48 protein-coding genes (2 of these 48 only partly in view) are annotated in these 57671 nt (G+C 70.9%); 27 read left to right on the top strand and 21 right to left on the bottom strand.

The annotated features are described in order from the left end of the window. Both ACZ7DL_RS16270 and ACZ7DL_RS16265 read right to left on the bottom strand, forming a co-directional pair. Window positions 1–184, bottom strand: partial view of a carbohydrate kinase family protein gene (locus tag ACZ7DL_RS16270; protein WP_470774812.1) — the beginning only. It extends 752 nt beyond the left edge of the window; only the first 184 of its 936 coding nucleotides appear in the window; its start codon is at window positions 182–184; the stop codon falls past the left edge of the window. Continuing rightward, the gene (locus ACZ7DL_RS16265) at window positions 169–1077 is read right to left on the bottom strand and encodes a pseudouridine-5'-phosphate glycosidase (protein WP_470774811.1); all 909 of its coding nucleotides are present in this window, start codon (window positions 1075–1077) and stop codon (window positions 169–171) included. Before ACZ7DL_RS16265 ends, ACZ7DL_RS16270 begins: the two co-directional genes overlap by 16 nt. Window positions 1078–1176: 99 nt before the next feature. Between ACZ7DL_RS16265 and ACZ7DL_RS16260 the strand changes: the two genes are divergently transcribed. Next, complete coding sequence (locus ACZ7DL_RS16260) at window positions 1177–1608, top strand: VOC family protein (RefSeq protein WP_470774810.1); 432 nt, start codon at window positions 1177–1179, stop codon at window positions 1606–1608. A 16-nt stretch (window positions 1609–1624) separates the two neighbouring features. On the opposite strand, the gene ACZ7DL_RS16255 is transcribed toward ACZ7DL_RS16260, so the two are convergent. Both ACZ7DL_RS16255 and ACZ7DL_RS16250 read right to left on the bottom strand, forming a co-directional pair. Then, a complete protein-coding gene (locus ACZ7DL_RS16255; RefSeq protein WP_470774809.1) occupies window positions 1625–2179 on the bottom strand; it encodes a methylated-DNA--[protein]-cysteine S-methyltransferase in 555 nt (184 codons plus the stop codon). A gap of 41 nt (window positions 2180–2220) precedes the next feature. After that, window positions 2221–3093: a glycerophosphodiester phosphodiesterase gene (locus tag ACZ7DL_RS16250; RefSeq protein WP_470774808.1), complete on the bottom strand. Its 873-nt coding sequence runs from the start codon at window positions 3091–3093 to the stop codon at window positions 2221–2223. A 278-nt stretch (window positions 3094–3371) separates the two neighbouring features. Between ACZ7DL_RS16250 and ACZ7DL_RS16245 the strand changes: the two genes are divergently transcribed. The 6 genes from ACZ7DL_RS16245 to ACZ7DL_RS16220 all read left to right on the top strand — a co-directional run bounded on the left by ACZ7DL_RS16245 (window position 3372) and on the right by ACZ7DL_RS16220 (window position 11714). Further along, the gene (locus ACZ7DL_RS16245) at window positions 3372–4238 is read left to right on the top strand and encodes an MHYT domain-containing protein (RefSeq protein ID WP_470774807.1); all 867 of its coding nucleotides are present in this window, start codon (window positions 3372–3374) and stop codon (window positions 4236–4238) included. 40 nt (window positions 4239–4278) lie between these two features. Then, a complete protein-coding gene (uvrB, locus tag ACZ7DL_RS16240; RefSeq protein WP_470774806.1) occupies window positions 4279–6426 on the top strand; it encodes an excinuclease ABC subunit UvrB in 2148 nt (715 codons plus the stop codon). A gap of 170 nt (window positions 6427–6596) precedes the next feature. Beyond that, a complete protein-coding gene (locus ACZ7DL_RS16235) occupies window positions 6597–7175 on the top strand; it encodes a TerD family protein (RefSeq protein ID WP_470774805.1) in 579 nt (192 codons plus the stop codon). 63 nt (window positions 7176–7238) lie between these two features. After that, window positions 7239–9182, top strand: coding sequence for a TerD family protein (locus tag ACZ7DL_RS16230; protein WP_470774804.1), 1944 nt, complete (start codon window positions 7239–7241; stop codon window positions 9180–9182). Window positions 9183–9408: 226 nt separating this feature from the next. After that, complete coding sequence (locus ACZ7DL_RS16225; protein ID WP_470774803.1) at window positions 9409–10410, top strand: TerC family protein; 1002 nt, start codon at window positions 9409–9411, stop codon at window positions 10408–10410. Between the two features lie 203 nt (window positions 10411–10613). Continuing rightward, a complete protein-coding gene (locus tag ACZ7DL_RS16220) occupies window positions 10614–11714 on the top strand; it encodes a calcium:cation antiporter (protein WP_470774802.1) in 1101 nt (366 codons plus the stop codon). 23 nt (window positions 11715–11737) lie between these two features. Here ACZ7DL_RS16220 and ACZ7DL_RS16215 read toward each other — a convergent pair whose 3' ends face one another. Next, window positions 11738–13009 (bottom strand): MFS transporter, encoded by a 1272-nt coding sequence (locus ACZ7DL_RS16215; RefSeq protein WP_470774920.1) that lies wholly within the window; start codon window positions 13007–13009, stop codon window positions 11738–11740. 210 nt (window positions 13010–13219) lie between these two features. On the opposite strand from ACZ7DL_RS16215, the gene aroQ reads away from it, so the two are divergent. Then, a complete protein-coding gene (aroQ, locus tag ACZ7DL_RS16210) occupies window positions 13220–13693 on the top strand; it encodes a type II 3-dehydroquinate dehydratase (RefSeq protein WP_470774801.1) in 474 nt (157 codons plus the stop codon). 10 nt (window positions 13694–13703) lie between these two features. Here the strand turns inward: aroQ and ACZ7DL_RS16205 are convergent, their stop codons facing one another. From ACZ7DL_RS16205 to ACZ7DL_RS16185, 5 genes are all read right to left on the bottom strand, one after another. Continuing rightward, window positions 13704–14480 carry an amino acid ABC transporter ATP-binding protein gene (locus ACZ7DL_RS16205; protein WP_470774800.1) on the bottom strand — a complete coding sequence of 259 codons (777 nt, stop codon included), beginning with the start codon at window positions 14478–14480 and terminating at the stop codon, window positions 13704–13706. A gap of 19 nt (window positions 14481–14499) precedes the next feature. Then, a complete protein-coding gene (locus ACZ7DL_RS16200; RefSeq protein ID WP_470774799.1) occupies window positions 14500–15432 on the bottom strand; it encodes an amino acid ABC transporter permease in 933 nt (310 codons plus the stop codon). Continuing rightward, the gene (locus ACZ7DL_RS16195; protein ID WP_470774798.1) at window positions 15429–16310 is read right to left on the bottom strand and encodes an ABC transporter substrate-binding protein; all 882 of its coding nucleotides are present in this window, start codon (window positions 16308–16310) and stop codon (window positions 15429–15431) included. The genes ACZ7DL_RS16200 and ACZ7DL_RS16195 overlap by 4 nt, the downstream gene beginning before the upstream one ends. Window positions 16311–16783: 473 nt before the next feature. Then, the gene (locus ACZ7DL_RS16190; protein ID WP_470774797.1) at window positions 16784–17440 is read right to left on the bottom strand and encodes an MBL fold metallo-hydrolase; all 657 of its coding nucleotides are present in this window, start codon (window positions 17438–17440) and stop codon (window positions 16784–16786) included. A gap of 69 nt (window positions 17441–17509) precedes the next feature. Next, on the bottom strand, window positions 17510–18196 hold the full coding sequence (locus ACZ7DL_RS16185; RefSeq protein ID WP_470774796.1) for a maleylpyruvate isomerase family mycothiol-dependent enzyme: 687 nt from the start codon (window positions 18194–18196) through the stop codon (window positions 17510–17512). A 224-nt stretch (window positions 18197–18420) separates the two neighbouring features. On the opposite strand from ACZ7DL_RS16185, the gene uvrA reads away from it, so the two are divergent. Next, a complete protein-coding gene (gene uvrA / locus ACZ7DL_RS16180) occupies window positions 18421–21447 on the top strand; it encodes an excinuclease ABC subunit UvrA (protein ID WP_470774795.1) in 3027 nt (1008 codons plus the stop codon). A gap of 195 nt (window positions 21448–21642) precedes the next feature. On the opposite strand, the gene ACZ7DL_RS16175 is transcribed toward uvrA, so the two are convergent. Together ACZ7DL_RS16175 and ACZ7DL_RS16170 are read right to left on the bottom strand one after the other, a co-directional pair. Then, the gene (locus tag ACZ7DL_RS16175) at window positions 21643–22563 is read right to left on the bottom strand and encodes a carbohydrate kinase family protein (RefSeq protein WP_470774794.1); all 921 of its coding nucleotides are present in this window, start codon (window positions 22561–22563) and stop codon (window positions 21643–21645) included. After that, window positions 22560–23690, bottom strand: a complete 1131-nt coding sequence (locus ACZ7DL_RS16170; RefSeq protein WP_470774793.1) for a LacI family DNA-binding transcriptional regulator — start codon at window positions 23688–23690, stop codon at window positions 22560–22562. The genes ACZ7DL_RS16175 and ACZ7DL_RS16170 overlap by 4 nt, the downstream gene beginning before the upstream one ends. A 368-nt stretch (window positions 23691–24058) precedes the next feature. Between ACZ7DL_RS16170 and ACZ7DL_RS16165 the strand changes: the two genes are divergently transcribed. Continuing rightward, complete coding sequence (locus ACZ7DL_RS16165; RefSeq protein ID WP_470774792.1) at window positions 24059–24484, top strand: Rieske (2Fe-2S) protein; 426 nt, start codon at window positions 24059–24061, stop codon at window positions 24482–24484. A 57-nt stretch (window positions 24485–24541) separates the two neighbouring features. On the opposite strand, the gene ACZ7DL_RS16160 is transcribed toward ACZ7DL_RS16165, so the two are convergent. Continuing rightward, window positions 24542–25489, bottom strand: coding sequence for a hypothetical protein (locus ACZ7DL_RS16160; RefSeq protein ID WP_470774791.1), 948 nt, complete (start codon window positions 25487–25489; stop codon window positions 24542–24544). A gap of 680 nt (window positions 25490–26169) precedes the next feature. On the opposite strand from ACZ7DL_RS16160, the gene uvrC reads away from it, so the two are divergent. The 12 genes from uvrC (at window position 26170) to ACZ7DL_RS16100 (ending at window position 41596) form a co-directional block, all read left to right on the top strand. Continuing rightward, window positions 26170–28266 (top strand): excinuclease ABC subunit UvrC, encoded by a 2097-nt coding sequence (gene uvrC / locus ACZ7DL_RS16155; protein ID WP_470774790.1) that lies wholly within the window; start codon window positions 26170–26172, stop codon window positions 28264–28266. Beyond that, complete coding sequence (gene rapZ, locus ACZ7DL_RS16150) at window positions 28263–29279, top strand: RNase adapter RapZ (protein ID WP_470774789.1); 1017 nt, start codon at window positions 28263–28265, stop codon at window positions 29277–29279. Before uvrC ends, rapZ begins: the two co-directional genes overlap by 4 nt. Continuing rightward, on the top strand, window positions 29276–30343 hold the full coding sequence (locus ACZ7DL_RS16145; protein WP_470774788.1) for a gluconeogenesis factor YvcK family protein: 1068 nt from the start codon (window positions 29276–29278) through the stop codon (window positions 30341–30343). Before rapZ ends, ACZ7DL_RS16145 begins: the two co-directional genes overlap by 4 nt. Beyond that, window positions 30334–31323, top strand: a complete 990-nt coding sequence (gene whiA, locus ACZ7DL_RS16140) for a DNA-binding protein WhiA (protein ID WP_470774787.1) — start codon at window positions 30334–30336, stop codon at window positions 31321–31323. The genes ACZ7DL_RS16145 and whiA overlap by 10 nt, the downstream gene beginning before the upstream one ends. 175 nt (window positions 31324–31498) lie before the next feature. Beyond that, entirely contained in the window at window positions 31499–34453 is a 2955-nt protein-coding gene (locus ACZ7DL_RS16135; RefSeq protein WP_470774786.1) for a M14 family metallopeptidase, read from the top strand. Between the two features lie 298 nt (window positions 34454–34751). After that, window positions 34752–35759 (top strand): type I glyceraldehyde-3-phosphate dehydrogenase, encoded by a 1008-nt coding sequence (gene gap / locus ACZ7DL_RS16130; RefSeq protein WP_470774785.1) that lies wholly within the window; start codon window positions 34752–34754, stop codon window positions 35757–35759. Window positions 35760–35903: 144 nt separating this feature from the next. Next, window positions 35904–37115, top strand: a complete 1212-nt coding sequence (locus ACZ7DL_RS16125; RefSeq protein WP_470774784.1) for a phosphoglycerate kinase — start codon at window positions 35904–35906, stop codon at window positions 37113–37115. A gap of 6 nt (window positions 37116–37121) precedes the next feature. After that, window positions 37122–37898, top strand: a complete 777-nt coding sequence (gene tpiA / locus ACZ7DL_RS16120) for a triose-phosphate isomerase (RefSeq protein WP_470774783.1) — start codon at window positions 37122–37124, stop codon at window positions 37896–37898. Window positions 37899–38011: 113 nt separating this feature from the next. Further along, a complete protein-coding gene (secG, locus tag ACZ7DL_RS16115; protein ID WP_067125821.1) occupies window positions 38012–38242 on the top strand; it encodes a preprotein translocase subunit SecG in 231 nt (76 codons plus the stop codon). A gap of 216 nt (window positions 38243–38458) precedes the next feature. After that, a complete protein-coding gene (locus ACZ7DL_RS16110; protein ID WP_003957010.1) occupies window positions 38459–38794 on the top strand; it encodes an RNA polymerase-binding protein RbpA in 336 nt (111 codons plus the stop codon). Between the two features lie 231 nt (window positions 38795–39025). Next, window positions 39026–40678: a glucose-6-phosphate isomerase gene (gene pgi, locus ACZ7DL_RS16105; protein ID WP_470774782.1), complete on the top strand. Its 1653-nt coding sequence runs from the start codon at window positions 39026–39028 to the stop codon at window positions 40676–40678. Between the two features lie 99 nt (window positions 40679–40777). After that, window positions 40778–41596, top strand: a complete 819-nt coding sequence (locus tag ACZ7DL_RS16100; protein WP_470774781.1) for a DsbA family protein — start codon at window positions 40778–40780, stop codon at window positions 41594–41596. 7 nt (window positions 41597–41603) lie between these two features. Here ACZ7DL_RS16100 and ACZ7DL_RS16095 read toward each other — a convergent pair whose 3' ends face one another. The 3 genes from ACZ7DL_RS16095 to ACZ7DL_RS16085 are packed head-to-tail and all read right to left on the bottom strand — an operon-like array spanning window position 41604 to window position 45171. Then, window positions 41604–43886 carry an ABC transporter permease gene (locus ACZ7DL_RS16095; RefSeq protein WP_470774919.1) on the bottom strand — a complete coding sequence of 761 codons (2283 nt, stop codon included), beginning with the start codon at window positions 43884–43886 and terminating at the stop codon, window positions 41604–41606. Window positions 43887–43906: 20 nt separating this feature from the next. After that, window positions 43907–44659 carry an ABC transporter ATP-binding protein gene (locus ACZ7DL_RS16090; protein ID WP_470774780.1) on the bottom strand — a complete coding sequence of 251 codons (753 nt, stop codon included), beginning with the start codon at window positions 44657–44659 and terminating at the stop codon, window positions 43907–43909. After that, window positions 44656–45171, bottom strand: coding sequence for a PadR family transcriptional regulator (locus ACZ7DL_RS16085; RefSeq protein WP_470774779.1), 516 nt, complete (start codon window positions 45169–45171; stop codon window positions 44656–44658). Before ACZ7DL_RS16085 ends, ACZ7DL_RS16090 begins: the two co-directional genes overlap by 4 nt. 123 nt (window positions 45172–45294) lie before the next feature. On the opposite strand from ACZ7DL_RS16085, the gene ACZ7DL_RS16080 reads away from it, so the two are divergent. From ACZ7DL_RS16080 to ACZ7DL_RS16060, 5 genes are all read left to right on the top strand, one after another. Next, a complete protein-coding gene (locus tag ACZ7DL_RS16080) occupies window positions 45295–46566 on the top strand; it encodes an ABC transporter substrate-binding protein (protein ID WP_470774778.1) in 1272 nt (423 codons plus the stop codon). Between the two features lie 131 nt (window positions 46567–46697). Then, complete coding sequence (locus ACZ7DL_RS16075; protein ID WP_470774777.1) at window positions 46698–48344, top strand: glycoside hydrolase family 13 protein; 1647 nt, start codon at window positions 46698–46700, stop codon at window positions 48342–48344. A 41-nt stretch (window positions 48345–48385) separates the two neighbouring features. Next, complete coding sequence (locus ACZ7DL_RS16070) at window positions 48386–49711, top strand: ABC transporter substrate-binding protein (protein ID WP_470774776.1); 1326 nt, start codon at window positions 48386–48388, stop codon at window positions 49709–49711. A 2-nt stretch (window positions 49712–49713) separates the two neighbouring features. Beyond that, on the top strand, window positions 49714–51066 hold the full coding sequence (locus tag ACZ7DL_RS16065; protein ID WP_470774775.1) for an ABC transporter permease: 1353 nt from the start codon (window positions 49714–49716) through the stop codon (window positions 51064–51066). Next, window positions 51063–51902, top strand: a complete 840-nt coding sequence (locus ACZ7DL_RS16060) for a carbohydrate ABC transporter permease (RefSeq protein ID WP_470774774.1) — start codon at window positions 51063–51065, stop codon at window positions 51900–51902. Before ACZ7DL_RS16065 ends, ACZ7DL_RS16060 begins: the two co-directional genes overlap by 4 nt. A 51-nt stretch (window positions 51903–51953) precedes the next feature. Here ACZ7DL_RS16060 and pgl read toward each other — a convergent pair whose 3' ends face one another. The 5 genes in view from pgl to tkt are tightly spaced (at most 33 nt apart) and all read right to left on the bottom strand, a layout consistent with a single transcriptional unit that may run on beyond the window. Next, entirely contained in the window at window positions 51954–52736 is a 783-nt protein-coding gene (gene pgl / locus ACZ7DL_RS16055; RefSeq protein WP_470774773.1) for a 6-phosphogluconolactonase, read from the bottom strand. Beyond that, window positions 52733–53845: a glucose-6-phosphate dehydrogenase assembly protein OpcA gene (gene opcA, locus ACZ7DL_RS16050; protein ID WP_470774772.1), complete on the bottom strand. Its 1113-nt coding sequence runs from the start codon at window positions 53843–53845 to the stop codon at window positions 52733–52735. The genes pgl and opcA overlap by 4 nt, the downstream gene beginning before the upstream one ends. Then, complete coding sequence (gene zwf / locus ACZ7DL_RS16045) at window positions 53842–55380, bottom strand: glucose-6-phosphate dehydrogenase (protein ID WP_470774771.1); 1539 nt, start codon at window positions 55378–55380, stop codon at window positions 53842–53844. Before zwf ends, opcA begins: the two co-directional genes overlap by 4 nt. A 1-nt stretch (window position 55381) precedes the next feature. After that, complete coding sequence (gene tal, locus ACZ7DL_RS16040; RefSeq protein ID WP_470774770.1) at window positions 55382–56500, bottom strand: transaldolase; 1119 nt, start codon at window positions 56498–56500, stop codon at window positions 55382–55384. 33 nt (window positions 56501–56533) lie between these two features. Continuing rightward, a protein-coding gene (gene tkt / locus ACZ7DL_RS16035) for a transketolase (RefSeq protein ID WP_470774769.1) crosses the window boundary here: on the bottom strand, window positions 56534–57671 show its 3' portion. 950 nt of this gene lie beyond the right edge of the window; only the last 1138 of its 2088 coding nucleotides appear in the window; its start codon lies beyond the right edge, outside the window; its stop codon occupies window positions 56534–56536.

Here is a 57671-nt window from a genome sequence, read left to right as displayed (position 1 = left end):
CGCACCCCGCGTGCGCGGCCCAGCAGGCCACGTTGGCGCCCGCGCCGCCCGGCAGCGCCCGGATCACGGCGGCCGTGTCGGTGCCGCCCGCGAGCGGGCCCCGGTGCCGGGCGACCACGTCCGTGACCACGTCCCCGACGACCAGCAGCGCTCCGCTCCGGTCCCCGGTCACCCCCTGGTCCACGCCGTGGCGATCCGCGCGGCCAGTCGTACGTTGCCGCGCACCGCCGCCAGGTTGGCGCTCAGCGAGGCACCGTCCGTGTGCCTGACCAGGTAGTCGAGCAGGAACGGTGTCACCGCCTGCCCGGTGACACCCTGCTCCGCGCAGGTCCGCAGCGCGTCGGAGAGCACGCGCGTATGCACCTCGGGATCGAGTTGTTCGGCCTCCGGGACGGGATGGGCGACGATCAGCGCCGACGCCGGCGCGTCCAGCGCGTCCTGGGCGCGCATGACGGCGGCGACCTCTTCCGGGGTGTCCAGCGTCCAGTCGACCGGATGCCCCGAGTCGGACAGATAGAAGCCGGGGAACCGGTCCGTGCCGTACCCGGCGACGGCCACACCCAGCGTCTCCAGCCGCTGCAGCGTCGCCGGCACGTCCAGGATCGACTTCACCCCGGCGCACACCACCGTGATCCTGGTGCGCGCGAGCAGCCCCAGGTCGGCCGACTCGTCCTGGCTCACCGTCCACTCCCGGTGCACACCGCCCAGCCCGCCGGTGGCGAACACCCGGACCCCCGCCAGCGCGGCCAGCTGCGCCGTCGCCGACACGGTGGTCGCCCCGCTCGCCCCCGCCGCCACGGCCAGCGGCAGGTCACGGTGGCCCAGCTTGCGGATGCCGTCCTCGTTCGCGACCCGCTCCAGCTGCTCCTTGTCCAGGCCGACCCGGGGCCGCCCGTCGAGCACGGCGATGGTCGCCGGCACGGCACCCTCCCGCCGCACCGCCTCCTCCAACTCCAGCGCCACCTGGAGGTTGCGCGGGCGGGGCAGGCCGTGCGCGATGATCGTGGACTCCAGTGCCACCACCGGCCGCCGCGCGTCGATCGCCTCCCGGACTTCTTCCGACACCACCAGCACCACGTGCCCGCCTCCTGTCCGTCGGTCCTCCCTCATCTCTGGCGGCCGCCGACCACGAATAAACGCTTGCGGCCTGTGGGGGAGACCACCAGCCTGGGCCGCATGACGAACAACACCACGCGTCTCGACCACATCGTCCTGTGGGTGGCCGACCCACTCGCCGCAGCCGGCTTCTACGAGACGGTCGTCGGGCTTGAGCCGATCAAGGTCGCGGAGTTCGCCGAGGGGAAGGTGTCCTTCCCGTCCGTACGCATCAACGAGGAGACCATCCTCGACCTCGCCCCGCACACCATGGCCGAACGCATGCGCATGCTGCCGGGCTCGGCCGGCAGCGCGGGCCACCCCGTCAACCACATCTGTCTGTCCCTGCCGGCCGACGCCTTCGACGCCCTGCGCGCCCGCCTCGAGGAACACGGCCTCCCCGTCTCGCACATCGACCACGGCGCGTCGGGCGCCCGCGGCAACGCAACGCGCAGCTTCTACTTCCGCGACCCCGACGGCAACATCTTCGAGGCCCGGCACTACGACGACTAGCCGCGTCGGGAACCGGTCAGAACAGCGGCTCGGGCAGCACACCCTCCAGGGCGAGCAGCTTCCGCTTGGCCTCCAGCCCGCCACCGAAACCGCCGATGCCACCATCGCTCTCCACCACCCGGTGGCACGGCACCACCACCGGCAGCGGATTGGCGCCCATCGCCGCACCGACCGCCTGCGCCCCACCGGGCTGCCCGACCCGCCCCGCCAGATCTCCGTACCCCACCACGGTGCCGTACGGCACACCGGACGCCAGCTCGCGCAGTACCTGTCGGTTGAACCCGGAGATCAGCGACCAGTCCAGCGGCAGGTCGAAGTCGTGCCGCTCACCCGCGAAGTAGGCCCGTACCTGGCGTATCGCCTCCGCCAGCAGGGGCGAGTCAGGATCCTCCACAGGCTCGCCGCCCAGCCGGTCGGCGAGCCGCTCCAGCGCCCGGTCGCGCACCGCGTCCGAGGCGTGGAAGACGACGTTGACCAGGCCCTCGCCGGTCGCCGCCAGCATCAGCGGGCCGATGTCCGTGCCGATGACGGCCCACGCGACCCGCTGCTCGTCCTGCCCATGGCTGTCCATGCGCCCACGGTACGACCCCCCACTGACAACGCCCGCCGGGCTCAGCCCGACGCCAGCGCCGCCCGCACCACGTCGGGCTTGTTGGTGATGATCCCGTCGACGCCGTAGCCGGCGACGCCGCGGGCGGTGGCCGCGTCGTCCACCGTCCAGGCGAACACCCCGAGCGGCCGGCCGTGCGGCCCGTCGAAGGCGTGCACGGCCGCGACGTAGTCCCGGGACAGCGACCCGTACGGGGGATTGACCAGATCGGTGAAGCGCGCGAACCGGTGCAGCTGCGCCACGGTGGGTGTACCGAGGTAGGCGGTGGTGACCGCGGGCTTCAGCTCGTGGACGGCCCGCACACTGTCGGCGCTGAAGCTCTGCACGATCAGCCGTCCCAGGTGCCCGCGGTCCAGCCAGCCCTCGTTGCCGAGGAGCTTCACGGTCTGCTGCTCGATGCCCGGGTACAGCTCCGGGTTCTTGACCTCCAGGAGCAGTTTCTCGTGGTCGTGCTCGACCCGGCGCATGTACTGCCGCAGCGTCGGCACACGCGCGCCCGCGTACGCGGGGGAGAACCAGCTGCCCGCGTCCAGCCGGGCGATCTCGGCCGCGGTGAAGTCCTTCACCTTCCACGGCGCCCGGCCGGGGAAGACGTCCTCGACGTTCGTGGTGCGCTTCAGACTGTCGTCGTGCAGAACGATCAGCTCGCCGTCCTTGGTGCGCTGCACGTCGTTCTCCACCCAGGAGAAGCCCAGCTCGGCGGCCTTGTCGACGGCGGGCAGCGTGTTCTCGGGAGCGTAGGCGGAGGCGCCCCGGTGAGCGATCACCGTGGGCACGCGGTCCTCGCGCGCCCGGGCGTCGGAGGCGGGGCTCAGCAGAATCGCCGCCGTCACCAGGCCCGCGGCGGCCGTTGCGGCAACTACGCGCGCGTACATCCGTACTCCTCGCGTCGAGCGGATACCGACAGCACCAGACTGACAGCACAGGGTCAACGACACCCGGGCGCACGATGGCCACAGAATGTACGGAGCCGTCCAAGTCCGCTCACCGGTACCGCACAACTGAGGCAAGGCCGTGTTTCTTTGCCGGAAAATCGTTCGACCATTCCGGTGGGGGTCATACTCTCTGCGGAACCCTGACCGCCCGCGCGGTCCTGGGAGCGGGGGCACATTCAGGTATTCCGGGACGCAAGAAGGCGGAAGGGCAGCCGCGGATGCAAGGCACGGTCGACGGATTCAGCTACGGGGCCGTCACCCCGTTGGTGGCCTATTTGATGGCCTGCCTCGGAGGTGCCCTCGGCCTGCGCTGCACCACGCGGTCCATGCTGGTCACACAGTCCTGGCGGCCCGCCTGGCTGGCCCTCGGCTCGGCCGCGATCGGCTCCGGCATCTGGACCATGCACTTCGTCGCCATGATGGGCTTCACCATCGAGGAGACGCCGATCCACTACGACAAGCCGATCACCTACGCGAGCCTCGGTCTCGCCATCGTCATGGTCGGCATCGGGATCTTCATCGTCGGCTACCGCGGCGCCACCGGCACCCCCCTCTTCACCGGCGGCACGATCACCGGTCTGGGCGTCGCCTCGATGCACTACCTCGGCATGGCGGGCGTCCGCTTCCACGGAACGTTCACCTACAACACGTTCACCGTCGCCGCCTCCGTCGTCATAGCGGTCGTCGCCGCCACCGCCGCCCTGTGGGCCGCCGGCCAGGTGCGGGGCTTCGTGTGGAGCGTGGGCGCGAGCCTCGTCATGGGACTCGCCGTCAGCGGCATGCACTACACCGGCATGGCCGCCCTCGGCGTCCACCTCGACGGCGCCTCCCACACCGCCGGCGGCACGCCCGCGGCGTCCGTGCTCGCGCCGATGCTGATCGGCCCGCTCGCCTTCCTGCTCCTCGCGGGCGTCGTCGTGATCTTCGATCCGCTGATGGTCATGGGACGGCCCGACTGGACGCCCGTCGAGCACAAGCCGGGCGTCCCGGCCGCCGCCGTAGCCTCCCACCCGGACCGCCGCCCCGCTTTCCACGAGGGGCACCGTCCGGCCCGCCGGCCCGAGCGCACCCCGCAAAACCGCTGATCGGGACCGGTTGTCAGTGCGGGGTCGTACGGTGGATGACATGCGGCCCGTTTCCCACATCGAACGCACGGTGGCGCCCTTCGAGGTCGTCAGCCCCTACCAGCCCAGCGGCGACCAGCCGGCGGCCATCGCCGACCTGGCCAAGCGCATCGAGGCCGGTGAGAAGGACGTCGTCCTCCTGGGCGCGACCGGCACCGGCAAGTCCGCCACCACGGCGTGGATGATCGAGAAGCTCCAGCGCCCCACGCTCGTGATGGCGCCGAACAAAACGCTGGCCGCCCAGCTGGCCAACGAGTTCCGCGAGCTGCTTCCGAACAACGCGGTCGAGTATTTCGTCTCGTACTACGACTACTACCAGCCCGAGGCCTACGTCCCGCAGTCGGACACCTACATCGAGAAGGACTCCTCGATCAACGAGGAGGTCGAGCGCCTGCGTCACTCGGCCACCAACTCGCTGCTCACCCGCCGCGACGTCATCGTGGTCGCCTCGGTCTCCTGCATCTACGGCCTCGGTACTCCCCAGGAGTACGTGGACCGCATGGTCCCCCTCCGGGTCGGCGACGAGATCGACCGGGACGAGCTGCTGCGCCGCTTCGTCGACATCCAGTACACCCGCAACGACATGGCCTTCAGCCGCGGCACCTTCCGGGTCCGCGGCGACACCATCGAGATCTTCCCGGTCTACGAGGAGCTGGCCGTCCGCATCGAGATGTTCGGCGACGAGATCGAGGCGCTGTCCACGCTGCACCCGCTCACCGGCGAGATCATCAGCGACGACCAGCAGCTGTACGTCTTCCCCGCCTCCCACTACGTCGCCGGCCCCGAGCGCATGGAGCGGGCCGTCAACGACATCGAGAAGGAGCTGGGGGAGCGCCTGGCCGAGCTGGAGAAGCAGGGCAAGCTCCTGGAGGCCCAGCGGCTGCGGATGCGCACCACGTACGACATCGAGATGCTCCGCCAGATCGGCACCTGCTCCGGCGTGGAGAACTACTCGATGCACTTCGACGGCCGCTCGCCCGGCTCCCCGCCCAACACCCTGCTGGACTACTTCCCGGACGACTTCATGCTCGTCATCGACGAGTCGCACGTCACGGTCCCGCAGATCGGCGCGATGTACGAGGGCGACGCCTCCCGCAAGCGCACCCTCGTGGACCACGGCTTCCGCCTGCCTTCCGCCCTGGACAACCGCCCCCTGAAGTGGGAGGAGTTCCAGGAGCGCATCGGGCAGACCGTCTATCTGTCGGCCACCCCGGGCGCCTACGAGCTGTCGCGCTCCGACGGCGTCGTCGAGCAGATCATCCGGCCGACCGGCCTGGTCGACCCGGAGGTCGTGGTCAAGCCCACCGAGGGCCAGATCGACGACCTGGTGCACGAGATCCGCAAGCGCACCGAGAAGGACGAGCGGGTCCTCGTCACCACGCTGACGAAGAAGATGGCCGAGGACCTCACCGACTATTTCCTGGAGCTCGGCATCCAGGTGCGCTATCTGCACAGCGACGTCGACACCCTGCGCCGGGTGGAGCTGCTGCGCGAGCTGCGCTCCGGTGAGTACGACGTCCTGGTCGGCATCAACCTGCTCCGCGAGGGCCTCGACCTGCCCGAGGTGTCTCTGGTGGCGATCCTGGACGCCGACAAGGAGGGCTTCCTCCGCTCGGGCACGTCCCTGATCCAGACCATCGGCCGCGCGGCGCGCAACGTGTCCGGCCAGGTCCACATGTACGCCGACAAGATCACCCCGGCGATGGAGAAGGCCATCGAGGAGACCAACCGCCGCCGGGAGAAGCAGGTCGCCTACAACAAGGCGAACGGCATCGACCCGCAGCCACTGCGCAAGAAGATCAACGACATCGTCGCGCAGATCGCCCGCGAGGAGGTCGACACCGAACAGCTCCTCGGCTCCGGTTACCGCAAGACGAAGGACGGCAAGGGCGCCAAGGCCCCCGTTCCGTCACTCGGCGACAAGGCGGCCAAGGGGGCGAAGGCCGGCAAGGCCGCCAAGTCCGCCAAGGGCAAGGCGGTGCCCACGGACCGCCCGGCGGCCGAACTGGCCGAGCAGATCGAGGAGATGACCGAGCGCATGCGCGCCGCCGCCGCGGAGCTCCAGTTCGAGATCGCGGCCCGGCTGCGCGACGAGGTCGCCGAGATGAAGAAGGAACTGCGCCAGATGCGCGAGGCCGGTCTCGCCTGAACCTCCGCCATCGCGCCGGACCTCGGCATATACGCCAAGTGTTGCAACACCGACACAAAGCGTGGGCCGGGGTTCGGCGCTGTCGGCGGCCCTGCGTAGGGTTCTTGTCAACCGCGCGGTGCGCAGCAGCACGGCGCGGCAACAGGGGATCGTCGAGAGGGGATTGAGCCGTGTCCGTCAACTTGAGCAAGGGTCAGGCCATCAGCCTGGAGAAGAAGGACGGCGCCTCCCTGACGGCGGTCCGTATGGGGCTCGGCTGGCAGGCGGCGAAGCGGCGCGGGCTGTTCGGTTCCCGCACCCGCGAGATCGACCTGGACGCCTCGGCCGTCCTCTTCGCCGAGAAGCAGCCCGTCGACGTCGTCTTCTTCCGGCACCTGGTGAGCGATGACGGTTCCGTGCGCCACACCGGCGACAACCTTGTGGGCGGTGTCGGCCAGGGCGGGGACGACGAGGCGATCCTCGTGGACCTGGCGCGGGTCCCGGTGCACATCGACCAGATCGTCTTCACCGTGAACTCGTTCACCGGCCAGACCTTCCAGGAGGTGCAGAACGCGTTCTGCCGGCTCGTGGACGAGACCAACGGCCAGGAACTCGCCCGCTACACCCTGGCGGGCGGTGGCGAGTACACCGCCCAGATCATGGCCAAGGTGCACCGCGCCGGCTCCGGCTGGACGATGACCGCCATCGGCACCCCGGCCAACGGCCGCACCTTCCAGGACCTGATGCCGGCGATCCTGCCGCACCTCTAGGACCGGAGCGCCCGCTCACCGGTGCGGCACGCTCGACAGAACGACACAGGGGGGCGACGGGCGATGGCGGCTGAGCTGGTACGGGGGCAGAATCACCCGCTGTCCGAGGTCCGGCTGGAGATCCGGATCTCGGCCGGGGTACCGGTCCTGGCCGGAGCCACACTCGGCGACGAGCACGGCACGGTGCACGGCCCCCAGTGGGTGGCCCACCCGGGCGCCCCCGCGCTGCCCGGCATCGAGGCGTCCCGGCAGGCCGCCGCCGAGCATCGTCTCACCGTCGACCTGGGCGCCCTGCCGGAGGCCGTGCACCGCGTCGACGTGTTCCTCGCCCTGCCCACCGGCACCGCGGGCCCGCACCGCTTCGGTGCCGTTCCGGCCCCGCACGCCGCGGTGACGAGCCTCGACGGCACCGAACTCGCCTGTTACACCCTCACCGGTCTGGCCGCCGAGGCCGCCGTGATCGCCCTGGAGCTCTACCGCAGACAGGGCGTCTGGAAAGTGCGCGCGATGGGTCAGGGTTATGCGGGCGGTCTCCCCGCGCTCCTCGCCGACCAGAGCCTGCCCGAGGCCGACACTCTCGCCTCGATGATCCAGGAGGCGGCAGCTCCCAGCCCGGCGGGCGCACTGCCGGCACCGGGTCCCGGGCGTGACGCCCGGCCCGCAGCCGCTTCGGCGTCTCTGACCTCTTCCACCTCGCAGGCAGCCTCCGCTTCCGAACCGGCTGCGCCCGCGCGCCCGTACGACCCGGAGGGCACCGACGACGGTGACTGCCCTCCACCGAGCCTGGGCGGCCCGGTCGACTACACGCACCCGCACCGGGCCCACGACACTCCGCTCCCGCCCCCGCCTACGGCGTCATCGACCGCCGACGGGCCGCCCGCTCGGCCCGTCGCCGGGGACGCGGCGGGCTGGTCGATGGAGGAACGGCTGTACAACCAGGTCTGGGGCGTGTTCGAGGACCTGGCCCGCGCCACGGCCGCCTATCGCAGTGCCGTCGACTTCGCCGACTCCCGCCTGGAGAAGGAGCTGGACCAGGCCCTCGCCGACCCGCGCGATCGGCTCGGCACGGCAGGTGACGCCGCGCGTGAGGCGGCACACGCCCGCCGGAACCGGCTGGCCGATCAGGCGCGCGCCGCCCTCGACCGCGACCTCGCCCAGCTCACCGCCGAGGTCGAGGTGGTCGAGCCCGCGCTGCCGCCCGCCTACGCCCGCTGGGACAACCCCGTCTGGCATGCCTACCGCGTTCCCGCCGAGCCGCCGATGGCGCTGCGACTCGGCGATCTGCACCTCCCGGAGAGCGTGCCACTGCGCATCCCGCTGCTGCTCAGGCTGCCGCTGGAACGGGGGGTGTGGGTCGACAGCGGTCCAGCGGCAGCGGCCGACGACTACGTGCCGGACTCCGCCGAGCTGCGGCACCTGGCCATGGAGACGGCGGTCGCCCTCGCGGCGCGCCTGCTCGCCGTACACCCGCCTGGGGTGCTCTCCGTGCAGGTCATCGACCCGGCCGGTGCCGGGGCGCGGGCGTTGCTGCCGCTGGTCCAGGCCGGAGTCCTCGCGGCGCCGCCCGCGATCGGGGCGGTGGGGGGCGCGCAGGTGCTGGAGAGGCTCATCCGGCGGGTCGACCTGGTGCAGATGGCGGTGCACGGCGGCGCGGCCGAGTCGCTGCCGGCCGATGTCGACCCCGCCACGCAGCTCCTGATCGTCAACGACTTCCCGCACGGCTTCGACGACCGGTCGGTGACCTGGCTCCGTTGTCTGGCCGACGAGGGTCCGGCTGTCGGCGTGCATCTCCTGCTGGTCGCCGACCGTCAGGACGCGGCCGCCCACGGTCCCTTGCTCGATCCGCTGTGGCGTTCGCTGCTGCGACTCACGCCGCTGCCCGACGACCATGTCGCCGATCCGTGGGTCGGACACGCCTGGACGTACGAACCCTCACTCGCCCCAGCCGGCAGCCAGGTCCTGCGGGAGGCGCTGGCCGAGGTGGCCAGAGCTCGCACCAAGCAGTAGTAAAGCCACTCTGAGCAGGTGGTTTGGGATTCCCTTTACTTACCTCTTTACCGTTCCTTGGTGATTGGGGTACTGTCTTTCGTACGGAGGGGAGTACTCCCTGACTGCGGCGCACCCGTCAGTACGGACCGGTTCCGGTCCCGGGGCGTCGGCCCATCGCGGGTGGAAGAGACCTCCGGCAGCGACAACGCTGATGTGTTTGCCGTTATCCCATGCCGGAGGTGCAGTGGAAGTCTCCATGACCCTGTGGGTCCTGACCATCGTGGGCCTCGCCGCCCTGATCGCCATCGATTTCTTCATCGGCCGCAAGCCGCATGAGGTCTCGATCAAGGAAGCGGGCATCTGGACGGTCGTCTGGATCGCCCTGGCCGGCCTCTTCGGCCTAGGCCTCCTCGTCTTCGGCGGAGGACAGCCGGCCGGCGAGTTCTTCGCGGGCTTCATCACCGAGAAGTCGCTGAGCGTCGACAACCTCTTCGTCTTCGTCCTGATCATGGCGAAGTTCGCGGTGCCCACCCAGTACCAGCAGCGTGTGCTGCTCGTGGGTGTCCTCATAGCCCTGGTCCTGCGAGCCGTCTTCATCGCCGCCGGGGCCGCGATCGTCACCAGCTTCTCCTGGGTGTTCTACCTCTTCGGGGCCTTCCTGATCTGGACCGCCTGGAAGCTCATCCAGGAGGCCCGCGCGGACGAGGAGGACGAGGAGTACGAGGAGAACAAGCTGCTGAAGGCTGCCGAGCGCAAGTTCGGCGTGGCCGACCGGTACCACGGCACCAAGCTGTGGATCCAGCAGAACGGCAAGCGCGTCATGACCCCGATGCTGGTCGTCATGCTCGCCATCGGCACCACGGACGTGCTGTTCGCCCTGGACTCCATCCCCGCGATCTTCGGCCTGACCCAGGACCCGTACATCGTCTTCACCGCCAACGCCTTCGCCCTGATGGGTCTGCGCCAGCTCTACTTCCTCATCGGCGGGCTGCTCAGGAAGCTGGTCCACCTCTCGTACGGGCTGTCGATCATCCTCGGCTTCATCGGCGTCAAGCTGGTGCTGCACGCCCTGCACGAGTCGGGTGTCCACGTGCCCGAGATCAGCATCCCGGTCTCGCTCGGCGTGATCTGCACGGTCCTCGCCGTCACCACGGTCACCAGCCTGCTGGCCTCCAGGAAGCAGGCGGCCGCCGAGGCGGCGCACGCCGGCGGCGAAGGCGCTCCGAAGGACAGCGTCGACGCCTGACGGCGCTGGACGGCTGTGACGCCGCCGCCCTGGTGGAAGCCCGCGAGCTGACACTGCCCGCAGGCGCGGCCTCGGTGCGACGCGGGGCCCGGTCCCACCGGCACCGGGCCCCGCACCGGAAAGCCGGAAAGCCGAAAAGGAGGAGGAGCGGTATCCGAAAAGGACGGAATGCGAATCCTGTACGGCTCTGCGACCATCGCCGCATGATCACTCGGCTCCGGTCGCTCACCCACCGATGGACGATGCTCGTGCCGGTGCTCGCGGTCGTCCTGCTCGCCTTCACCTGGGGCCGCGACCTGCCCGGGGTGGCCGTCGGCCTGGTGACCCTGGTCCTCGCCGGTGCCGTCCTGGCGGCGGTGCACCACGCCGAGGTCGTCGCCCACCGAGTCGGCGAGCCCTTCGGGTCCCTGGTGCTCGCCATCGCCGTGACGGTCATCGAGGTGGCCCTGATCGTCACCCTCATGGCCGACGGCGGCGACAAGAGTTCCACCCTGGCCAGGGACACCGTCTTCGCCGCCGTGATGATCACCTGCAACGGCATCGTGGGGCTGTGCCTGCTCGTCGCGTCGCTGCGGCACGGTACGGCGGTCTTCAACCCCGAGGGCACCGGCGCCGCGCTGGCGACCGTGGCGACGCTGGCCACGCTCAGCCTGGTGCTGCCGACTTTCACCACCAGCAAGCCCGGACCGGAGTTCTCCACCGTCCAGCTGACGTTCGCCGCCCTGTCCTCCCTGATCCTTTACGGGCTGTTCGTGGCCACCCAGACCGTGCGCCACCGCGACTACTTCCTGCCCATCACCCGGCAGGGTGAGGTCATCACCACGGTCGACCACGCCCAGCCCCCGTCCGCGCGTACCGCTCGGACCAGCCTCGGCCTGCTCGGGCTGGCCCTGATCGGCGTGGTCGGCCTGGCCAAGAGCGTGTCGCCCACGATCGAGTCGGGCGTGGCCGCCGCGGGCCTGCCACAAGCGGTCGTCGGTGTGATCATCGCCCTGCTCGTGCTGCTGCCCGAGACGATCGCCGCGTTGCGCTCCGCCCGCCGTGACCGCGTGCAGACCAGCCTCAACCTCGCGCTCGGCTCCGCGATGGCCAGCATCGGCCTGACCATTCCGGCCGTGGCGCTCGCCTCCGTCTGGCTGTCCGGGCCGCTCGTCCTCGGCCTCGGCTCGACCCACATGCTGCTGCTCGCGCTGACCGTGGTGGTCAGTTCGCTGACCGTGGTGCCGGGCCGGGCCACGCCCCTCCAGGGCGGTGTCCATCTGGTGCTGTTCGCCGCCTACCTGGAACTGGCGATCAACCCCTAGCCTGCGGCCGGCCCACGGCGTGGTCAGCTCCCGACCGGCTCCGCCACCGGCACGGGCACCGGGCGCGTCTCCGGCAGCAGCGCGAAACACACGAGGCTGATCAGCCCGATGCCCGTCAGATACACGCCCACGCCCCACGGGACCCGTCCGCCCTGTTCCGCGAGCGCCGTCGCCACGATCGGGGTGAGCGCCCCGCCGAGGACCCCGCCGAGGTTGTAGCCCACGGCGGCGCCCGTGCACCGTACCCGCGGCTCGTACAACTCCGGCAGGTAGGCGGCGATCACCGCGAACATGATGACGAAGGCGAGCAGGGCGCCCAGGATGGCCAGGAACATCAGCAGCGGCTCGCCGGTCGACAACAGCGCGACCATGGGAAGCATCCACAGGATGCAGGCCGCGCACCCCGTCAGGCACATCGGCCGGCGTCCGTACCGGTCGCCGAACAACGCCATGAGGGGGGTGAGCGCGCCCTTCACGACCACCGCGCCCATGATGCACGTCAGCATGACCGTACGGCTCACGCCGAGCCGTTCCGTCGCGTACGCGAGCGACCAGGTCGTCACCGCGTAGTACACCGCGTACCCCATGGCCAGCGCCCCGGCCGTCAGCAGCACCAGCCGCCCGTGGTGTCGTACGACCTCGAAGAACGGCACGCGCGCGTGGTCGTCGATCTCCAGGAACTGGGGGCTCTCCGTGAGCGACGAGCGCAGCCACAGGCCGGCCAGTGCCAGCACGCCGGCCGCCCAGAACGGTACTCGCCAGCCCCATCGCGCGAACTCCGCGTCGGACAGCGCCGCCGACAGCGCGAGTGTCACCCCGTTGGCCAGCAGGAAGCCGAGCGCCGGCCCCATCTGAGGGAAGCTGGACCACAGGGCGCGCCGTCCGGCGGGCGCGTGCTCGGCGGTCAGCAGCACCGCCCCGCCCCATTCCCCGCCGAGCCCCAGCCCCTGGAGAAAACGCAGCACGAGCAGCAGTAGGGGCGCGGCCACGCCGATGGTCCCGTACGCCGGCACACAGCCGACCGCGACCGTCGAGGCGCCGGTGAGCAACAGCGAGAGAATGAGCACCGGCCGACGTCCGCGCCGGTCCCCGAGGTGGCCGAACAGCACCGAGCCCAGCGGCCGGGCCACGAATCCCACACCGAACGTCGCGAACGCCGCCAGCGTCCCCGCGACCGGTGAGAACGTCGGGAAGAACAGCGGCCCCAGGACCAGAGCCGCCGCGGTCCCGTAGACGAAGAAGTCGTAGAACTCGATCGCCGTCCCGGCGAGCGAGGCGGCGGCGAGCCGCGGCATGGACGGGGTGCTCACGGCGCGTACAGGGTGCATACCGCGTCAACTACCCGCGGTGATCAAGGGTTACGGGGGCGTGCGGAGGTGACCAGGGGGCCCGAGTGCACGCCGTGGTGACCGGCATGCAGGGGCCGCTGCCCGCCCTGGCCGGCGTGATAGACCGGGGGCGAGCAGCGGTCGTCCACGCACCGCTCCGACCGGACCGGAGGAACCGTGCCCCGCACCCTGGCCAACGCCCCGATCATGATTCTCAACGGGCCCAACCTGAATCTGCTCGGCCAGCGCCAGCCCGAGATCTACGGCAAGGACACGCTCGCCGACGTGGAGGCGCTGTGCGCCAAGGCGGCGGCCGCGCACGGCGGCACGGTGGACTTCCGGCAGTCCAACCACGAAGGCGAACTGGTCGACTGGATCCACGAGGCACGGCTGAACCACTGCGGGATCGTCATCAACCCCGGTGCCTACTCGCACACGTCTGTCGCCATCCTGGACGCGCTCAACACCTGCGACGGCATGCCCGTCCTGGAGGTGCACATCTCCAACATCCACCAGCGCGAATCGTTCCGGCACCACTCCTACGTCTCGCTGCGCGCCGACGGCGTGATCGCCGGCTGCGGAGTGCAGGGCTACGTGTTCGGCGTGGAGCGGGTCGCGGCGCTGGTCGGGGCGGCACAGGCCGACGTGTGACCGCGCGGGGCTACAGCCGGCCCGCCTCCACGATCCGCCGCAGGAAGCGCCGCGTGCGCTCCTCGCGCGGATCGCCGAACACCTGCTCGGCGGTGCCCCGCTCCAGCACCACCCCGCCGTCCAGGAAGCACACCTGGTCGGCGACGTCCCGCGCGAAGCCCATCTCGTGCGTCGCGAGCACCATGGTCATGCCCTCGTCCTTCAGGCCGCGAACCACCTCCAGCACTTCGCCGACCAGTTCCGGGTCGAGCGCCGCCGTGATCTCGTCCAGCAGCAACAGCCGGGGCCGCACCGCGAGAGCCCGTGCGATCGCCACACGCTGCTGCTGACCGCCGCTGAGGCGGTCCGGGTAGGCGTCGGCCTTGCCGGCGAGTCCCAGGCGCTCCAGCAGCTGCCCGGCCCGCTCCTCGGCCTCCGCGCGCGAAACGCCGTGCACCCGGCGCGGTGCGAGCGTGATGTTGTCGAGCACGGTTATGTGCGGGAAGAGGTTGTACGCCTGGAAGACCACGCCGATCCGGCGCCGCACCGCGTCCTGGTCGACCCGCGGGTCGGTGATCTCCTCGCCGTCCAGCCAGATCGCGCCGTCGTCGATCCCCTCCAGGAGGTTGGCGCAGCGCAGCAGTGTCGACTTGCCCGAGCCGGAGGCGCCGATCAGTGCGGTCACCGTGTGCGGCGCGACCTCCAGATCGACGTCGCGCAGGACGACCGAGCCGCCGAACGTCTTGCGGACGGACTCCATCCGCAGAACGGGTGCGTTGCTCACCCGCGTGCTCTCATGCGTGCTCATAGGGATCCCTCCCGGGTGCTCACAGGGGTCCTCCCTGGGCCCGCCGCCGGTCCGTCCGTGCCGTCACCCAGTCGGTGAACCGGGTCATCGGGATGGTCAGCGCCACGAACACCAGCCCCGCGACGATGTACGGCGTGTAGTTCAGGCTGCGGCCCACGATGATGTCGGCCGCTCGTACGGCGTCCACGGCGCCCCCGATGGACACCAGGCCGGTGTCCTTCTGGAGCGACACCAGGTCGTTGAGGAGCGGCGGCACCTGGCGGCGCACCGCCTGCGGCAGGACGACATAGCGCAGGGCCTGCCGGTTGGTGAGCCCCAGCGACCGTGCCGCCGCGCGCTGCGAGGGGTGGATGGACTCGATGCCCGCCCGGAACACCTCCGCCACGTACGCCGAGTACGTCAGCGTCAGCGCAGTACCGCCGAGCACCACCGGATCGACCGTCACACCTTGCAACCGCAGCGCCGGCACGCCAAGGACCACGATCATCAGGTTGATGATCAGCGGCAGTCCGCGGAAGAAGTCGGTGTACGCCGCCGCCAGCACCCGCAGCGGGAAGAAGACCGGGCCGCGCAGGGTCCGCGCGACGGCGATCAGCATGCCGAGGACGAGGACGGCGGCGCCGCAGATCAGCAGCAGGCGGACGTTCAGCCACAGCCCTTCGAGGATCTTCGGGAACGCCTCGCGCGCGTACTGCGCACTGAAGAAGGTCTCTTTGGTGCGAGGCCAGCCCGGCGCGTTGACGACGACCACGTAGAGCACGGCGGCCGTGACGAGGGTGGACAGGGCCGCGACGGCCGTGGCGCGGCGGGCACGCGCGCGTTGGTAGCGCTCGCGTGCCAGCCGCCGCTCGGAGGGGACGTAGCCGTCGCCGGCGCCGTCAGCGGCGCCGGTGGTCATGTCGCCCGTGTCGTCCGCTCCCTCCGGGGCCGAATCGCCCTTTGTGACCGTCACTTGAGCACCGGGGCGTCGACGGCGTCCGAGAGCCACTGCTTCTCGATCGCGGCCAGCCTGCCGTCCTTGCGCAGGGCGTCGACGGCGCCGGTCACGCACGAGGTGAGGGCGCTGCCCTTGTCCAGGACGAGCCCGAACTGCTCGGCAGCGCCGCCCTGGTTCTCGAACTGGCCGACGACCTCGGCGTTCGTCACCTCGGCAGCCGTGATGTAGAACGCGGTCGGCAGGTCGGTGACGACGGCGTCGACCTGACCGTTCTTCAGCGCGGACTTGGCCTGGTCGTTCTTGCCGTAGACGGCCGCGGCCCGCTTCGGCTTCACCACGTCGGTGATGTAGTCGAGGCTGGTGGTGCCCACCTGGGCACCGAGCTTCAGGTCCTTCAGGTCGGCGATGCTCGTCGCCTTGGCCGCCTTGCCGCCCTTCAGCGCGATGACGGCCTGGCGCACGTCGTAGTAACCGGACGAGAAGTCCACGGCCTTCTTGCGTTCGCCGCTGATCGACACCTGGTTGATGTCGAAGTCGAAGGTCTTCACCCCGGGCGCGAACGCCTTGTTGAACGGCACGCTCTGCCATACGACCGCGCTCTTGCCGTACCCCAGTTGCTTCGCCACGGCATACGCGACCGCCGACTCGAAGCCCTTGCCGTTGGCGGGCTTGTCGTCCTTGAACCAGGGCTCGTACGCCGGTTCGTCCGTCGCGATCGTCAGCTTCCCCGACGTCTTGGTTGCCAACGTGCCCTTGGCGCAGCTCTTGGCCGTCCCGGGTGGTACGGCCGAGGACTTGTCCTCGGGCTGCGGGGCGCAGCCGACGGCGGTGGCGAGCAGGGCTACGGTGGCGGCGGCCACCGCGCGGCGCAGGGCGCGAGGGGCAGGATGCATGGCGTGGAGAGTGGCAGTGAACTCCGCGTCTGTCCAGGTCACGGCGATAGTTGTCCGCATGCTGGGAACGGGTGTTGCAGGCGTGTGAAACGCCGGTGCAGGCAGGCCACACGCGCGTGCCGGGGCCTGGGCCGCCGGCCGAGGGCGGGGTTGGAGACCGGCGGCCCCTACCGCTCAGGAGCCGTCATCCTGCGCGGGGCTGCTACCAGTTGACAGCGAGGCGACCGCTCTTCGGGAGTGCGCACGGGGGCCCGGCGCGTGCGAAAGGTTCACACGGGGCGCGCGCAGAGTGGTGCACGCCCGGCGTGTGGGCGAGGCTTGCGCGGGGCGCGCCCGGCGCGTGCGCGGGGCGCGCTGACGGTATGTGCGCCGGAGCGCGGGCGCTTCACAGGCACCGGGCGCTCACCGCAGGCGGGGCGGTCCCCCGGCACGCACAAGCGCGTACGGACGCCCCCGAGCCGGCAGGCGCCCACTCACCACCCGCGCGCGTGCCACTCCGGCAGATGCGGCCGTTCCGAGCCCAGCGTGGTGTCGTTGCCGTGCCCGGGGTAGACCCACGTCTCGTCCGGCAGCACGTCGAAGATCTTCGTCTCCACGTCGTGGATCAGGCTGGCGAACGCCTTCGGGTCCTTGCGCGTGTTGCCGACACCGCCCGGGAAGAGGCAGTCGCCGGTGAAGAGGTGCGGGTGACCGTGCGGGTCGTCGTAGACCAGCGCGATCGAACCGGGCGTGTGCCCGACCAGATGGCGCGCGGTGAGCTCCACCCGGCCCACCCTGATGACGTCGCCGTCGTCGACGAGGACGTCGGTGGGCACGGGGATGCCGGCGGCGTCGTCGCGGCCCGCGTACGTACGCGCGCCCGTGGCCGAGACGACCTCGGCGAGGGCCTGCCAGTGGTCACCGTGCTGGTGCGTGGTGACGACGGACGCGATGCCGTCGTCACCGATCATGGCGAGGAGCGTCCCCGCCTCGTTGGCGGCGTCGATCAGGAGCTGCTCGTCGGTGGCACGGCAGCGCAGCAGGTAGGCGTTGTTGTCCATCGGCCCGACCGCGATCTTGGTGATCATCAGGTCTTTCAGCTCGTGCACGTCCGCCGGTCCGCCGACCTTGACCTCTCCGGAGTACGTCATGGCGATCAGCCTATAGCGGGCGAGTCGCCGGGGGCGGGCGCAAGGGCGAGCCCGTGCACGGTCGTCGCCCTAGAGCGGCGGCAGCTTCGGCAGCGCACCGCCGCGCACCTCCAGTGCCGCCCCGTCGCGGCGCCCGGCGAGCCAGCCCACCAGGTCGGCCGGCCGGCCGGTGACCGTCACCTCGGGCTCGTCCGCCGTGCGCCCGGTGGTCCACACGCGCGTGCCGTCCGTGACACGGGTCGCCGGGACGTCGGGGCGCCCGGAGAACCGCTCGGTGAGGAAGTCGGTCTCGCGCTCCAGGAACTCCGCCGGAAGATCCTCCAGCTCGTACCCGATCCCGAGGTCGACGTGGTGCACGTCCACCTCGACCCACCGGCGGAACGGCACCCGGGACGCGGAGTCGGTGACCCCGTTGCGCAGCTCGACCGTGCGGGTCCAGTCCGCGGGGAGCTTCCCGAACGCCAGGAAGCGCGCCGTGCTCTCCCGGATGTCGGCGATCTGGGCCTCCACAGGACGCGGGGCGTCGCGCTCGATGTCGCCGTCGCGCGCCTCGGCGCTCACGTACATGGGACGGCCCTGGAGGACGTTCAAGAGCGCGTCCGCGTTCCGGGCGATGTGGGCGAGGAGGTGCCCGCGGGTCCAGCCCGGAAGCCGTGACGGCTCGGCGAGCGAGGCGTTGTCCAGTTTTGCGACCGCGATGAGGAGTCGTTCGGTCGCGTCACGTACACAGGCCAGGTCATGAGCGTGATCAATCATGGTCCTGACCCTAGCCCGGCCACACCTTCGGGTGAAGGTGGTGAACCTTGCCCGCTAATCGAATGCGCGTGCTATATCGTCGGAGGTGGCGTCGGGCATGCTGGAGGGCCGGGAGTTGTTATGCAACCGGGCAATCCGACCGGCGTTGTCAGTGGCTCCCCCTAGTCTGAAGAAGCACGGGGGCCCCGCCCCTGTCACTTCTCTCAAGAAAGGTGCGGACCGGCGTGGCCGACCGTCTCATCGTCCGTGGCGCGCGCGAGCACAACCTGAAGAACGTCTCGCTCGACCTGCCTCGTGACTCGCTCATCGTCTTCACGGGCCTGTCCGGGTCGGGCAAGTCCTCCCTGGCCTTCGACACGATCTTCGCGGAGGGCCAGCGCCGCTACGTGGAGTCGCTCTCCTCGTACGCCCGGCAGTTCCTCGGCCAGATGGACAAGCCCGACGTCGACTTCATCGAGGGCCTCTCCCCGGCGGTCTCCATCGACCAGAAGTCGACCTCGCGCAACCCGCGCTCGACGGTCGGCACGATCACCGAGGTCTACGACTACCTGCGGCTGCTCTTCGCGCGTATCGGCAAGCCGCACTGCCCCGAGTGCGGCCGGCCGATCTCGCGCCAGTCGCCGCAGGCCATCGTGGACAAGGTCCTGGAGCTGCCGGAGGGGAGCCGCTTCCAGGTGCTGTCCCCGCTGGTGCGCGAGCGCAAGGGCGAGTTCGTCGACCTCTTCACCGACCTCCAGACCAAGGGCTACTCGCGCGCGCGTGTGGACGGCCAGACCATCCAGCTGTCCGAACCGCCGACCCTGAAGAAGCAGGAGAAGCACACCATCGAGGTGGTCGTGGACCGCCTCACGGTGAAGGACTCCGCCAAGCGCCGCCTCACCGACTCCGTGGAGACCGCCCTCGGCCTGTCCGGCGGCATGGTCGTGCTCGACTTCGTGGACCTCCCCGAGGACGACCCCGAGCGCGAGCGCATGTACTCGGAGCACCTGTACTGCCCGTACGACGACCTGTCCTTCGAGGAGCTGGAGCCGCGCTCCTTCTCCTTCAACTCGCCCTTCGGCGCCTGCCCCGAGTGCACCGGCATCGGCACGCGCATGGAGGTCGACCCCGAGCTGATCGTCCCGGACGAGGACAAGTCCCTGGACGAGGGCGCCATCCACCCCTGGTCGCACGGGCACACCAAGGACTACTTCGGCCGTCTGATCGGGGCCCTCGCGGACGCGCTCGGCTTCCGCACGGACATCCCGTTCGCAGGCCTGCCGCAGCGCGCGAAGAAGGCCCTGCTCCACGGTCACAAGACCCAGATCGAGGTCCGCTACCGCAACCGGTACGGGCGGGAGCGGGTGTACACCACGCCCTTCGAGGGCGCGGTGCCGTTCGTGAAGCGCCGGCACAGCGAGGCCGAGAGCGACGCCAGCCGCGAGCGCTTCGAGGGCTACATGCGCGAGGTGCCCTGCCCCTCCTGTGAGGGCACGCGCCTGAAGCCGATCGTCCTCGCGGTCACGATCATGGAGAAGTCGATCGCCGAGGTCTCCTCGATGTCGATCAGCGACTGCGCCGACTTCCTGGGCCGGCTGAAGCTGAACGCCCGGGACAAGAAGATCGCCGAGCGGGTGCTGAAGGAGGTCAACGAGCGGCTGCGCTTCCTGGTGGACGTCGGCCTGGACTACCTGTCGCTGAACCGCGCGGCCGGCACGCTCTCCGGCGGCGAGGCCCAGCGCATCCGCCTGGCCACCCAGATCGGCTCCGGCCTCGTCGGCGTCCTGTACGTCCTGGACGAGCCGTCCATCGGTCTGCACCAGCGGGACAACCACCGGCTGATCGAGACCCTGGTCCGGCTGCGCGACATGGGCAACACGCTCATCGTCGTGGAGCACGACGAGGACACGATCAAGGTCGCCGACTGGATCGTGGACATCGGCCCCGGCGCCGGCGAGCACGGCGGCAAGGTCGTGCACAGCGGCTCCGTGAAGGAGCTGCTCGAGAACGCAGAGTCGCAGACCGGTGCGTACCTCTCGGGCCGCAAGGCGATCCCGCTCCCGGACGTCCGCCGGCCGCGTGACCCGTCCCGGCGGCTCACCGTGCACGGCGCCCGTGAGAACAACCTCCAGGACATCGACGTGTCCTTCCCGCTGGGTGTGTTCACGGCCGTCACCGGCGTCTCCGGATCCGGCAAGTCGACCCTGGTCAACGACATCCTGTACACGCACCTGGCCCGCGAGCTGAACGGCGCCCGGACCGTCCCCGGACGGCACACGCGCGTGGACGGCGACGACCAGGTCGACAAGGTCGTGCACGTCGACCAGTCGCCGATCGGCCGCACCCCGCGGTCCAACCCGGCGACGTACACCGGCGTCTTCGACCACATCCGCAAGCTGTTCGCCGAGACCACCGAGGCGAAGGTCCGCGGCTACATGCCCGGTCGCTTCTCCTTCAACGTCAAGGGCGGCCGCTGCGAGAACTGCGCGGGCGACGGCACGATCAAGATCGAGATGAACTTCCTCCCGGACGTCTACGTCCCGTGCGAGGTCTGCCACGGCGCCCGGTACAACCGGGAGACCCTGGAGGTCCACTACAAGGGCAAGTCCATCGCCGAGGTGCTGAACATGCCCATCGAGGAGGCCATGCACTTCTTCGAGGCGGTTCCGGCGATCTCCCGTCACCTGAAGACGCTGCACGACGTCGGTCTCGGCTACGTCCGCCTCGGCCAGTCCGCCACCACCCTCTCCGGTGGCGAGGCGCAGCGCGTGAAGCTCGCCAGCGAGCTGCAGAAGCGGTCCACCGGACGTACGGTCTACGTCCTGGACGAGCCGACCACCGGTCTGCACTTCGAGGACATCAGCAAGCTGCTGAAGGTCCTCGGCGGACTGGTCGACAAGGGCAACACGGTCATCGTCATCGAGCACAACCTCGACGTGATCAAGACCGCCGACTGGATCGTGGACATGGGCCCGGAGGGCGGCGCCGGCGGTGGCCTGGTGGTTGCCGAGGGCACGCCCGAGGAGGTCGCCGGGGTTCCGGCGAGTCACACGGGCAAGTTCCTGAGGGAGATCCTCGGCGCCGACCGCATCAGCGACGCCGAGCCGGTGACGGCCCGGCGGGGCGGCGCGGCCCGGAAGACGGCGGCGGCCAAGTCGACGGCGAAGAAGACGGTGACGGCCAAGGCCAACAACACCGCGACCAGGAAGGCCGCCACGGCCACGAAGAAGGCGACGCCCGCGAAGAAGACGACGCGGACCCGCACGGCCTGAGCGTGATCGGCACGCGTCCGGCAGCGTGCCTCGGCATCCGGCCTGACAATCCATCAAAAATGCAGCGCCCCGCGGGAACTCCCCGCGGGGCGCCGCTCGTTCCACCATCAGACAGCCCGGTCCCGCAGCCCCACAGGTCCCCGCACACCGCCGGCCCGGCCGTACCTTGTCAACAGCACAGGGAAGACAGACCACTCACAGCGCGGCCGGCCCGCCCAGCTCCGCCGCGTAGGGCGGCTCGGCCCCCGCCCGCGAGCAGGTGATCGCCGCCGCCCGTGCCGCGAAGCGCAGCAGCCGTGTCCAGCCCTCCGTCCCGAGGGCGGCGAGCGCTTCCGGAGACAGCGCGTCCTGGACGGCCAGCCCGTGCAGCAGGGCCGCGTTCACCGTGTCACCGGCACCGATGGTGTCCACGACATCGACCTTCTCACCCGGCACGGAACACTCCCCGCCGTCCCGGGTGAACACGGTCAGACCGTCGCCGCCCCGCGTGACCACCACGGCCGCCGGTCCCGCGGCCAGCCACTCGCGCGGGGTGCCGCCGAGCCACGCCGCGTCCTCCGCGGACACCTTCAGCAAGGTCACCGAGGGCAGCCAGCTCTTGAAACGTGCCCGGTAGGCGTTCGCGTCCGGGATCAGCCCCGCCCGGATGTTGGGATCGAGCGTGGTGAACAGCCCCTGTCCGGCAGCGATCCGCATCAGTTCCTCATAGGCGCTCGCCCCCGGTTCCAGGACGAGCGAGCAGGTACCGAAGGACACCGCGCGCGTACCGGCGGGGAGCGCGGCGGGGGCGGTGAACAGGCGGTCGGCGGTGCCGTCGACATAGAAGGAGTAGGCGGCCGAGCCGGTGGCGTCGATCGTGGCCACGGCGAGGGTCGTCGGCTCCGGCCCCCGCTGTACCGCGGACACGTCGACCCCGGCCCGGCGCAGCCCGTCGAGCAGCGCCTCGCCGAAGGCGTCGTCCGACGTCCGCGAGCAGAAGGCGGTGCGGGAGCCGAGCCGGCCGAGGGCCACGGCGGTGTTGTACGGGCCGCCGCCGAGCGCCGGCTTCAGGCCCGCGAGGGCACCGGGGCCCTGCGGTACCAGGTCGATCAGTGCCTCACCGGCGACGACGATCACGACGGGGTTCCCTTCTCGGACAGCGTGGAAGATGCGGTAGGCCCGGCCGCTCCGGAACGGTCGGGTTCCTCCGGGCATCCGCAGGACGTGCGGTGGACGAACGCGCAAGGCAGCCGGACCGTCCGGGCCGGCCGGTCCGGTTCGGCCAGACGGTCCAGGAGCAACCGGACGGCTTGCGCGCCCAGCTCCCGGCTGGGCTGGGCGATGGCGGTCAGCCGGGGCGAGAAGAGGTCGGCCCAGGCGAAGTCGTCGAAGCAGCACAGGGCGATGTCGTCCGGCACGGACCGGCCGAGCCGGCGCAGCGCGTGCAGGGTGCCGATGGTCATCGCGTTGTTGGCGGTGACCAGTGCGGTGGGCGGCTCGGGCAGGCCGAGCAGGTCGGCCGTGGCCTGCTCGGCACCGGCGGACTCGGAGCTGCCGGAGATCACGAGACGTTCGTCGTACGTCAGACCGGCGGAGGCGAGGCCCTCTCGGTGGCCGGAGATGCGCTCACTGGTGGTACTGAGCCCGGGCAGGCCGGCGATCAGACCGATCCGGCGGTGACCCAGCTCGGCGAGATGGGTGACGAGCCGGGCCGTCGGCGCGGCGCTGTCGGCACAGACCTGGTCGAACCACGGCGCGCTCGCGGGCGAGGCGGCACCCGCGAGCCGGTCCGGCGGCACGTCCTGCTCCGGACGCGCCTCGATCAGCCGGTCCAGAAACACTGTCGGTACCGCGTGCCGGCGCAGGTATCCGACGAGATCGCGCGGGTCCGCGGACGGCGCGACGATCATGCCGTCCACCCGGCGCTCGTGCAGGAGCTGCGCGACCTTGCGCTCGTGCCGGGGATCGTCGTGCGGATCGGCGATGAGCAGGCTGTAGCCGGCTTGCAGGGCAGCGGCCTCGACTCCTTGCAGGATCTCCGTGAAGTACGGGTTGCTGATGGCCGACACCGCAAGGCCGAGGGAGCGGGTGCGCGAGGTCACCAGGGAGCGGGCCAGGGTGTTGTGGGTGTAGCCGAGGGCCTCGATGGCGTCGAGTACGGCCTGGCGGGTGTGGGGCAGCACCGGGCGCGTGCCGTTGAGGACGTGGGAGACGGTCGCCACGGAGACTCCGGCGCTCCGGGCGACATCCGCCATGGTGGCCATCGCGCTCCCTTCCTGGGCGACCAGCCGTCAAGCCGTACAAGCCGTGCGACGGCCCGCCGGCAGACTGCTGGTGGCCCGGCTCCGGCATGTGGTGGCCGGGTCCGGGCATGCGGTCTCACCGGTCCGGTCCTCCGCCTTCAGGTCGGGACCGTATCCCATGGTCCAGCTCCGCGTAAACGCTTGCGTAAGCGTTTACGTCGCCTGGGGTGGGTTCGGTGGGGCTGAGCGGAGTCGCGGGGGCGTCCAGGCGCGCATGGGTGGGGAGCCAGGCGCGTGGCGGTGACCGATCCCCACCGAACCCCGCTCCCAGACGGCCTCTCAGCCCCGGTATCGTCGCCGTGCACATCCCTTGAGCAGTGGAGTTCCCTATGCCCGCCCGCTCCTCCGCGAGCCGCCGTACTGTCCTTCGAGGGGCCGCCGCGGCCCCGGTCGCCGGGCTTGGTCTGGCCGCATGTGCGGCCCCGGACGGGAGCGGTCCGGCCGCGGCCCCGACCGCGCCGGTCGACCTCGGCCCGGAGAGCGAGGTCGCGCAGGGCGGGGCCAAGCTGTACCGGGACCACAACGTGGTGGTCAGCCGCGGCAAGGACGGCACGCTGAAGGCGTACAGCACGGTCTGTACGCACGCGGGGTGCCCCATCAACAAGCTCCAGGGGACGACCCTGGTCTGCCCCTGTCACGGCAGCGAGTTCGACGCCGTGACGGGCCAGGTGGTCCAGGCGCCGGCGACAGAGCCGCTGACCGAACTGAAGGTGAAGGCGGCGAACGGCAGGATCGTCGCCGGTCCGGCGGCCTGACGGGAGAGCCGCGGGGTTCTGGAACCGTGGCTCAGCCGGCAGGCAGCGGGGGGCCGCTCACCCCCAGTCCCAGGCGATTCCCACAATGCCAGGCCGGATCCGGGGCTCGACCACATGGGCGCTGTGGTGTGGACCGGTGACGGGCAGTTCCTGGCGGCCGCTGCGTGGGGCTGCCGCCGAGTGCTGGGCGAAGCGGTGGCAGCGCACCGGCAGGGCGGTCGTGTCGAAGCGCACCTGGAGCGCGTACTGGCCGCCGGGGGAGTCGAACCGGTGGAGATACTCGCGGGAGATCCCGGCCGTGCCGTCCTCGATGCCGTAGCGGAACAGGAAGGTGTCGCCGGAGCTCAGCCGGGTGCCGAAGAGCAGCTCGGCCACCAGCATGCCGGTGTCCTGGTCCCAGCGGAGACGACCGGTGCGGCAGTTCTCCAGGGCGTGCACGGTGATACGGCGCGGGTCGCAGCCCGGGTCGCCGTGGTGGACGGCGACGAAGCGGTCGACGCCGTCGCGATGGGCCCGCACGATGTGGTGGGCCTCGCGGCTCGCCAGCTCGCGCCGGGCGCCGATCCGGACGCATTCGTGGTGGCCCAGGGTGTGCAGTCCGCCGTCCAGGGACCAGCCGAGGTCGGCGGTGAGCCGGTCCAGGACGTCCGAGGCCTCGATCAGGGACCGGTACGAGCGGCCCGCCGTGCGGCCGGTCATCGTCCGCCGGTCGGACTCGTCGAGCAGCCGGATCAGTGATTCGTCCGGCAGCTGGAGGATCTCCTCCAGAGCCCGTACGGCCCGCAGCGACTCCGGGCGCTGCGGGCGGCGGGCACCCTGTTGCCAGTAACTCAGGCTGGTGACGCCGACCTTGACCCCGTGGCGCGACAGATGGTGCTGCACGCGCTGGAGCGGCAGACCGCGTGCGGCGATCGCGGCGCGCAGCGCCACATGGAAGGGGCCGCCCCGCAGGGCCGTGTCCAGCTCCGCGGTGGGGATGTCCGCGTGCTCTGTGGCATGCCGCATGCCGAGGGGCCTTTCTGTGAGGTGTCACTACGGCTGGTCAGACCGCCTGTGCGGGTGTGCGGGGCCACCCTCGTGGACGCGGCGGACGCCCGTGGCCGGGCATGCGGCGCCCGTGCGCATCCGTTGCACGGCCCCGAGTTCCCCCGCATTGAAGCGTGTTGACCAGAACCCGACAACACCTCGGACCCGGCCGTTCCGGGCGACTGGCCGGACCTTGCCGTTCCGCGGAGACGGACGCGGGCTGCCGCGGGCGGCGTCCACGGCCGCACAGAGCGACAGCGGCAGGCGGCAGAGCACCGGCATGGCCGGAACTCGACCGCCCGCCGGATGCGTCGAGGGGCCGGGGATGCGGTCCGGGAGGAGCGCGGTGCGGTGCCGCCGGCCCGGAGGTGCGTGCCGCCGACCCGGCGGCCGCACCGGGGCGGCCGCCGGCCTGCGGGCCACCGCCCAGCCCTCACGGCAGACGACTCGGCCCCCTGCCCCCCGCCAACCCTGGCAGCAGACGACTCAGCCCCGCCCCGCCCCCGCCACCCCCGCGACAGAGCACCCAGCCCAGTCAACCCCCGCCCGACCCCCGAACCCCCGCAGCAGCTTCCTCACCCCAGGTCATGCACCGTGCGGGTGTGGGCGTAGTGCACAGGCCCGACGCTGTGTCGGTGCTCGCCAGTAGGGTGTGAGACATGGCCGACCCCTCCAGCTACCGCCCCAGGCCGGGAGACATCCCGGACTCTCCCGGGGTGTACAGGTTCCGTGACGAGCACCGCCGGGTGATCTACGTCGGAAAGGCGAAAAGCCTGCGTCAGCGCCTGGCGAACTACTTCCAGGACCTGGCGAACCTGCACCCGCGGACCCGGACGATGGTGACCACCGCCGCGTCCGTGGAGTGGACCGTGGTGTCCACGGAGGTCGAGGCGCTGCAGCTGGAGTATTCCTGGATCAAGGAGTACGACCCCCGGTTCAACGTCAAGTACCGCGACGACAAGAGCTACCCCTACCTCGCGGTCACGATGAGCGAGCAGTTTCCGCGCGTGCAGGTGATGCGCGGTCACAAGAAGAAGGGCGTCCGGTACTTCGGGCCGTACGCGCACGCGTGGGCCATCCGGGACACCGTCGACCTGTTGCTGCGGGTGTTCCCGGTGCGCACCTGCTCGGCCGGAGTCTTCAAGAACGCCGCGCGCACCGGCCGTCCCTGTCTGCTCGGGTACATCGGGAAGTGCTCCGCACCCTGTGTCGGCCGGATCACCCCCGAGGAGCACGGGGAGCTGGCCGAGGAGTTCTGCGACTTCATGGCCGGCCGCACGGGCACGTACCTCCGCCGTCTGGAGAAGCAGATGAGGGAGGCGGCCGAGGAGATGGAGTACGAGCGGGCGGCCCGCCTGCGCGACGACATCGGGGCCCTGAAGAAGGCCATGGAGAAGAACGCGGTCGTGCTCGCCGACGCGACCGACGCCGACCTCATCGCCGTCGCGGAGGACGAGCTGGAGGCGGCTGTGCAGATCTTCCATGTGCGAGGCGGCCGGGTCCGCGGCCAGCGCGGCTGGGTGACCGACAAGGTCGAGGAGGTCACCACCGGCGCCCTGGTCGAGCACGCCCTCCAGCAGTTGTACGGTGAGGAGACCGGAGATGCGGTCCCCAAGGAGGTGCTGGTCCCGGCGCTGCCCGAGCCGGTCGAGCCGGTCCAGGAGTGGCTGACCGGCCGTCGCGGGGCGAACGTGTCGCTGCGCATCCCGCAGCGCGGCGACAAGAAGGCGCTCATGGAGACCGTGCAGCGCAACGCCCAGCAGGCCCTCGCGCTGCACAAGACCAAGCGCGCCTCCGACCTGACCACGCGGTCGCGTGCGCTGGAGGAGATCGCCGAGGCGCTCGACCTGGACAGCGCCCCGCTGCGGATCGAGTGCTACGACATCTCGCATCTCCAGGGCGATGACGTGGTGGCCTCGATGGTCGTCTTCGAGGACGGTCTTCAGCGCAAGAGCGAGTACCGCCGCTTCCAGATCAAGGGCTTCGCCGGCCAGGACGACGTCCGCTCCATGCACGAGGTGATCACCCGCCGCTTCAAGCGCTACCTCGCGGAGAAGGAGAGGACGGGGGAGTGGGCCGACGGCTCCGGCGCCGAGGACGCCCTCGCCGACGGTGACGGCGCGCTCGCCGGCACCGAGGCGGTCACCGACGCCCTCAAGGACGACGACGGCCGCCCCAAGAAGTTCGCGTACCCGCCGCAGCTGGTCGTGGTCGACGGTGGCCGGCCGCAGGTCGCGGCGGCCCGGCGCGCCCTGGACGAGCTGGGTATCGACGACATCGCCGTCTGCGGCCTCGCCAAGCGCCTGGAGGAGGTCTGGGTGCCCGCCGAGGACGACCCGGTGGTCCTGCCCCGCACCAGCGAGGGCCTGTATCTGCTCCAGCGCGTCCGCGACGAGGCCCACCGGTTCGCGATCACCTACCAGCGCACCAAGCGCGCCAAGCGCTTCCGCGCGGGCCCGCTGGACGAGGTCCCCGGCCTCGGCGAGACGCGCAAACAGGCACTCATCAAGCATTTCGGCTCGGTGAAGAAGCTCCGGTCGGCCACAATCGAGCAGATCCAGGAAGTGCCCGGGATAGGCCGGAAGACGGCCGAGACCATCGCCGTGGCCCTCGCTCAGGCGGCCCCGGCCGCACCCGCCGTGAACACGGCGACCGGAGAGATCATTGAGGACGAGGAACCCGATACGACGGGGGGTTCCTCGGGGGAGCCCGTGACCGCGGGCGCCCCGGACGAACGACGGGGGCAGGAGACATGACCGAGCACGACGCACAGCCCACAGCACAGCGAGATCAGGCGCACAACGACACGGGCGACGATGCCGCCCGGCCGGGCGCCGGCCAGGACGCAGGGCAGGACAACGGAGCACAGGTGAGTACGGGCAGCGAGACAGCCGGGGCCCCCGAGGCGGCCATCCCCGAGCTGGTGATCATCTCCGGCATGTCCGGAGCCGGCCGGTCCACGGCCGCGAAGTGTCTGGAGGACCTCGGCTGGTTCGTCGTGGACAACCTTCCGCCCGCCCTCATCCCCACCATGGTGGAGCTGGGCGCCCGCTCGCAGGGCAACGTGGCGCGGATCGCGGTCGTCGTGGACGTGCGCGGCCGGCGCTTCTTCGACAACCTGCGCGAGTCGCTGGCCGACCTGGAGGCGAAGCACGTCACCCGGCGGATCGTCTTCCTGGAGTCCTCCGACGAGGCACTGGTCCGCCGCTTCGAGTCGGTGCGCCGCCCGCACCCGCTCCAGGGTGACGGCCGCATCGTGGACGGCATCGCCGCCGAGCGGGAGCTGCTGCGCGAGCTGCGCGGTGACGCCGACTTGGTGATCGACACCTCCAGCCTCAACGTGCACGAGCTGCGCGCCAAGATGGACGCCCAGTTCGCCGGCGAGGAGGAGCCCGAGCTGCGGGCCACCGTGATGTCCTTCGGCTTCAAGTACGGCCTCCCGGTCGACGCCGACCTGGTCGCGGACATGCGGTTCCTGCCCAACCCGCACTGGGTCCCGGAGCTGCGCCCGTACACCGGCCTCAACGAGGAGGTCGCCGCCTATGTCTTCAACCAGCCCGGCGCGAAGGAGTTCCTCGACCGGTACGCCGAACTGCTGCGGCTCATCGCGGCCGGGTACCGACGCGAGGGCAAGCGGTATGTGACCATCGCCATCGGCTGTACCGGTGGCAAGCACCGCTCGGTCGCGGTGTCGGAGAAGCTCGCCGCGCGCCTCGCGGCCGAGGGCGTGGAGACGGTGGTCGTACACCGGGACATGGGACGGGAATGACGGAACGTACACCGCGGCTGGGCCGGCTGCGCCGGATGGTGCCCGACGCGCGCGCCGGCCGCACCGCCGAGGCCCGCGGGGGCCGGCCCCGCCGGCGCGGCGCCCAGCCCAAGGTGGTCGCGCTCGGCGGCGGCATGGGCCTGTCCGCGTCGCTCGCCGCGCTGCGCCGGATCACCGGCGATCTCACCGCCGTCGTCACCGTGGCCGACGACGGCGGCTCCAGCGGCAGGCTCCGGGACGAGCTGGGCGTGCTGCCGCCGGGCGACCTGCGCAAGGCGCTGGCCGCTCTGTGCGGCGACGACGACTGGGGCCAGACCTGGGCCCGGGTCATCCAGCACCGCTTCCAGTCCCAGGGCGATCTGCACGACCACGCGGTCGGCAACCTGCTGATCGTCGCCCTGTGGGAGCAGCTCGGCGACCACGTCCAGGCGCTGGACCTGGTCGGCAAGCTGCTCGGCGCGCACGGGCGCGTGCTGCCCATGTCCGCCGTGCCCCTGGAGCTGGAGGCCCTGGTCAAGGGACACGACCCGGAGCGCCCGGACGACGTGGACACGGTGTGCGGGCAGGCGACCGTGGCCCTGACGCCCGGCGAGGTGCAGTCGGTGCACCTCGTACCCCACGACCCGCCCGCCGTCCCCGAGGCCGTGGCGGCGGTCCTGGACGCGGACTGGGTGGTGCTCGGCCCCGGTTCCTGGTTCTCCTCGGTGATCCCGCACCTGCTCGTCCCCGAGCTGCTGGACGCCCTCACCGAGACCAAGGCGCGCCGGGTGCTCTCCTTGAACCTGGCGCCTCAGCCGGGAGAAACCGAGGGCTTCTCCCCGCAGCGTCATTTGGAGGTTTTGGGGCGACACGCCCCTAAACTCGCCCTGGACGTGGTGCTGGCCGACGAGGCCGCCGTGCCCGACCGCGACTCGCTCACCGAGGCCGCCAAGCGGCTGGGAGCCGCGGTCGAGCTGGCGCCGGTGGCCCGGACCGACGGATCTCCCCGGCACGACCCGGAGCTGTTGGCCGCCGCGTACGACCGTATTTTTCGGATGCATGGAAGGATCGGCCCATGGCGATGACGGCAGCGGTGAAGGACGAGATCTCCCGGCTCCCCGTCACCCGGACCTGCTGCAGGAAGGCGGAGGTCTCCGCCATTCTGCGGTTCGCCGGCGGCCTCCATCTGGTGAGCGGGCGCATCGTGATCGAGGCGGAGCTGGACACCGCGATGGCGGCGCGCCGGCTCAAGCGGGACATCCTGGAGATCTTCGGTCACAGCTCCGAGCTGATCGTGATGGCGCCCGGCGGGCTGCGCCGCGGCTCGCGCTATGTCGTCCGGGTCGTCGCGGGCGGTGACCAGCTGGCCCGGCAGACGGGTCTGGTGGACGGCCGGGGCCGCCCGATCCGCGGCCTGCCCCCGCAGGTGGTCTCCGGGGCCACCTGTGACGCCGAGGCGGCCTGGCGCGGAGCGTTCCTGGCGCACGGTTCGCTGACCGAGCCCGGCCGTTCCTCCTCCCTGGAGGTGACCTGCCCGGGCCCGGAGGCGGCGCTGGCGCTGGTCGGTGCCGCCCGCAGGCTGTCGATCGCCGCGAAGGCCCGCGAGGTGCGTGGGGTGGACCGGGTGGTCGTCCGGGACGGTGACGCGATCGGCGCGCTGCTGACCCGGCTCGGGGCGCACGAGTCCGTGCTGGCCTGGGAGGAGCGCCGGATGCGCCGCGAGGTGCGGGCCACGGCCAACCGGCTCGCCAACTTCGACGACGCCAATCTGCGCCGCTCGGCCCGCGCGGCCGTGGCCGCCGGTGCCCGTGTGCAGCGCGCCCTGGAGATCCTGGGGGACGAGGTCCCCGAGCACCTCGCCGCCGCCGGACGACTGCGCATGGAGCACAAGCAGGCGTCCCTGGAGGAGCTGGGCGCGCTCGCCGACCCGCCGCTGACGAAGGACGCGGTCGCCGGCCGGATCCGCCGTCTGCTGGCCATGGCCGACAAGCGTGCCGCCGACCTGGGCATCCCGGGCACGGAGGCGAACCTCACCGAGGAGCTGGCGGAGAACATGGCCGGTTGACCGGCCACCGCTCCAACTGGCCGGTGCCGACGGCCATGTGGGCCCTTCGGCACCGGCCTGTCACACCCGTACCACGAGCGTTTACGTGTCCGTGAAGCGCTCTTGACTCGATCAAGAAGTGACATGAGCCTGGCAACCTGTTCGCCGCTGTGGCGGACCACCGCTAGGGGGGTTCATGAGACACAGAGCGAGAGCGATCCTCGCTGTCGGCGCGCTTCTCATCGGCGGGGCGAGCCTTGCACCCACGGCCCAGGCGCAGAGCGGACGTTCGGCCGAGTCCGACCCGGACGAGGTCAAGGTCTTCCGCGCCGACGTCACCCGGAAGCAGATCCCGCTGCTGCTCAAGGCCGGTCAGGACGGCCATGAACTCGGTGAGCAGGTGACCGGGGGCGGCAGGACCGAGGTGGAGGTCTACCTCACCGACAAGCAGGCCGCGCACCTGCGTAAGCAGGGCGTCGACCTGGAGGAGCACACCCTCTCGGCCAAGGCGGTGGCCCGGGTCGAGGACGCGGCCCAGGGCGTGTTCCGCCCGTACAGCGGAAGCGGCGGGCTCAAGGAGGAGATCCTCCGGACCGCCCAGGCCAACCCCGGCCTCACCAAGGTCGAGTCCATCGGCAGGACCGTCAAGGGCCAGGACGTCCTCGCGCTCAAACTGACCAGGAACGCGAAGAAGTCGAAGGACGGCTCGAAGCCGTCCGTGCTCTACCTGTCCAACCAGCACGCCCGCGAGTGGATCACGCCGGAGATGACCCGGCGTCTGATGCACTACTACCTGGACCACTACAAGACCGACAAGCGCGTCAAGAAGATCGTCGACTCGACGGAGCTGTGGTTCGTCCTCTCGGCCAACCCGGACGGTTACGACTACACCTTCCAGAGCCCCGACAGCCGCCTGTGGCGCAAGAACCTGCGGGACGTCAACGGCGACGGTGCCATCAGCACGGGCGACGGTGTCGACCTCAACCGCAACTTCCCCTACAAGTGGGGCTACGACGACGAGGGCTCGTCCCCCAACCCCACCAGCCAGACCTACCGCGGCGCGAGCCCCGCGTCCGAGCCCGAGACCCGGGCCCTGGACGGCTTCGAGAAGCGCGTCGGCTTCACGTACGGCATCAACTACCACTCGGCCGCCGAACTCCTCCTCTACGGCGTCGGCTGGCAGGTGGCCACCCCGACGCCCGACGACGTCCTCTACAAGGCGCTCGCCGGCACCCCCGACAACCCGGCCGTCCCGGGCTACCACCCGCAGGTCTCCTCGGAGCTGTACACCACCAACGGCGAGGCGGACGGGCACGCGTCGAACGTCAACGGGATGGCGATGTTCACCCCGGAGATGTCGACCTGTCAGACCGCGTCCGATCTCGATCCGGACGACGCCTGGAAGCGCCAGGACTGCCAGTCGGTCTTCAACTTCCCCGACGACGAGAAGCTGATCCGGCAGGAGTTCACCAAGAACATCCCGTTCGCGCTCTCCGTCGCCGAGACCGCCGCGCACCCCGACCGGCCGGTCTCCTCGGTCGGCCTGCACGCCGCCGACTTCACCCCGGCCGCGTTCTCCACGTCGTACTCCCGGGGCGCGGACCAGGAGGTCTCGGTCGTCGCCCGCAAGGCGATCCGGGACAAGGAGCTCAAGTACCGCGTCAACGGCGGCCGTACGCTCGACCAGGCGTTGAAGCACTGGCAGGGCGGACAGACCTACGGCGGCGAGGACGACCTCTACTTCGACGAGTACCGGGCCCGGGTGCAGGACGGCGAGCCGGGTGACAAGGTCGAGGTGTGGTTCACCGGTGAGACCAGGGCCGGCAAGAAGGTGTCCAGCTCCCACTTCACCTACACCGTCGCCAAGCGGCCGAAGGCGGACACCCTCGTGGTCGCCGAGGAGGGCACGGCCGCCACGCGGGCGCGGACCTATGTGGACGCGCTGAAGGCGGCCGGGCACCGGGCGCTCGTGTGGGACGTGGCCACCCAGGGCGCCCCGGACGCGCTCGGCGTACTGGGGCACTTCCGCACGGTCGTGCACTACTCGGGTGCGAACGGCCCCGCCAACCCCACCCAGCTCCGGCTGCGCGCCCATCTCAACGAGGGCGGCCGGCTGATCGAGGCCGGCGAGCTGGCCGGCGGCAGCGTCGACCTCGGCGGCGGCACCCCGTCCGACGACTTCAGCCAGTACTACCTGGGCGCCTTCAGCCGTACGTCGACCAAGGGGGCCACCGGGTTCACCGGTTCCGGCACGCTGGACGGCTTCACCGGTGCCCTCGGCGACGCGGCCGGCAACCCGCTCGACCAGGCCGGTACCTACGGCATCACCTCCGACGAGCTGCCGGTTGCCACCTATCCGCAGTTCCGGAGCGCGGGCGCGGGCGCGTTCGCCGGGACCGTCAACCCGTACGGGCCGTACACGGGCTCCGGCATGGCCGCCGCCGTGCACACCGACGACGGCTACAAGCGACTCACCCGCACCATCGACCTCACCGGTGTCGCCGCCGCCGACAAGCCGGCCCTCAGCACCCGGCTGCTGTGGGACACCGAGCCCGGCTACGACCACGCGGTGGTCGAGGCGCACACCGTGGGCGCCGACGACTGGACGACCCTGCCGGAGGCCGGCGGGGCCACGAAGACGGCCGTTCCGGAGGACTGCGGGGCCGGGTTCCTGATCGGCGAGCACCCGTGGCTGAAGCACTACCTGACGCTCGCCGGAAACACCTGCACAGCGACCGGCGGCACCGGTGCCTGGAACAGCCTCACCGGCAGCTCCGGCGGCTGGCGGCAGGTGAGCTTCGACCTGAGCGCCTACGCCGGCAGGTCCGTCGAGGTGTCCATCGGCTACGTCACCGACCCGGGCAGCGGCGGGCACGGCGTCCTCGCCGACGACGCCTCGCTGGTGGCCGGCGGCACGGTGAAGGAGACCGAGGGCTTCGAGTCGTCCCTCGGCGCCTGGAAGGCGGCCGGACCGCCCGCGGGCAGCCCGGCGGTCCTGAAGGACTGGACGCGCACCGGAACCCTCTTCCAGACATATGGAGCGGTCACCACGGACGACACCGTGCTGCTCGGTTTCGGTCTGGAGCAGGTGCCGTCGGCGGCCGACCGGGCCGCCCTGCTGAGGAAGGCGTTCGCCTCGCTCGACAGGTGAGCGGAGCCCCCTCTCAACGGTGCACGGACGGGGTACACATCAAGTGAGCCGACCCGCTCACGAACGAGTGAAAATGACATCAACACCGCCCGGCATTCCGTAACAAATACGGATGAATCCGCTGCCGATCCGAGGTGGTCCGTACCCCTACTGGCCGGTACGGACCGCCTGCCCGTGTATGCGGCATCTCGATGTCACCGAGAGGGCCGCAGAGAGGTAGGGTCGGGGGTGGTCGGGGACATCCCAAATAGAGCTCGCCGGCACCGCATGACCGGCGTACCAACGAGGAGATCGGTTCGTGACGATCCGCGTAGGCATCAACGGCTTCGGCCGCATCGGTCGTAACTACTTCCGCGCGCTTCTGGAGCAGGGTGCGGACATCGAGGTCGTGGCTGTCAACGACCTTGGTGACACCGCGACCACCGCCCACCTGCTCAAGTACGACACGATCCTGGGCCGCCTCAAGCAGGAGGTCACCCACACCGCCGACACCATCACCGTCGACGGTCACACCATCAAGGTGCTCTCCGAGCGCAACCCCGCCGACATCCCGTGGGGCGAGCTGGGCGTCGACATCGTCATCGAGTCCACCGGCATCTTCACCAAGAAGGAAGACGCCGCGAAGCACCTGGCCGGCGGCGCCAAGAAGGTCCTCATCTCGGCTCCGGCCAAGGACGAGGACGTCACCATCGTGATGGGCGTCAACCAGGACACGTACGACTCGGCGAACCACCACGTCATCTCCAACGCCTCCTGCACCACCAACTGTGTGGCGCCGCTGGCGAAGGTCCTCGACGAGAACTTCGGCATCGTCAAGGGTCTGATGACCACGGTGCACGCGTACACGAACGACCAGCGCATCCTGGACTTCCCGCACAAGGACCTGCGCCGCGCTCGTGCCGCCGCCGAGAACATCATCCCGACCACGACCGGTGCCGCGAAGGCCACCGCTCTGGTCCTCCCGCAGCTCAAGGGCAAGCTGGACGGCATGGCCATGCGCGTCCCGGTCCCGACGGGCTCCGTCACCGACCTGGTCGTGGAGCTCGGCCGCGACGTCACCAAGGAAGAGGTCAACGCCGCCTTCCAGAAGGCCGCCGAGGGCGAGCTGAAGGGCCTCCTCGACTACACCGAGGACCCGATCGTCTCCTCCGACATCGTCAACTCCCCGGCCTCCTGCACCTTCGACTCCTCCCTGACCATGGTCCAGGAAGGCAGGAACGTGAAGGTCATCGGCTGGTACGACAACGAGTGGGGCTACTCCAACCGCCTCGTCGACCTCACGGTCTTCGTCGGCAACCAGCTCTGATCACCGCAGATCGCAGCAGCAGGACCTTGAAGTGAGAGCAGGGCTCGGCCAGCGCACCGGCGCGCTGACCGGGCCCTGTCTCACGTACGGACCACGCCCTCATACGATCAGGGGCATCAAGAGCCCTCCCCAGGAGTCCACTCAATGAAGACGATCGACGAACTTCTCGCCGACGGCGTGAGCGGCAAGCGGGTCTTCGTCCGCGCCGACCTCAACGTGCCGCTGTCCGACGGGACGATCACCGACGACGGACGTATCCGCGCCGTCCTGCCCACCGTCAAGGCCCTCGCCGACGCGGGCGCCAAGGTGGTCGTCGCCTCGCACCTGGGCCGCCCCAAGGGCGCCCCGGACCCCGCCTTCTCCCTCGCTCCGGCCGCCTCCCGGCTGGGTGAACTCCTCGGCTCCGCCGTGGCCTTCGCGGCCGACACCGTCGGGCAGTCCGCCCAGGACACGGTCGCGGGCCTCGGCGACGGCCAGGTCGCCGTCCTGGAGAACCTGCGCTTCAACGCCGGCGAGACCGCCAAGGACGACGCCGAGCGCGGCGCCTTCGCCGACAAGCTCGCCGAGCTGGCCGACGTCTACGTCGGTGACGGCTTCGGTGCCGTGCACCGCAAGCACGCCTCCGTCTACGACCTGCCGGCCAGGCTGCCGCACTACGCCGGCTACCTGATCGCCACCGAGGTCGGCGTCCTGAAGAAGCTCACCGAGGACGTCAAGCGCCCCTACGTCGTCGCGCTCGGCGGCGCCAAGGTCTCCGACAAGCTCGCCGTCATCGACCAGCTCCTCGCCAAGGCCGACCGGCTGCTCATCGGCGGCGGCATGGCCTACACCTTCCTCAAGGCCAAGGGCTACGAGGTCGGCATCTCCCTCCTCCAGGAGGACCAGATCCCGGCCGTCACCGAGTACCTGGAGCGCGCCGAGAAGCAGGGCGTCGAGCTACTGCTCCCCGTCGACGTCCTGGTCTCCCGGACCTTCCCGGACCTGAAGACCAAGGCGCCCACCGAGCACACCGTGGTCGACGCGGACAAGATCCCCGCCGACCAGGAGGGCCTGGACATCGGCCCCAAGACCCGAGCGCTCTACGCCTCGAAGCTCGCCGACGCCGAGACCGTCTTCTGGAACGGTCCCATGGGCGTCTTCGAGCACCCCGACTACGCCGAGGGCACCAAGGCGGTCGCCCAGGCCCTCGTCGACTCGAACGGTTTCACCGTCGTCGGCGGCGGTGACTCCGCCGCGGCCGTGCGCACGCTCGGCTTCGACGAGAACGCATTCGGCCACATCTCGACCGGTGGCGGCGCCTCCCTCGAATACCTCGAGGGCAAGACGCTCCCCGGCCTCGCCGCACTGGAGGACTGACCCCGCATGACCACTCGCACGCCGCTGATGGCGGGCAACTGGAAGATGAACCTCAACCACCTCGAGGCCATCGCGCACGTCCAGAAGCTCGCTTTCGCCCTGGCCGACAAGGACTACGAGGCCGTCGAGGTCGCCGTCCTGCCGCCCTTCACCGACCTGCGCTCCGTGCAGACCCTGGTCGACGGCGACAAGCTGAAGATCAAGTACGGGGCCCAGGACATCTCGCAGCACGACTCCGGTGCCTACACCGGCGAGATCTCCGGCCCGATGCTGGCCAAGCTGAAGTGCACGTACGTGGTCATCGGCCACTCCGAGCGCCGCCAGTACCACAACGAGACCGACGAGCTGGTCAACGCCAAGGTCAAGGCCGCCTACAAGCACGGCCTCACCCCGATCCTGTGCGTCGGCGAGGAGCTGGACGTCCGCGAGGCGGGCAACCACGTCAGCCACACCCTCGCCCAGGTCGAGGGCGGCCTGAAGGACCTCCCGGCCGAGCAGGCCGAGACGATCGTGATCGCCTACGAGCCCGTGTGGGCCATCGGCACCGGCAAGGTCTGCGGCGCCGAGGACGCCCAGGAGGTCTGCGCCGCCATCCGCAACAAGATCGCCGAACTGTACTCGCAGGACCTGGCCGACAAGGTCCGCATCCAGTACGGCGGCTCGGTGAAGTCGGGCAACGTCGCCGAGATCATGGCCCAGGCCGACATCGACGGTGCCCTGGTCGGCGGTGCCTCGCTGGACGCCGACGAGTTCGTCAAGATCGTGCGCTTCCGTGATCAGTGAGCCTGGTCGTGAGTAGGCGGTAGCGGCGATACGTCGTACCCTTGCGGGGGCACAGCCGAGCGCTGTGCCCCCGTCGTCCATCCGAATCCGAGGAAGTTGGTCCAGCCGTGGTTCTGGGGTTCTCGATCGCCCTGATCGTCTTCAGCCTGTTGCTGATGCTGCTGGTGCTGATGCACAAGGGGAAGGGCGGCGGCCTCTCCGACATGTTCGGTGGCGGCATGCAGTCCTCCGTCGGCGGCTCCTCGGTCGCCGAGCGCAACCTCGACCGGATCACGATCGTGATCGGCGTGCTGTGGTTCGCGTGCATCATCGTCCTCGGCATCCTGATGAAGACGAACAGCTGACCCGCGAACGGCGGGTATATTCCGCACATTCCGCACGGAAAGCCCCATGTTCGGTACGCGCTCCTGAGCGCGGCCTATCATGGGGCTTGCGTCTGGATGTGCGGGCCGGTAACTCCAATCACTGGACGCGCGTTGGGCCTTACGTAGACTGAGGCGCTCGCAGCGAAGCGAAACGCCGACTCGCTTCGCGGCACCATCACGCAGGGAGTTACGACCGTGGCAAGTGGCAACGCGATCCGAGGAAGCCGGGTCGGGGCGGGGCCGATGGGCGAGGCCGAGCGCGGCGAGTCCGCGCCGCGTCTGCGCATCTCCTTCTGGTGCTCCAACGGGCACGAGACGCAGCCCAGCTTCGCCAGCGACGCGCAGGTTCCCGACACCTGGGACTGCCCGCGCTGCGGCTTCCCGGCCGGCCAGGACCGGGACAACCCGCCGGACCCGCCGCGCACCGAGCCGTACAAGACGCACCTCGCGTACGTACGGGAGCGGCGCAGCGACGCGGACGGCGAGGCGATCCTCGCCGAGGCGCTCGCCAAACTGCGGGGCGAAATCTAGGGATTCTCACCGGCCGGGCGCCTGCGGGCGCCTGGCCGGAGCCGTTTCGCGGCCACCCGGGAGCCGGGCGGCCGCGCAACGGGCCGCCGTCACCGCACTGATACCGACAGGCCGGCCGGACGTACCTGTTGTCGCCCGTGAGGACAGCGTCGTCATCGCCTGTCCCGCCCGCTGATCAATTAGGTTGGGAGCGGCAGCGGGAAGGCGTACGAAAGAAGGTCGAAGTCGGAAATGAACGCAGACGGCCGCACCAGGCTCCATCAGACGCCCGAATGGACCGCTCTCGCCAAGCACCGGGAGGAGCTGGCCGACACCCGTCTGAGGGATCTGTTCGCCGCCGACCCCGGGCGCGGCAGCGGGTACACGCTCCAGGTCGGTGATCTGTACATCGACTACTCGAAGCACCTGGTCACCGACGAGACACTGCGGCTGCTGCGCGAGCTGGCCGCGGCGACGGACGTCTTCGGCCTGCGGGACGCCATGTTCCGCGGCGAGAAGATCAACGTCACCGAGAACCGGGCCGTGCTGCACACCGCGCTGCGCGCCCCGCGGGACGCGGTCGTCGAGGTCGACGGCGAGAACGTGGTCCCGGCCGTGCACGCCGTGCTCGACAAGATGAGCGCCTTCGCCGACCGCGTCCGCTCCGGCGCCTGGACCGGCCACACCGGCAAGCGCATCAGGAACGTCGTCAACGTCGGCATCGGCGGCTCCGACCTCGGCCCCGCGATGGCCTACGAGGTGCTGCGCACCTTCACCGACCGCGACCTCACCGTCCGCTTCGTCTCCAACGTGGACGGTGCCGACCTGCACGAGGCCACCCGGGACCTGGACCCGGCGGAGACGCTGTTCATCATCGCCTCCAAGACGTTCACCACCATCGAGACCATCACCAACGCCACCTCCGCGCGCAAGTGGCTGCTGGCCGCGCTCGGTGACCGGGCCGCGGTGGCCAAGCACTTCGTGGCGCTGTCCACGAACGCCGAGAAGGTCGCCGAGTTCGGCATCGACCCGGACAACATGTTCGAGTTCTGGGACTGGGTCGGCGGCCGGTACTCGTACGACTCGGCGATCGGCCTCTCCCTGATGATCGCCATCGGGCCCGACCGCTTCCGCGAGATGCTCGACGGTTTCCGGCTGGTCGACGACCACTTCCGCACCGCGCCCGCCGAGGCCAACGCCCCGCTGCTGCTGGGCCTGCTGGGCATCTGGTACGGCAACTTCTTCGACGCCCAGTCGCACGCGGTGCTGCCGTACAGCCACTACCTGTCGAAGTTCACCGCCTACCTCCAGCAGCTGGACATGGAGTCCAACGGCAAGTACGTCGCCCGCGACGGCAAGCAGGTCGACTGGCAGACCGGGCCCGTCGTCTGGGGCACGCCCGGCACCAACGGGCAGCACGCCTACTACCAGTTGATCCACCAGGGCACCAAGCTGATCCCGGCGGACTTCATCGGCTTCGCCGAGCCGGTCGCCGAGCTGAGCGGCGAACTCAAGGCCCAGCACGACCTGTTGATGGCCAACTTCTTCGCCCAGACCCAGGCGCTCGCCTTCGGCAAGACGGCGGAGGAGGTCCGCGCGGAGGGCGTCCCCGAGGAACTGGTCCCGCACAAGACCTTCCAGGGCGACCGGCCGACCACGACGATCCTCGCCCGCGAGCTGACCCCGTCCGTGCTCGGCCAGCTGGTCGCCCTCTACGAGCACAAGGTGTTCGTGCAGGGCGCGGTGTGGGACATCGACTCCTTCGACCAGTGGGGCGTGGAGCTGGGCAAGGTCCTCGCCAAGCGTGTCGAGCCCGCCCTCACCGAGGGCGAAGAGGTCCCCGGCCTGGACGCGTCGACGAAGGCGCTGGTCACCAGGTACAGGGAGCTGCGCGGCCGCAGCTGAACCGCCGCCGGCCACCGCCCGGCCGGCCGTGGCGGCAATCACTGTGCGTTTTCTGTGCTGATCGCCTAGGGTTCCGCTGATCCAGGGGAGGAAGCACGCATGATGCGCAGGGGGTTCGCGGCGGCCGTCGCGGTGGCCGTGCTGGCCGTGACCGCGGCGGGCTGCGGCAGCGGGGACCGGTCGTCGGACGCCGAGCCGGATGCCGGGAGTGGCCGTCCGACGGCCACGGTGGCGGCCACGGGGGACTACGCCGGGCTGGAGGACGTGCCGGAGCTGCTCGCGGCGGACGGGACGACCATCCTGGTCGGCGACCCGAAAGCCCCGTTGACCGTGCGCCTGTACGAGGATCCGCGGTGCCCGGTGTGCGAGGAGTTCGAGACCAGCGGTGGCGCGCCGGAGCTGCACAAGGGCACGGTCCGCCGCGAGGTGAAGATCGAGTACACGCTGGCCTCCTTCCTGGACGACCGGCTCGGCGGCTCCGGATCCAGGAAGGCGGTCAACGCCCTGCGGGCCGCGCTGGACGCCGGCAAGTTCGCCGAGTACCACGACATGCTCTACGCCCACCAGCCCGAGGAGAGCGTCGACGGCTTCACCGACGCCTATCTGCTCAAGCTGGCGGGGCGGATCGACGGTCTGCGCGGGCCCGAGTTCGACTCGGCCGTGAAGACCATGAAGTACCGGTCGTTCGTGACCGCGTCCGAGAAGGCGTACGAGCGCGCGGGCGGGAAGAAGGATCCGCGGGGGCCGGGTACGCCGACCGCGGACATCAACGGCGTCCGCGTCCCGGCCGAGTACAACGGGCTGCTCTTCGACGGTGAGATCTTCGGTGAGCTGCTGACCAACGTCCGGCAGAACCCCGAGCTGTGGGACGCCTCGTTCTTCCAAGCCCTGGACGCCCTGGGCAGCGGCTCCGCCTGAACCCGGGTCAGGCCACCGCGCTCAGTGTGTCCGCGAGCCGTCGGCGGGCAGCCCGGGCCGCGGGCAGCGTGGCGAGTGCCGCCGCTCCCAGCACGGCGGCCGAGCCCAGCAGGAGCAGCAGCCCGGGGGAGGGAGACTGGGCGATCCCGGCGCCGATGCCGCTGGATCCGCCCTGGGCGTCGATCAGCCGGCGGGCCAGCGGCAGGCCCAGCGCCGTACCGGCGACGACCGCCGCCAGGGTCGTGCAGCTCGTCGCCGTGACGGTGATCGCGGCGATCTGCCGCGGTGACATGCCGATCGCCCGGAGCGCCAGCACGTCCCGCTCGCTCTCGCGGACACTGCCGCCGATCGCGGTGAGCAGCTCGACCAGCCCGATCAGACCCAGGACGGCGATCAGACCGGCGACGACACCACGCAGCGGGGACAGACCGTCGGCGGGGTTCGTCACCGGATGCACCTCCAGGTGGCCACGGCCGGCCGAGGACAGCGCGGCGGCCACCCCGCGCGGGTCGGCGCCGGGGCGCAGCCGCAGCTCGTAGAAGGCCGGTGACTGTCCGGGGTCGTTCTCGCGGAGGGTGTCCAGGGCGGTGGTCACGACCCGGCCGGCGTTGCGCGGCTCGATGTCGCGGCCCACGATGTGCAGGATCTGCGGCCGGTCGCCCACGGTCATCCGGACCCAGTCGCCGACCCGCGCGTGCAGCACGTCGAGCAGGCCCTGGCCGGCCACCGCCTCGTCCGGTCCGCGTGCGGGGCGGCCCTCGGCGAGGGTGTAGGGGTAGGGCTCGGCGCGGGTGCCGATGCCGCGCAGGGCGATCGTCCCCGTCTGGCCGGGGACCAGCGCGGCCACCTCGACGCCCGGATAGACGGCGGTGACCCGGGAGTCCCGGGCCAGCACGGCCCGTACGCCGGACGCGGCCAGGGCGCCGTCGGAGCGGACCGTGAGCGCCGTCGGCAGCCCCACCCGCTCGGGGCTGCTGTGGAAGCGGTCGATCGTGGTCCAGGCGCTGAGCGCCACCACGATCAGCAGCAGCGGCAGCGTCAGCCGGGCCACGCCGGCCAGGGACCGGCCGCGCCCCGCGAACGCCTTGTGGCAGCCGAGGACCAGCGCGGCCGGCAGCCGCAGTCCGAGCGCCCGCCGGGCCGGCCCGCTCAGCCGCCCGCCGGCCGGCGCGGCCGGGCGCGGCACCGGGACCGGCGGCACCCGTCCCGCCCGCCAGGCCGCGAGCGCCGTGGTCAGACCGATGAACAGCACCGCGGCCGCCGGCACCACGCACAGGGCCGACGTGTGTCCGGGCAGCCCCTGCCACACGCCAACGGCGTCCCCGAGCCGCCCCGGGACCCAGCTGCCCAGCCCCTCGGTCAGGGCTGCCGCGGCCACGGCGCCCAGCAGGGCGTACGCCAGGTGCTGGAGCAGGAACACCCGCACCACCTGGCCGGGGGTGAAACCGATCGCCTTCAGGACCGAGAGGTCGCGCAGATGCCCGCGGATGCGGGTGGAGATCGCGCCGTGCACCGCGAACCCGGCGGCGATCAGCGCGCCGAGACCGAACAGCCCGAGAACCTGGCCCAGCAGCCGGTTGCCGCCCTGTGCCTCGGCGCGCGCCTGCTGCCAGGTGGAGACCTCGCCGACCGAGCCCGCGCCCAGCACGGTGACGGCACGCTGCACCGCGTAGTCCGTGTCGCCGGGATCGCCCAGCCGCAGCCCGATGACCTGGCCGGCCGGGGCGCGCACCGCGGACGGCAGCGCCCACACCAGCCCCGGCTGCTCGCCCGGGCGGTAGCGGGGTTCGGCGCTGTCCGCGATGCCCTCGACGGTCACGGTGCGGGCGGTGCCGGGCAGCGTCAGGGTGTCCCCGGGCTCGGCCAGCAGGGCCCGGGCCAGGCTGCTCTCCAGCACCACACCGTCCGGCGCGGCCGGGTTCAGCCAGTGCCCGGCGGTGAGCAGGGGGCGGGCGACGGAGGGCAGGTCCGGGGTGCCGCGCAGCTCCACGGAGGCCCGGGCGCCGCGGGCGGCGACGGTGGCCGACTCGGTGCGGTAGGGGCCGGCGACGGAGCCGACACCGTCCAGCGCGGCCAGCTTGCCGGCGTCGGCGGACAGCGCGGTGCGCAGCCACACGTGCGCCCCGCGTGCCTCGGCGAAGGTGCGCTGCCAGGGGTTCGTGGCATAGCCGAACAGGGCGGTGGCGAGCAGCAGCGAGGCGACGATCCCGGCGGTCGCCAGCACCAGGAACAGCGCCTCGCCGCGGTGGTTGCGCAGATCGGAGTGCGCCCAGCGCAGGGCGGCCCGCACGTCCCTGAGATCCGGCACCGTCAGTCCCTCAGCTTCAGCACGCCGGAGATGCCGCCGTGCCGGGACGGCGGGGCGCCGTCCAGGGCGGCATCGTCGGCTATGCGGCCGTCGAAGAAGCTGATCACCCGGTCCGCGGCGCTGGCCAGCCGGGCGTCGTGCGTGACGAGGACGATGCTCTGCCCGCGCGCGTGGAAGCGGGACAGCAGCCGCATGACCTCGCGGGTGCCCTTGCTGTCCAGGCTGCCGGCCGGCTCGTCCGCGAGCAGCAGCGGCGGATGGTTGACCAGCGCCCGGGCGAGGGCGACCCGCTGCTGCTCGCCGCCGGACAGCTCGCCCGGCATGCTGCGCTCCTTGCCCTCCAGACCCAGCTCGGCCAGGAGCGCCTCCCGCTCGGCGCGGGCCTTCTTCGGCGGGACGCCGGCCAGCAGGGCGGGCAGCTCGACGTTGTCGGCGACGGACAGGTTCGACACCAGGTTGAAGAACTGGAAGACGATGCCGATGGCCCGGCGGCGCTCCACCGCCCAGCGGGCCTCGCTGAAGGAGTCGGTGCACCGGCCGTCGAGCCAGACGCTGCCGGCGTCCGGCCGCTGGAGCCCGCCGAGCAGGTGCAGCAGCGTCGACTTGCCGGCGCCGGACGGCCCGGTGATCGCCACGAACTCGCCCCGGGCGACGCTCAGGTCGACCCCGCGTACGGCGTGGGCCGGTGCACCCTCGCCGTAGTGGGTCTTCGCCAGGCCCTCGGCGCGCAGCACAGGAGGGTGGTCGTCGCTCACTCGAGTTCCTCCAGTTCCTCCTGGCACCGCTCCAGCCAGTCGAGGTCGGCCTGGAGGTGCAGCATCGCGCCCTCGATCAGCAGGTGGGCGATTCGGTTGTCCCGGTTCTCGGCCGCGGCCAGTTTCGACAGATTGCGCATGGTGGTGAGGTACTGGCGCCGCTGCCGGTTGATGAGGGCGATCTGGTCGGCGAGACCGGACTGCGGGGCGAGGGCGAGCTTCATGAAGAACTCGTCCCGCACCCGCGGCTCGTCCTCGGTCTCCTCGAACCAGACGTGCAGCGCCTCACGTCCGGCCTCGGTGAGGTGGTAGACCTTCTTGTTGGGCCGGCTGGACTGCTCCACGTCCTCGCCCTCGATCAGCCCGGACTTCTCCAGGCGGCTCAGGGTGACGTAGATCTGGCCGACGTTCGGCTGAGGGTACGCGGCGCCCAGCAGTTGCTCAAGGTCCTGCTTCAGCTCGTAGCCATGGGCCGGGCCGCGGGCCAGGAGTGCCAGGAGGGGCAGACGCACTCGTGCTGTCCTCCTGTCTGCTCCATGTGCTCCAGGCCCTAGTATCGCGCATACCTAACAGGTATACATGGCCTCTGTCCGCGGGCGAGGGTGCCCGTGGTGCCGGTGTACAGGGAGGAACCTATGCGGTGGATACGCGCCGCCGGTAGGGGCCTTCTCGTTCTCGTTGTGATCATGGCCGGCTACGTCGCCTCGGGCACCGGAGCCGGCGAAGCCGCCCAGGGCGGCCGCGGGCCGCTCACCCTGGCCACCGCGGGCGATCTCACCGGCTATCTCGGCCCGCTGCTCCAGGGCTGGAACCGCACCCACCCCGGGGAGAAGGTCACGCTCGTCGAGCTGCCCGACTCCGCCGACGAGACGCACGCGCAGATGACGACGGACCTGCGCGGCGGCGACCGGGGCCGGTTCGACGTCCTGAACATCGACGTCGACTGGACCTCCGAGTTCGCGGCGGCCGGCTGGATCCGCCCGCTGCCCCGCGACCGCTTCCCGCTGGGGAGCTTCCTGCCGCCGGTCGTGGACACGGCGACGTACGACGGACGACTGTACGCGGTCCCGTACGTCACGAACGCCGGACTCCTCCTGTACCGCAAGGACGTCCTCGACAAGGAGGGCGTGCCGCCGCCGCGTACCTGGGCCGAGCTGGAGCGCGACGCGAAGACCATCGCGCCGAAGTACGGGCTCGGCGGCTACGCGGGCCAGTTCCTGCCCTACGAGGGCCTCACCGTGAACGCGGCCGAGGCCGTGTACTCGGCGGGCGGCACCATCCTCGGCGGCGAGGGCACCCGCGTCACCGTCGACTCCGCCGCCGCCCGCGAGGGCATCGGCTTCCTCGCCCGCGGCATCCGGGAGGGCTGGATCCCGCGGCAGGCGCTGACGTACAAGGAGGAGGAGTCCAAGCAGGCCTTCCAGGACGGCAGGCTGCTCTTCCTGCGCAACTGGCCCTATGCCTACGCCGTCGCCGCGGAGAAGGGCACGAAGGTCGCCGGGCGGATCGGCGCCGTACCGCTGCCCGGGCCCGACGGGCCGGGGACGAGCGTCCTCGGCGGCTCCAACCTCGCGGTCAACGCCCACGCCCGGCACCCGGACTCCGCCGTGCGCCTGATCGCCTACCTCACCGGCGAGTCCGTGCAGCGCCAGGTGCTCACGCGCGGCGCGCTGCCGCCGGTGCGGGCCGCGCTGTACGCAGACCCCGCCCTGGTGCGGCGGTTCCCCTATCTGCCGACCCTGCGCACCGCGGTGCTCACCGCCCGCCCGCGCCCCAAGAGCCCGCACTACGACCAGGTGAGCCTGGCCGTGCAGGCGGTCGTGCAGGACGCGCTCACCGGGCGCCAGACGCCCGGCCAGGCCGTGCGCCGGCTGGCGCGCGAGCTCGACGCCATCGCCCGTCGATAGTTACTTGTTAAGTAACGCCACCATCACGACTGTGCTCGCCTTGGGGTGATTTGCCCTGGTCTGGGCATCGAACTCGCCAGTATCTTCCGTTCACTTCGTTGACACCCTCGCTTGTTGCCTACCTAACATGCATGCATAACAGCCCCCTTTCAGAGACAGGTTCCACTGGGTTGAACAGGCATCATTGGTGGCGCGACGCGGTGATCTACCAGGTCTACGTCCGCAGCTTCCTGGACAGCACCGGAGACGGCATCGGCGATCTGGCCGGCGTCCGGGCCGGACTGCCGTACCTGAAGAAGCTCGGCGTCGACGGGATCTGGCTGAGCCCGTTCTACCCCTCACCGCAGCACGACCACGGCTACGACGTGGCCGACTACCGCGACGTCGACCCGGTCTTCGGCGACCTCGCCGAGTTCGACCTGCTGATGGCGGCCGCCCGGCGGCTCGGCATCAAGGTGCTCCTCGACATCGTCCCCAACCACTGCTCCAGCGAGCACCCGTGGTTCCGTGAGGCCCTGGACAGCGCGCCCGGCAGCCCGGCCCGCGCCCGCTTCCACTTCGCCGCCGGCCGCGGACCCGACGGCAGCGAGCCGCCCAACAACTGGCACGCCATGTTCGGCGGCCCGGCCTGGACCAGGGTCGCCGACGGCCAGTGGTACCTGCACATGTTCACGCCCGAACAGCCCGACTGGAACTGGCGCAACCCCGAGATCCCCGACGAGTTCGACCGCACCCTGCGGTTCTGGCTCGACCGGGGCGTGGACGGCTTCCGCATCGACGTCGCCGCCGGCCTCTACAAGCACCCCGCACTGCCGGACTCCGACGACCCGGAGGCCGACGCCCGCACCCGCGACTCGGTCAACCCGCTCGCCTGGAACCAGCCCGAGGTGCACGAGGTGTGGCGCCGCTGGCGCTCCATATGCGAGGAGTACGCGGACCGCGACGGCCGCGAACGCCTGCTCGTCGGCGAGGTCTCCGTGCCCACCGCCCGCGAACACGCCCTCTACGTCCGCCCCGACGAACTCCACCAGGCCTTCTTCTTCGACCTGCTCGGCGCCCCCTGGGACGCCGACGCCTTCCGCAAGGTCATCTCCGAGGCCATGCAGGACATCGCCGGCACCGGCTCCACCGTCACCTGGGTGCTCAACAACCACGACCAGGTCCGCACCGTCACCCGCTACGGCGAACCCGCCACCGAGGGCAGCGGCCTCGGCGCCGCCCGCGCCCGCGCCGCCGCGCTGCTGATGCTGGCCCTGCCCGGAGCCGCCTACATCTACCAGGGCGAGGAACTGGGCCTGCCCGAGGTCGTCGATCTGCCCGACGACGTCCTCACCGACCCGATCTTCCGGCGCACCGGCAGCCGCGCCCGCATCCGCGACGGCTGCCGGGTGCCGCTGCCCTGGTCCGGGCATGCCTCCCCGTTCGGCTTCACCTCCGGCGCGGAGGGCGCCAAGCCCTGGCTGCCGCAGCCGGAGTACTTCGCCGAGTACGCCACCGACCGCGCCCTCGCCGACACCCGCTCCTTCTGGCACCTGTACCGCGACGGGCTCCAACTGCGCCGCTCCCTGCCCCAGCTGGGCGAGGGCACGCTGCGCTGGCTGGACACCCCGCCCGGGGTCCTCGGCTTCGTCCGCGGCGACGGCCTGGTCTGCGCCGTCAACTTCGGTACGGCCAACGCCCCCGCGCCGGTCTCCGGCACCCCCCTGCTCTCCAGCGGCCCCTGCCCGGCCGGCGTGCTGCCCGGCGCCACGGCCGCCTGGTGGCTCGACGACCAGTGAACCGACCCGTCAACGCCCATTCCCCCGAAGGGACATCAACGATGATGCGACGACGTACCACCCTGCTCACCGGCTGCACCGCCCTCGCGCTCGCCCTCGGCGCCACCGCCTGCGGCGGCGGCCCCGTCTCCGCGGGCGGCGGTGACAAGGCACTCAGCGGCCAGACCGTCACCGTGGCCGGCGTCTGGTCCGGCAGCGAGCAGAAGAACTTCCAGAAGGTCCTGGACGCGTTCACCGAGAAGACCGGCGCCAAGACCCAGTTCGTGTCCACCGGCGACAACGTCTCCACCGTCGTCGGTAGCAAGATCGAGGGCGGCAACGCGCCCGACGTCGTCATGGTCCCGCAGGTCGGCGTGCTGAATCAGTTCGCGAAGAAGGGCTGGCTCAAGCCGCTCTCGCCGACCGCCCGGCAGTCCATCGACGCCGGCTACGCGCCCGTGTGGAAGAAGTACGGCACCGTCGACGGCACCCTGTACGGCCTCTACTTCAAGGCCGCCCACAAGTCGACGGTCTGGTACAGCCCCGAGGCGCTCACCCAGGCCGGGGTCAAGCCCCCGAAGACGTACGACGAACTGCTCAAGGCCGGACACACCGTCTCCGACTCCGGTCTCGCCGCCTTCGCGGTCGCCGGGCAGGACGGCTGGACCCTCACCGACTGGTTCGAGAACGTCTACCTCTCCCAGGCCGGCCCCGAGAAGTACGACGCCCTCGCCGCCCACAAGCTCAAGTGGACCGACCCCACGGTGGTCGACGCGCTCACCACCCTCGGCAAGCTCTTCAAGGACAAGCAGCTCATCGCGGGCGGCCGCAAGCAGGCCCTCAACACCGACTTCCCCGGCTCGGTGGAGAAGGTCTTCGGACCCAAGCCCGAGGCCGGCATGGTCTACGAGGGCGACTTCGTCGCCGGCGTCGCCCACGACCAGTACGGCAGGACCATCGGCAAGGACGCCGACTTCTTCCCCTTCCCCGCGGTCGACGGCGGCACCGCACCGGTCGTCAGCGGCGGTGACGCGGCCGTCGTCCTCAAGGACGCCAAGAACGCCAAGGCCGGCATGAAGCTGCTGGAGTACCTCGCCACCCCCGAGGCGGCGGCCGTGTGGGCGAAGGCGGGCGGCTTCCTGTCCCCGAACAAGAAGCTGAACCTCTCCGCGTACGGCGACGACGTCACCCGCGCCACCGCCAAGTCCCTCGTCGGGGCCGGGGACTCGGTCCGCTTCGACATGTCCGACCAGGCACCCGCGGCCTTCGGCGGCACCAAGGGCACCGGCGAGTGGAAGCTCCTCCAGGACTTCCTGCGCGACCCCTCGGACCCGAAGGGCACCGCTGCGAAGCTGGAGTCCGCCGCGGCGAAGGCCTACCAGGACTGACCATGGCCGCCACCACTGTCGTGAAACAGCAGGCGGCCCCGCGGCCCGCCCCCGGCCCGGCGCCCGCGCGCCGCGGCCGGCGGCGCGCCCGGCTGATCGCCCTGCTCTTCGTCTTCCCCGCGCTGCTCCTGCTCGGCGCGCTCGTCGTCTACCCGGTGCTGTTCTCCGTCGGCCGCAGCTTCTTCGACGCCTCCGGCACCCGGTTCGTCGGCGGCGACAACTACGCCGAGATGTTCCGCGACCCGGCCACTTTGAAGGCCATCCGCAACACCACCATCTGGGTCGTCGTCGCACCCGCCCTGCTCACCGGCCTCGGCCTGATCCTGGCCGTCCTGGTGGAGAAGGTCCGCTGGGCCACCGCCTTCAAACTGCTCCTCTTCATGCCGATGGCGGTGTCCTTCCTCGCCGCCGGCATCATCTTCCGGCTCGCCTACGACGAGGACCCGGACAAGGGCGTGCTGAACGCGGCCGTCGTCTCCGTCCACGACGCCTTCAAGGGCACGTCGACCTATCCGACGGCCCGCGGCCGCACCGGGCTGCTCACCCAGGACCGGGACGGCTCCTACCGTACGACCGCATCGGCGGGCGACTCGGTGACGCTGCCGATGGTCGGCGTGCTGCCCAAGGACCTGCCCGGCGGGGCCCGTCCCGCCGGGCCGGCCCCGGGGAAGACCGGCCCCGACGAGCTGCGCGGTGTCGTCTACCTCGACTTCACCCCGGGCGGGGGAGGGAAGCAGGGCAAGGTCGACCCGAAGGAGAGCGGCCTGCCCGGCATGCAGGTCCAGGCGGTGCGCGACGGAAAGACGGTCGCGAGCACGACGACGGCCGCCGACGGCTCCTTCCGCTTCGCGGGGCTGGCGGCCGGGCCCTACACGGTGAAACTGCCCGAGTCGAACTTCGCCCCGCCCTACCAGGGCGTCTCCTGGCTCGGCCCGGCCCTCGTCACCCCGGCGATCATCGGCGCCTACCTGTGGATCTGGACGGGCTTCGCGATGGTCCTGATCGGCGCCGGCCTGTCCACGCTTCCCCGTGACGCGCTGGAAGCGGCCCGGATGGACGGGGCGAACGAGTGGCAGATCTTCCGCCGGATCACCGTCCCGCTGCTCGCGCCCGTGCTCACCGTGGTCTTCGTGACCCTCGTGATCAACGTGATGAAGGTGTTCGACCTCGTCTACATCATCGCGCCGGGACCGGTGCAGGAGGATGCCACCGTCCTCGCGACCCAGATGTGGCTCGTGTCCTTCGGCGGCGGCAACAACCAGGGCCTCGGCAGCGCTCTCGGCGTGCTGCTCCTGCTGCTGGTGATCCCCGCGATGGTCTTCAACGTCCACCGCTTCCGAAGGAGTCAGCGATGAACGCGATCAGGCGGGGCCTGGCCAACGGCCTGGTGCAGGCGTTCCTGGTGGTGATCGGCCTGGTCTGGCTGACCCCGCTCGCGGGCCTGTTCCTGTCCTCCCTGCGCTCGGCCCAGGACACGGCGAAGGGCGGCTGGTGGACGGCGCTGGCCAGCCCCGGCCAGCTGTCCTTCGACAACTACTCGGCGTTGCTGAAGAACGCGGGCATCACCCAGGCGTTCTGGAACACCGTGCTGATCTCGGTGCCGACGACCACTCTGGTCGTCGTCATCGCGGCCCTCGCCGGATACGCCTTCGCCTGGCTGGACTTCCCGTTCCGGGAGCCGCTCTTCCTGCTGGTGGTGGCCCTGTTGGTGGTGCCGGTCCAGATCGGCCTGCTGCCCGTCGCCAAACTCTTCGGTCAACTGGGCCTGTTCGGAACGATCCCCGGTGTGGTCCTCTTCCATGTGGCGTACGGGCTGCCGTTCGCGGTGTTCCTGCTGCGCAACTACTTCGCGGAGATGCCGAAGGAGATGCTGGAGGCGGCGCGGATGGACGGCGGCAGCGAGTGGCGCATCTTCACCCGGCTCGTGCTGCCCGTGGCGCGCCCGGCGATCGCCTCGCTCGCCATCTTCCAGTTCCTGTGGGTCTGGAACGACATGCTGGTCGCGCTGCTCTTCGCGGACAGTTCGTCCCAGCCGCTGACCGTGCAACTCCAGTCCCAGATCCGGCAGTTCGGCAGCAACATCGACGTCCTCGCGCCGGGCGCCTTCCTGTCCCTGATCGTGCCGGTGGTGGTGTTCTTCGCCTTCCAGCGGCACTTCGTGCAGGGCGTGATGGCGGGGTCGGTGAAATAAGAGGCGGGCGGGAACCGAGGGTTCCCGCCCGCCTCTTCGCCTGCGCGCGCCCTACGGCGACGCGGGCGGATACAGCGACCGAGGCAGCTGCGAAGCCGCAGCCGCGTCCAGCAGCCACAGGGTGCGGGCCCGGCCGTACGCACCCGCCGCCGGGGCCTGGATCTCACCCGCGCCGGACAGGGCGATGGCCGCGGCCTCCGCCTTGTCCTCGCCGGCCGCGAGCAGCCAGACCTCGCGGGCCGACCGGATCGCCGGAAGGGTCAGGGTGATCCGGGTCGGCGGCGGCTTGGGCGCGCCGTGCACGCCGACCACCGTCCGCTCGGTCTCCCGTACGGCCGGCAGTTCCGGGAAGAGCGAGGCCACATGGGTGTCCGGGCCGACGCCCAGCATCAGGACGTCGAAGGTGGGCACCGAGCCGTGATTCTCGGGGCCGGCCGCCTTCGCCAGCTCCGCCGCGTACGCCTCCGCCGCCGCCTCGACGTCCGTGCCGTACGGGCCGTCGGAGGCGGGCATGGCGTGCACGCGCTCCGGGTCCAGCGGTACGGAGTCCAGCAGGGCCTCGCGGGCCTGCGTGACATTGCGCTCGGGGTCGCCCTCGGGGAGGTAACGCTCGTCGCCCCACCACAGGTCCAGCCGCGCCCAGTCGATGGCGTCGCGGGCCGGTGCCGCCGCCAGCGCCGCCAGCAGGCCGTTGCCGTTGCGACCGCCCGTGAGGACCACGGACGCGGCGCCCCGGGAGGCCTGCGCGTCCACGATCTTCGTGATCAGGCGGGCCGCGGCGGCCTGCGCCATCAGCTCCTTGTCGTGGTGGACGACCAGCTGCGGAGTACTCACTTCGCCGCCGCCTTCCTCGCCGGTACCTTCTTGGCCGTCTTCGCGGCCGCCTTCTTCGCGGGCGCCTTGGCGGCCTCCTCGACCGGCTCCGGCTCGGCGACCGGCCCGGCCGCCTCCTCGGAGACCGGCTCGGAAGCCGTCTCGGCAACCGGCTCGGAAGCCGGTTCGGAAGCCTGCTCCGGAACCGTGTTCAGCCGCTCCACGCCGTAGCGCAGCGCCGACGCGTAGGTGTCGTCCGGGTCCAGCCGGCGCAACTCCTCCGCGATCAGCTCGGCGGTGTCCCGCCGCTTGAGCGCCACCGCGCGGGCCGGCTGGCCCTCGATGGCCAGCGTGGCCAGCGAGCCGTCCGCCCGGTCCAGCACGATCGGGCCGCAGCTGGTGTCCATCCGGACGGCCGTGAGTCCCGGACCGGACGACCGGGAGCGCTTCACCGGCACGTCCAGCCGGTCCGCGAGCCACATCGCCAGCAGCTCACAGCTCGGGTTGAACTCCTCGCCCTCCACCTCGACGGCCGACACCTCACAGGTGACCTGGTCCAGGGCCGCCGCCAGCATCGAACGCCACGGCGTGATCCGGGTCCAGGACAGGTCGGTGTCGCCGGGCGTGTAGGCCGCGGCACGGGCCGAAAGCTCCCGCACCGGCTGCTCGGCGGTGTAGCTGTCGGTGACCCGGCGCTGGGCGAGCGCGCCCAGCGGATCCTGCGCCGGATCCAGCGGAGCGTTCACCGGCCACCACACCACCACCGGCGCGTCCGGCAACAGCAGCGGCAGGACCACCGAGTCGGCGTGTTCGAGGACCTCGCCGTACAGCCGCAGCACGACCGTCTCGCCGGTGCCCGCGTCCGCGCCCACCCGCACCTCGGCGTCGAGACGCGAGGACGTGCGGTCACGCGGGGAGCGGGAGACCCGCTTGATGACCACCAGCGTGCGCGAGGGGTGCTCGCGCGAGGCGTCGTTGGCGGCCTTCAGGGCGTCGTAGGCGTTCTCCTCGTCGGTGACGATGACGAGGGTCAGGACCATGCCCACGGCGGGCGTGCCGATCGCGCGGCGGCCCCGGACGAGCGCCTTGTTGATCTCTCCGGCGGTGGTGTCGGTCAGGTCTATCTTCATGGCCGGCGCCAGCTCCGTCCGTCTCGTGCGAGCATCTCGTCCGCCTCCACGGGGCCCCAGGTGCCCGACTTGTACTGCGCGGGCCTGCCGTGCTTGTCCCAGTACTCCTCGATCGGGTCGAGGATCTTCCAGGACAGCTCGACCTCCTCCGTGCGCGGGAAGAGGTTGGCGTCACCGAGGAGCACGTCCAGGATCAGCCGCTCGTACGCCTCCGGGCTGGACTCCGTGAACGACTCGCCGTAGGCGAAGTCCATGGAGACGTCCCGGATCTCCATCGAGGTGCCCGGCACCTTGGAGCCGAAGCGGACCGTGACGCCCTCGTCCGGCTGGACCCGGATGACGATCGCGTTCTGGCCCAGCTCCTCGGTCGCCGTGGTGTCGAACGGGGAGTGCGGGGCCCGCTGGAAGACGACCGCGATCTCCGTCACCCGGCGGCCCAGCCGCTTGCCGGTGCGCAGGTAGAAGGGGACGCCCGCCCAGCGGCGGTTGTCGACCTCCAGCTTGATCGCCGCGTAGGTGTCGGTCTTCGACTGGGCGTCGATGCCCTCTTCCTCGAGGTAACCGATGACCTTCTGGCCGCCCTGCCAGCCGGCCGCGTACTGACCGCGGACGGTGCTGCGGCTCAGGTCCTTCGGCAGCCGGACGGCACCGAGCACCTTCTCCTTCTCCGCGGCCAGCGCGTCCGCGTCGAAGGAGGCGGGCTCCTCCATGGCCGTGAGGGCCATGAGCTGGAGCAGGTGGTTCTGGATGACGTCGCGGGCGGCGCCGATGCCGTCGTAGTAGCCGGCCCGGCCGCCGATGCCGATGTCCTCGGCCATCGTGATCTGCACGTGGTCCACGAAGGACCGGTTCCAGATCGGCTCGAACATCGTGTTGGCGAAGCGCAGCGCCAGGATGTTCTGGACGGTCTCCTTGCCGAGGTAGTGGTCGATCCGGAACACCTGCTCCGGCTCGAAGACCTCGTGCACGACCTTGTTCAGCTCCTCGGCCGACTTCAGGTCGTGGCCGAACGGCTTCTCGATCACCGCGCGCCGCCAGGAGCCGCCGGTCTGGTCGGCCAGACCGTGCTTCTTCAGCTGCTGGATGACCACCGGGAAGGAACTGGGCGGCACCGACAGGTAGAAGGCGAAGTTGCCGCCCGTGCCCTGCGCCTTGTCCAGCTCCTCGATGGTGGCGCGCAGCCGCTCGAAGGCATCGTCGTCGTCGAAGGTGCCCTGGACGAAGCGCATGCCCTGGATGAGCTGCTGCCAGACCTCCTCGCGGAAGGGGGTGCGCGAGTGCTCCTTGACCGCGTCGTGCACGACCTCGGCGAAGTCCTCGTGCTCCCAGTCGCGGCGGGCGAAGCCCACCAGCGAGAAGCCCGGCGGCAGCAGACCCCGGTTGGCGAGGTCGTACACCGCGGGCATCAGCTTCTTGCGGGACAGGTCGCCCGTGACACCGAAGATGACCAGACCCGACGGCCCCGCGATGCGCGGGAGCCGTCGGTCGGCCGGGTCACGAAGCGGGTTCGCTCCGGAACCGGAAACGGGTGACAACTCAGCCCTCCGAAGGGGCGAGGCGCTCGAGCTCCGCCTGGGTGGACTTCAACAGGTCGTTCCAGGACGCCTCGAACTTCTCGACGCCCTCGTCCTCCAGCACCTGCACGACGTCGTCGTACGAGATGCCGAGTTTCTCCAGCGCGTCGAGGTCGGCGCGCGCCTGTTCGTAGGTGCCGGCGACGGTGTCGCCGGTGACCTCGCCGTGGTCGTCGGTGGCCTCCAGCGTGGCCTCCGGCATGGTGTTGACCGTGTTCGGCGCGACCAGCTCGGTGACGTACAGGGTGTCCGGGTACGCCGGGTCCTTCACGCCGGTCGACGCCCACAGCGGACGCTGCTTGTTGGCGCCCGCGTTCTCCAGCGCGTTCCAGCGGTCGGAGGAGAAGACCTCCTCGTACGCCTGGTAGGCCAGGCGCGCGTTGGCGACGGCGGCCTTGCCGCGCAGCGCCTTGGCCTCGTCGGTGCCGATGTCGTTCAGGCGCTTGTCGATCTCGGTGTCCACGCGGGAGACGAAGAAGGACGCGACGGAGTGGATCAGCGACAGGTCCAGACCCCGCTCCTTGGCCTTCTCCAGGCCGGTGAGGTAGGCGTCCATGACCGCGCGGTAGCGCTCCAGCGAGAAGATCAGCGTGACGTTGACGCTGATGCCGAGGCCGATCGTCTCGGCGATCGCCGGCAGACCCGCCTGCGTGGCCGGGATCTTGATCAGGGTGTTGGGGCGGTCGACGAGCCAGGCCAGCTGCTTGGCCTCGGCGACGGTCGCCTTGGTGTTGTGCGCGAGGCGCGGGTCGACCTCGATGGAGACCCGGCCGTCCTGGCCGTTCGTGGCGTCGAAGACCGGGCGCAGGATGTCGGCGGCGTCGCGGACGTCCGCCGTGGTGATCATGCGGATGGCCTCTTCGACGGTGACCTTGCGGGCGGCGAGGTCGGACAGCTGCTGGTCGTAGCCGTCGCCCTGGGAGATCGCCTTCTGGAAGATCGTCGGGTTGGTGGTGACGCCCACGACGTGCTGCTGGTCGATCAGCTCGGCGAGGTTGCCGGACGTGATCCGCTTGCGCGACAGGTCGTCCAGCCAGATCGCGACGCCTTCTTCGGAGAGGCGCTTGAGTGCGTCTGTCATGGAATTACATCTCCTACGTGTCGTATATGAGCGTCAGCGCTGGGCGTCGGCGAGGGATTCCCGCGCCTTCGCGGCCACGTTCTCCGCAGTGAAGCCGAACTCCTTGAAGAGCACCTTGGCATCGGCGGACGCACCGAAGTGCTCCAGGGAAACGATGCGGCCGGCGTCCCCCACGTACTTGTGCCAGGTGAGGCCGACGCCCGCCTCCACGGCGACTCGGGCCTTCACGGACGGCGGCAGCACGGAGTCCCGGTACCCCTGGTCCTGCTGCTCGAACCACTCCACGGACGGCATCGAGACGACCCGCGTCGGGACGCCCTCGGCCTGGAGCTGCTCACGCGCCTCGACCGCCACATGCACCTCGGAACCGGTGGCGATCAGGATCACCTGCGGCTCGCCGCCGTCGGCCTCGAACAGCACGTAGCCACCGCGGGCCGCGTCCTCGTTCGGCTCGTACGCCGGCACGCCCTGGCGGGTGAGCGCGAGGCCGTGCGGCTGGCCCTTGCCGAACTCCTTGGTCCAGCGCTTGAGGATCTCGCGCCAGGCGATGGCCGTCTCGTTGGCGTCCGCCGGGCGCACGATGTTCAGACCCGGGATCGCGCGCAGCGAGGCCAGGTGCTCGACCGGCTGGTGGGTCGGGCCGTCCTCGCCCAGACCGATGGAGTCGTGCGTCCACACGTACGTCACCGGCAGGTGCATCAGGGCCGACAGGCGCACGGCGTTGCGCATGTAGTCGGAGAAGACGAGGAAGGTGCCGCCGTAGACACGGGTGTTGCCGTGCAGGGTGATGCCGTTCAGCTCCGCGCCCATGGAGTGCTCGCGGATGCCGAAGTGGATCGTGCGGCCGTACGGGTTGGCCTCCGGCAGCGGGTTGCCCTCGGGCAGGAACGAGCTGTCCTTGTCGATCGTGGTGTTGTTCGAGCCGGCGAGGTCGGCGGAGCCGCCCCACAGCTCGGGGATGACCGCGCCGAGCGCCTGCAGCACCTTGCCGGACGCGGCACGCGTTGCGATGCCCTTGCCGGGCTCGAAGACCGGGATCTTCTCCTCCCAGCCGGTGGGGAGCTCGCCCTTGCTGATCCGGTCGAACTCGGCGGCCCGCTCGGGGTTGCCGTCCCGCCACACCTGGAGGGTCTTCTCCCACTGGGCCTTCGCCTCGGCACCCCGCTCCAGC

Source organism: Streptomyces sp. NPDC036984 (assembly GCF_055607665.1).
Note: the sequence above shows the minus strand (reverse complement) of the source record. Positions and strands in the feature narration are given on the sequence as shown.

Excerpts from the sequence above, each read along its gene's own strand:
- ACZ7DL_RS16080 (WP_470774778.1), top strand. The coding sequence starts at position 45,295 with ATGCGGTGGATACGCGCCGCCGGTAGGGGCCTTCTCGTTCTCGTTGTG.
- ACZ7DL_RS16195 (WP_470774798.1), bottom strand. The coding sequence starts at position 16,310 with ATGCATCCTGCCCCTCGCGCCCTGCGCCGCGCGGTGGCCGCCGCCACC.
- ACZ7DL_RS16075 (WP_470774777.1), top strand. The coding sequence starts at position 46,698 with ATGCATAACAGCCCCCTTTCAGAGACAGGTTCCACTGGGTTGAACAGG.
- whiA (WP_470774787.1), top strand. The coding sequence starts at position 30,334 with ATGGCGATGACGGCAGCGGTGAAGGACGAGATCTCCCGGCTCCCCGTC.
- ACZ7DL_RS16190 (WP_470774797.1), bottom strand. The coding sequence starts at position 17,440 with ATGACGTACTCCGGAGAGGTCAAGGTCGGCGGACCGGCGGACGTGCAC.
- ACZ7DL_RS16230 (WP_470774804.1), top strand. The coding sequence starts at position 7,239 with ATGGCGGCTGAGCTGGTACGGGGGCAGAATCACCCGCTGTCCGAGGTC.
- ACZ7DL_RS16185 (WP_470774796.1), bottom strand. The coding sequence starts at position 18,196 with ATGATTGATCACGCTCATGACCTGGCCTGTGTACGTGACGCGACCGAA.
- uvrC (WP_470774790.1), top strand. The coding sequence starts at position 26,170 with ATGGCCGACCCCTCCAGCTACCGCCCCAGGCCGGGAGACATCCCGGAC.
- ACZ7DL_RS16255 (WP_470774809.1), bottom strand. The coding sequence starts at position 2,179 with ATGGACAGCCATGGGCAGGACGAGCAGCGGGTCGCGTGGGCCGTCATC.
- ACZ7DL_RS16125 (WP_470774784.1), top strand. The coding sequence starts at position 35,904 with ATGAAGACGATCGACGAACTTCTCGCCGACGGCGTGAGCGGCAAGCGG.
- ACZ7DL_RS16060 (WP_470774774.1), top strand. The coding sequence starts at position 51,063 with ATGAACGCGATCAGGCGGGGCCTGGCCAACGGCCTGGTGCAGGCGTTC.
- pgi (WP_470774782.1), top strand. The coding sequence starts at position 39,026 with ATGAACGCAGACGGCCGCACCAGGCTCCATCAGACGCCCGAATGGACC.
- ACZ7DL_RS16205 (WP_470774800.1), bottom strand. The coding sequence starts at position 14,480 with ATGAGCACGCATGAGAGCACGCGGGTGAGCAACGCACCCGTTCTGCGG.
- ACZ7DL_RS16165 (WP_470774792.1), top strand. The coding sequence starts at position 24,059 with ATGCCCGCCCGCTCCTCCGCGAGCCGCCGTACTGTCCTTCGAGGGGCC.
- ACZ7DL_RS16260 (WP_470774810.1), top strand. The coding sequence starts at position 1,177 with ATGACGAACAACACCACGCGTCTCGACCACATCGTCCTGTGGGTGGCC.
- ACZ7DL_RS16100 (WP_470774781.1), top strand. The coding sequence starts at position 40,778 with ATGATGCGCAGGGGGTTCGCGGCGGCCGTCGCGGTGGCCGTGCTGGCC.
- ACZ7DL_RS16065 (WP_470774775.1), top strand. The coding sequence starts at position 49,714 with ATGGCCGCCACCACTGTCGTGAAACAGCAGGCGGCCCCGCGGCCCGCC.
- tal (WP_470774770.1), bottom strand. The coding sequence starts at position 56,500 with ATGACAGACGCACTCAAGCGCCTCTCCGAAGAAGGCGTCGCGATCTGG.
- uvrB (WP_470774806.1), top strand. The coding sequence starts at position 4,279 with ATGCGGCCCGTTTCCCACATCGAACGCACGGTGGCGCCCTTCGAGGTC.
- rapZ (WP_470774789.1), top strand. The coding sequence starts at position 28,263 with ATGACCGAGCACGACGCACAGCCCACAGCACAGCGAGATCAGGCGCAC.
- ACZ7DL_RS16215 (WP_470774920.1), bottom strand. The coding sequence starts at position 13,009 with ATGCCGCGGCTCGCCGCCGCCTCGCTCGCCGGGACGGCGATCGAGTTC.
- ACZ7DL_RS16160 (WP_470774791.1), bottom strand. The coding sequence starts at position 25,489 with ATGCGGCATGCCACAGAGCACGCGGACATCCCCACCGCGGAGCTGGAC.
- ACZ7DL_RS16145 (WP_470774788.1), top strand. The coding sequence starts at position 29,276 with ATGACGGAACGTACACCGCGGCTGGGCCGGCTGCGCCGGATGGTGCCC.
- opcA (WP_470774772.1), bottom strand. The coding sequence starts at position 53,845 with ATGAAGATAGACCTGACCGACACCACCGCCGGAGAGATCAACAAGGCG.
- tpiA (WP_470774783.1), top strand. The coding sequence starts at position 37,122 with ATGACCACTCGCACGCCGCTGATGGCGGGCAACTGGAAGATGAACCTC.
- ACZ7DL_RS16245 (WP_470774807.1), top strand. The coding sequence starts at position 3,372 with ATGCAAGGCACGGTCGACGGATTCAGCTACGGGGCCGTCACCCCGTTG.
- ACZ7DL_RS16070 (WP_470774776.1), top strand. The coding sequence starts at position 48,386 with ATGATGCGACGACGTACCACCCTGCTCACCGGCTGCACCGCCCTCGCG.
- ACZ7DL_RS16250 (WP_470774808.1), bottom strand. The coding sequence starts at position 3,093 with ATGTACGCGCGCGTAGTTGCCGCAACGGCCGCCGCGGGCCTGGTGACG.
- ACZ7DL_RS16220 (WP_470774802.1), top strand. The coding sequence starts at position 10,614 with ATGATCACTCGGCTCCGGTCGCTCACCCACCGATGGACGATGCTCGTG.
- ACZ7DL_RS16135 (WP_470774786.1), top strand. The coding sequence starts at position 31,499 with ATGAGACACAGAGCGAGAGCGATCCTCGCTGTCGGCGCGCTTCTCATC.
- ACZ7DL_RS16170 (WP_470774793.1), bottom strand. The coding sequence starts at position 23,690 with ATGGCCACCATGGCGGATGTCGCCCGGAGCGCCGGAGTCTCCGTGGCG.